Origin of the sequence: Yersinia vastinensis (assembly GCF_044905075.1) — a bacterium.
Lineage (GTDB): Bacteria > Pseudomonadota > Gammaproteobacteria > Enterobacterales > Enterobacteriaceae > Yersinia > Yersinia vastinensis.
On record NZ_CP173260.1, the window covers coordinates 865,073 to 922,127 of the forward strand.

Below are 57,055 nucleotides of genomic sequence, written 5' to 3' on the forward strand. Positions count from 1 at the left end.
GCAGGTCGTAAAGTTCGTGTTGTCTCTATGCCATCAACTGATGCATTCGACAAGCAAGACGCGGCTTACCGTGAATCTGTATTGCCATCTGCAGTGAGCGCTCGCGTTGCGGTAGAAGCGGGTATTGCTGATTATTGGTACAAATATGTTGGCCTGAATGGCGCGGTTGTGGGCATGACCACCTTCGGTGAATCTGCTCCTGCGGAATTGCTGTTCAAAGAGTTTGGGTTCACCGTAGAAAATGTGGTGGCAAAAGCTCAAGCGTTGTTGAAATAAGCCACAACGTGACCAACACATGCTGTAGCTTTACGTAAGAAGCTATAGTCGGGTGTAAATGGTGATGATAATCCCGGTAATACACCTGTTAAAAGACTGCTTCGGCAGTCTTTTTTTTCGCCAATTGATGGATGAATTGTGCCCTTTATCAGGGATATATTCCTTTTATGATTAGTTTGGTTTATTCTGGCTGAAGCGTTTCAGTCATAATTCAATTTCTATTTCAGCACATTTCGCTGAGGAAAAAGCCGGATGTATTCTGGCTGAATTGTGATAAGACGATTAACATCTTAGGGTGCGCTGAAGTACGCTGTGGGGTTGCATGATAATAACCAGAAACAGGAAGTAACATGACAATCCGTATAGCGATAAATGGCTTTGGCCGAATTGGCCGTAGCGTTTTACGCGCATTGTATGAATCAGGTCGCCGGGCAGAGATTTCAGTCGTTGCTATTAATGAGTTGGCTAATGCAGAAGGAATGGCCCATCTGTTGAAGTATGACTCTAGCCATGGGCGATTTGCTTGGGATGTTCGTCAGGAATGCGACAAATTATACGTCGGGGACGATATTATCCGGCTGATACATCAGCCAGAAATTGGGCAGTTACCCTGGGGTGAGTTAGGAATTGATGTCGTTCTGGATTGTAGCGGCGTGTATGGTAGCCGTGCTGATGGTGAGGTGCATTTAACCTCCGGTGCCAAAAAGGTACTGTTTGCCCATCCCGGTGGCCATGATTTAGACGCTACAGTGGTTTATGGTGTTAATCATCAAGATTTACAGGCAGAGCATCGAATTGTTTCCAATGCTTCCTGTACCACGAACTGTATTATTCCTATTATTCAGTTGTTGGATGTGGCTTATGGCATCGAGTCCGGCACTGTCACCACCATTCATTCATCAATGAATGACCAGCCCGTTATTGATGCTTATCATCAGGATTTACGCCGTACCCGGGCAGCCAGTCAGTCAATTATTCCGGTTGATACTAAACTGGCGGCAGGGATTACCCGCATATTTCCGAAGTTTTGCGACAGGTTTGAAGCAATCTCGGTGCGGGTACCAACCATCAACGTCACCGCGATAGATTTAAGTGTCAGCGTGACAAGCCCGGTTGGCGTGGCTGAGGTTAACCAGCTTTTGCAAAAGGCAGCAAGAGGTTCATTTCGTGGTATAGTTGACTATACGGAATTACCATTGGTGTCGACCGATTTTAACCATGATCCGCACAGTGCGATTGTTGATTGCACCCAGACGCGGGTGAGTGGGCAGCACCTAATTAAGACGCTGGTATGGTGCGATAACGAATGGGGTTTCGCCAATAGAATGTTGGATACGACATTGGCGATGGCCAGAAGTGGTTTCTAGTATGGCATGCTAACATATTGTTTTTCCGTGATTTATTGCGGTTTCATCAACGGTTGGTGTGCAGCTTATGCAACTTTAAAGAGAATCAACAAGAGGATTCACCATGTCTGTAATTAAGATGACCGATCTGGATCTGGCTGGCAAACGCGTGCTGATCCGTGCGGACCTCAATGTTCCGGTAAAAGAGGGCAAAGTGACTTCAGATGCGCGTATCCGTGCATCTCTGCCGACAATTGAGGCAGCACTGAAGCAAGGCGCTAAAGTAATGGTTACTTCTCACTTGGGTCGCCCGACCGAAGGCGAGTACAACGAAGAGTTCTCCTTGCTGCCAGTCGTTAACTACCTGAAAGACAAATTGTCTGCTCCGGTACGTCTGGCGAAAGATTATCTGGATGGCATTGAAATTGCAGCTGGCGAGTTGGTTGTTCTGGAAAACGTTCGCTTTAACAAAGGCGAAAAGAAAGACGACGAAACTCTGTCCAAGAAATATGCCGCACTGTGTGATGTGTATGTGATGGATGCTTTTGGTACAGCTCACCGTGCTCAGGCTTCTACTCACGGTGTGGGTAAATTTGCGCCTATCGCCTGTGCCGGCCCGCTGTTGTCTGCCGAGTTGGAAGCATTAGGTAAAGCACTGGGTAACCCAGCGCGTCCAATGGTCGCCATCGTTGGTGGTTCTAAAGTTTCGACCAAACTGACTGTACTGGGTTCACTGTCTAAAATTGCAGACCAGCTGATTGTCGGTGGCGGTATCGCCAATACCTTTGTTGCCGCTCAAGGCAACAACGTAGGTAAATCTCTGTATGAAGCAGACCTGATTCCAGAAGCTAAACGCCTGCTGGAAACTTGCAATATCCCAGTTCCTACCGATGTTCGTGTTGCTACCGAGTTCTCTGAAACAGCCACTGCGACACTGAAACCAGCTAACCAAATCAAAGATGACGAGCAAATTCTGGATCTGGGCGACGAGTCTGCGGAACGTCTGGCTGAGATCCTGAAAAACGCCAAAACCATTCTGTGGAATGGCCCGGTTGGTGTGTTCGAGTTCCCTAACTTCCGTAAAGGGACCGAGATTGTGGCGCGCGCCATCGCAGAGAGCGAAGCATTCTCTATCGCAGGCGGCGGTGACACTCTGGCAGCAATCGACTTGTTCGGCATTGCTGACCAAATCTCTTACATCTCTACCGGCGGCGGCGCTTTCCTTGAGTTCGTAGAAGGGAAAAAACTGCCAGCGGTTGTGATGCTGGAAGAGCGCGCTAAGCAGTAATTTAGATAACGGGGGGCGAAAGCCGCCCGTTTCACTTTTAACTCACCGCCTGCGGGTGTGAGTAGTGTGAAAACCGATTTACATTTAGGGCCTATCCTCCCGGATAGCTGCTATCTTCAGTCGACGAAACAGGACAACTTACATGTCTAAAATTTTTGATTTCGTAAAACCAGGTGTCATCACAGGTGATGACGTACAGAAAGTCTTCGCAGTAGCAAAAGAAAACAAATTTGCTCTGCCTGCGGTTAACTGTGTCGGCACCGACTCTATCAACGCAGTGCTGGAAACAGCAGCCAAAGTGGGCGCACCCGTTATCGTTCAGTTCTCTAACGGTGGTGCAGCATTCATCGCAGGTAAAGGCGTGAAGACTGACGTACCACAAGGTGCTGCAATTCTGGGCGCTATCTCTGGCGCACACCATGTACATCAGATGGCTGAGCATTACGGTGTTCCTGTTATTCTGCATACCGACCATTGCGCCAAGAAATTGCTGCCATGGTTAGACGGCTTGTTGGATGCGGGTGAAAAACACTTTGCTGCCACTGGCAAACCACTGTTCTCTTCTCACATGATTGACCTGTCCGAAGAGTCTCTGGAAGAAAACATTGAAATCTGTAGCAAATACCTGACTCGTATGTCAAAAATCGGTATGACGCTGGAAATCGAACTGGGTTGTACTGGTGGTGAAGAAGATGGCGTGGATAACAGCCATATGGACGCATCTTCTCTGTATACTCAACCACAAGACGTTGATTATGCGTACGAAAAACTGAACGCTATCAGCCCACGGTTCACCATCGCTGCCTCTTTCGGCAACGTACACGGTGTTTACAAACCAGGTAACGTGAAACTGACCCCAACGATTCTGCGTGACTCTCAGGATTATGTTTCTAAGAAACACAATCTGCCGCATAACAGCCTGAACTTCGTGTTCCACGGCGGTTCAGGTTCTACTGCTGCTGAAATCAAAGAAGCAGTAAGCTACGGCGTAGTGAAAATGAATATCGACACCGATACCCAGTGGGCAACATGGGAAGGTATTCTGAACTACTACAAGAAGAACGAAGGCTATCTGCAAGGCCAACTGGGTAACCCAGAAGGTGCTGATAAGCCGAACAAAAAGCATTACGACCCACGTGTGTGGTTACGTGCTGCTCAGGTAAGCATGATCGCTCGCCTAGAATTGGCATTTAAAGAACTGAACGCAATCAACGTACTGTAATTCAGTTTTTTGCCATACGCTTAAAGGCCCCTCTGGGGCCTTTTTACATTATTATCGGATACATCGATTAAGTCACATTCACAATATTCATCTTTAAATATGATTCAATCATTCTCTTTCTAAGTGCTGTTGACATATAAAACACAAGGAGGTGCTGATGGATTTCATATATTCATGATTATTCTGTTTTTTTGAATTATGAACCTGAATAAACAAGAATAATCCTATAATTCCTTCTTTTTAAGTGATAAGGCAATAACTAAAGTGCTGAGATAGATAACCTATTACATGGTTTCTTTTTTTATCGATTTAAGAGGAATAACTATATGGAAGAGCTGAATGTTGTTGACGGTATTAATGAAGCGACAGTTTGGTTGGTGAATAATAAGGATCTATTAATCATATATATAGTTAATATTCTGATGGCATTGCTTATTCTGATTATTGGTGTCATTGTCGCAAAAGTTTTTTCAAATTCAGTTCAAAGAATGATGAGTGCCCGTGGTATCGATTCTACCGTTGCTGATTTTATTGCTGCAATTGTTCGATACAGTATTCTGGTCTTTACCTTTGTTGCAGTATTAGGCCGCCTCGGTGTTCAAACCACCTCAGTTATTGCTGTTATTGGTGCCGCAGGTTTAGCGGTCGCACTCGCTTTGCAGGGATCACTCTCCAACCTTGCTGCCGGGGTATTATTAGTGACATTCCGGCCATTAAAGGCGGGAGAACAAGTTGATCTGGCCGGTGCTGCCGGGACAGTTGTTCAAGTACAAATACTATCGACAACATTGCGTGCTCCCGATGATAAAATTATAGTCGTGCCAAATAGTAAAATAATCGCCAATAATATAATTAATATCAGCAGGGAGCCTAATCGTCGTACCGATATGATGATTGGAGTAGCCTATAATGCAGATATAGATCTGGTGAAAAAAGTGCTGGGAGATATTATCTCTGCAGATGTTCGAATTATACATCAGCGTGGCGTTATTGTTAGATTACATGAAATGGCAGCTTCATCACTTAATTTCACTGTCAGAGTTTGGACGGCCAATGTGGATGCTATGCCGGTTTACTGGGATCTGATGGAAAATTTCAAACGTGCATTGGATGCCAATAATATTGGCATTCCTTATCCGCAGATGGATGTACATTTACATTCAGTAACATCGACGGCGCCGGAATAAACTTCAGTCTGTTATTGCTCAGTTGTTGATATCTGAATAACACGGGAAATTCAGTGGTTAGCCATATTCAAATTTATTTTTGAATTGGCTTTTTTGTTTTCATGCCTTGGGGATACTACCGTTAATCCCCTATTAATTATCATGATATAAAATATTATTCGTTACCCTCGCCAGATTGTTCGCTAAACTAACCTACGACTTATTGTTATTTTATGTGTAATTTTCTCCAGTCATGGGGACTTTTTTGTAGGATGGTTTAAATGGAAGAGTTAAACGTAGTTGATAGTATCAATGAAGCCAGTAGCTGGTTTATTAATAATCAGGATTTGCTGATTCAATATGCTGTCAATCTTGTTGCGGCGCTGCTAATCCTGATTGTCGGTTCAATTATTGCCAAAGTGGTCTCACGGATGCTTGGCCGGGTAATGAAGCTACGGGGCATTGATGTCACGGTGGCAGATTTTCTGGCAGCAATGGTGCGTTACAGCATTCTGGCCTTCACTATCGTTGCTGTACTGGGCCGTCTTGGAGTACAAACTGCCTCGGTGATTGCCGTTATCGGTGCTGCCGGTTTAGCCGTCGGTTTGGCGTTGCAAGGCTCACTGTCCAACTTTGCCGCTGGTGTACTACTGGTGGCCTTCCGTCCGTTTAAAGCGGGTGAATATGTCGATCTGGGTGGTGTCGCTGGTACCGTGGTACAGGTACAGATTTTTTCAACCACGCTGCGCACAGTTGATGACAAAATCATCGTAGTGCCAAATGGCAAAATCATTGCTAACAATATCATCAATACTAGCCGTGAACCGAACCGTCGTACTGATATGGTTATTGGCGTAGCTTATGATGCTGATATTGATGTGGTGAAGAAAGTTCTGGGCGATATCATTGCCGCTGATTCACGTATTATGCATGACAAAGGCGTGACCGTACGCCTCAATGAAATGGCAGCGTCCTCACTAAACTTCACTGTGCGAGTCTGGACCACCAACGGCGATGCAATGGACGTATATTGGGATTTGATGGAAAACTTCAAACGTGCGTTGGATGCCAATAAAATTGGCATTCCTTACCCGCAGATGGATGTGCATTTGCATCAGGTCGCCACTGCAGAATCGACTCCGTCAGCATAAAAGCAGTGAATGATGTTAATACGGGCTGCTATCGGCCCGTTTTTTCTTATTTTCCCGTTTATCCTCGATACCCATTTACTCGCCATTAGCTTTACTTATAGTTGATAAGAAATATCAATTTCCTCTGATGATTTTCTCCCCGTAATATGCTGCTAATTGCTTTCCTCTTTTCTCAGTGAATTCTGATGATTATTTAAAGGTAACAGTATGTTAGCTGTGTTTTTACAAGGTTTTGCTCTTAGCGCCGCCATGATTTTGCCTTTGGGGCCACAAAATGCGTTTGTGATGAATCAGGGAATTAAGCGGCAGCATCATTTAATGAGTGCTGGGCTTTGTGCGCTCAGTGACATCATCTTGATTTGTGCTGGTATTTTTGGCGGCAGTGCTTTATTAAGCCGTTCACCACTGTTGCTGGCTCTGGTGACTTGGGGTGGTGTGGTTTTCCTGCTGTGGTATGGCTGGGGAGCACTGCTAGCAGCCTGGCGGGGGGAGAATACCTCATCCTCTGCTGTCGCCGGTACACAGGGGCGCTGGCGCATCATCGTGACGCTATTGGCGGTGACTTGGCTTAATCCACATGTTTATCTGGATACCTTTGTGGTGCTGGGGAGTTTGGGGGGGCAACTCTTACCTGATGTCCGGCCTTGGTTTGCATTTGGCGCCGTAAGCGCCTCTGTTACTTGGTTTTTTGCCTTGGCGCTATTAGCTGCATGGTTATCACCGTGGCTAAACCGTTCGACCTCGCAGCGGGTGATTAATCTGTTGGTCGGAGGCGTGATGTGGTTTATTGCTTTTCAGTTGGCGTGTCAGGGGTTAAATCTGTGATTTTTTATCACTAATCTGAATCCCATGACCCCTAAGATATGCTACGGTTGATGTGTTAATCAGATTACCGACAGCAAATGAATCATCTTGCCAATGAGATACATGTGAGTGTAATTAACTGCAAATGTGTTTGTGACTAATTAAATTCACTGGTTATCTAGCTGCAGCTAATTTATTTGTTATGCATATTTTAGGAGGCTTCCGTGAAGTTGAAGACATTGGCTTTGGCCGCAATGATGGGATTAGGGACGTTACCTTTGGCGCTACAAGCTCAAGCCGCCGAAGTGCCAGAAGGGCCGCATGTTGTCACCTCCGGTACTGCCAGTGTGGATGCGACTCCAGATATTGCCACAATCGCTATTGAAGTCAGTGTGTCTGCCAAAGATGCCGCAGATGCCAAAAAACAAGCGGATACCCGCGTCTCACAATATTTTGATTTCCTACGTAAAAGTGGCATCGATAAGAAAGATATTAACGCTGCCAATATCCGCACCCAGCCTGAATATGATTACCAGAAAACCGGTGAAGCAGTATTGAAAGGCTACCGTGCCGTGCGTCAGGTTCAAGTCACACTGCGCCAGCTTGAAAAATTAGACGACCTGCTGGATGGCGCACTCAAGTCTGGCCTTAATGAGATTCGTGCAGTCGAACTGGGTGTCGCTAATCCAGAGACTTACCGTGAACAAGCGCGCAAAAAAGCCATTGAGAATGCCATTAGCCAGGCCGGTTCTTTAGCGGAAGGGTTTAAGGTCAAATTAGGGCCGGTTTATAGCATTCGCTATCATGTTGCGAACTACCAGCCAATGCCGGTAGCGCGTATGTTTAAGAGCGCTGAAGCCGCGCCCGCGACAGATGCAGCTCAAACTTACGAGCAACAAACCATCCACTTTGATGATCAGGTCGATGTCGTGTTTGAGCTAAAAACCGCTGCCAGCACACCAGCAGCGGCGGCTAAATAAAAGCTAGTCTTGCCGTAATACCTGACGCCCGTAAGATAACAGGGCGTCAGTGACTTTTCTCATCGTCCGGCTTTCTGGCGCAAATCGATGCCAGAACAACATCCGCCGTTGCAATAATCCCGGGGTCAAATCAATCAGCTCACCGGACGCCAATTCTTTTTCGATTTGCAAATGCGGGATCATACAGCAAGTAGTGCCTTGCCTCGCTAGTTGCACAAAGGCTTCTGAGGAGTTAACGATATGGCAGGGGACACTCCCCGGCGATAAATCGAAATTCTGCTGCAAAAACGCCTGATGCATATCATCCAAATGGTCAAAAGCTACCGCTGGCGCTTTCAGCAAGGCTGAACGAGTGACGCCATTGGGAAAATAACGCTCTGCGAAAGGTTTCGACGCAACAAACAGATAATCCAGCGCCCCCAATTGATCGACCAAACAACTTGGTAGTGGTTGCGGTTGGATACTAACCGCGCCCACGACTTCACCACGGCGCAAGCGTTCTTGTGTTCGGGTTTCATCTTCGACTTGTAAATTAAGCCGAATCGGGGAGTCAGCCAACACCGGTTTCAATGCTGGAAGTAACCAGGTTGCCAGACTGTCGGCGTTGACCGCCAGCGACAGTAGCAAAGGGGTATCCCCGCCATTGTCATTGCCGAGCCACTCCTCCTCCAGCAGTTCAACCTGATGCAGTAATGCGAGCAACTTCTGCCCTTGTTCCGTTGGGCGAGGGGGGACTGTGCGCACCAATAGAGGCTGACCGAACAGGTTCTCTAACTGCTTAATGCGTTGAGATACCGCCGATTGGGTGATACAGAGTTTTTGTGCCGCGCGTTCAAAACCGCGTTCACGGATCACCGCGTCCAGCGCTTGTAGCGTACGGTAGTCTGGGCGTTTCATCGGAGTCATCTCTCCAAATATTAAGTTGATATCGCACTATGCCACATTTTGATCATTTTTCTATGTCGGAATGCCTGAGTGCTCGCCACAAATAAACGGACATAACTGTGAGCTTGCTAGAATTAACCGTATCCTAAACGGGCTTTATTGCGGCGATTTCTGGTGTATATGCTCTATAATGACCTCAGGTTTTCTTTCATATCAAGGCGCGAATTTACCATGACTCAGGATGAACTTAAAAAAGCAGTGGGCTGGGCAGCATTAGATTATGTCAAACCTGGCACTATTGTTGGGGTCGGGACCGGCTCAACTGCGGCACATTTCATTGATGCTCTCGCTTCCATCAAAGGCCAAATTGAAGGGGCGGTTTCCAGCTCTGACGCATCTACAGCCAAGCTGAAAAGTTACGGTATTCAGGTATTTGATTGCAACGAAGTAGATACGCTGGATATTTATGTCGATGGTGCAGATGAAATTAACGGCCAGATGCAGATGATTAAAGGGGGCGGTGCCGCCCTGACGCGTGAGAAAATTATTGCCGCTATAGCGCGTAAATTCATCTGTATTGCCGATGCATCCAAGCAGGTTGACGTGTTGGGTAAGTTCCCGCTGCCAGTAGAAGTTATTCCGATGGCTCGCTCTTATGTTGCCCGTGAGCTGGTTAAATTGGGTGGGTTACCGGAATATCGCCAAAATGTTCTGACCGATAACGGCAACGTTATTCTGGATGTCCATAACCTGACTATTTTAGATGCAGTCGCGTTAGAAAATAAAATTAATGGCATTGCTGGCGTTGTCACTGTGGGGTTATTTGCCAACCGGGGTGCTGATGTGGCTCTGATTGGCACCGCTGACGGTGTGAAGACTGTGCTTCTAAAGTGATCAGTTAAACCTTGCTCAGGGTGTGGTTTATTGACTTCACCCTGATAATTATTGTCTTTAAATATCTTTTCTTTAAATGGTTAAATTTGGTGATATATATCACAATTTTGCATTTCATTTTATTAACCTGCCATTAACTCTCCCTCAGCCAGTTTTTTATTCCATAAATTAACATCCGCACTGATTGTTATGCTGATAGACAGGCAATCGTTTGTATTGCCGCCCGCGTAATATTTGTTATGTTGGCAGGGTGCTGACCGGATTCATTCGATATCGGCAGCCACATCTGAAGTCTGAAAATAGGGTCGGGGACATGGCAAAAGTATCACTGGAGAAAGACAGAATTAAGTTTCTGTTAGTGGAAGGGGTGCACCAGAGCACGGTTGATAATCTGCGTGCGGCCGGTTATAGCAATATTGAATATCATAAAGGTGCCTTAGACACCGAATCACTGAAAGAATCTATTCGTGATGCTCACTTCGTCGGGATTCGATCGCGTACGCATCTGTCCGAAGAAGTTTTTGCTGCAGCAGAAAAATTAGTTGCAGTAGGTTGTTTCTGTATCGGGACTAATCAGGTTGATTTAAATGCGGCAACCAAACGCGGTGTGCCGGTATTCAATGCACCTTTCTCCAATACCCGTTCGGTCGCCGAAATGGTACTGGGCGAGTTACTGTTGATGTTCCGTGGTATTCCCTCAGCTAATGCCAAAGCGCATCGTGGCGAGTGGAATAAGTTGGCGGTTGGCTCCTATGAAGCCCGTGGCAAAAAGCTGGGTATCATCGGGTATGGTCATATCGGTACTCAGTTGGGTATTTTGGCTGAAAGTGTCGGCATGAAAGTCTTCTTCTACGATATCGAGAATAAGCTGTCGTTGGGGAATGCGCAGCAGGTTCGCCATCTGTCTGATTTATTGAACATGAGTGACGTGATAAGCCTGCATGTGCCAGAAAATCACTCCACTAAAAATATGATTGGCCCAGAGCAATTAGCACTGATGAAGCCCGGTGCGATGTTGATTAACGCCTCACGCGGTACCGTGGTTGATATTCCGGCGCTGTGTGATGCATTGGCTAGTAATCATCTGGCCGGTGCGGCAATTGACGTTTTCCCTGAAGAGCCAGCAACCAATAAAGACCCGTTCAATTCACCATTGTGCGAGTTTGACAATGTGTTATTGACTCCGCATATCGGTGGCTCCACTCAGGAAGCGCAGGAAAATATCGGTGACGAAGTGGCCGGTAAACTGGCGAAGTACTCTGACAACGGTTCAACGCTGTCTGCGGTTAACTTCCCAGAAGTTTCTCTGCCAGCCCACGGCGACAATACCCGCCGTCTGCTGCATATCCATGAAAACCGTCCTGGCATTCTGACCAGCATTAACAAAATTTTTGCTGAACAGAACGTCAATATCGCGGCGCAATATTTGCAAACCAGCGCTGAAATCGGTTACGTCGTTATCGACGTAGAAACTGATGATGCGGAAAATGCAGAAAAAGCATTGTTAGCCATGAAGGCGATTCCAGGGACTATACGCGCGCGTTTATTGTACTAACATATTCTTCGTCTTGGCGTTGCTGCCTAGCGGCAACGTCAATGTCTTTGGGTATGGTTATGTGATGTCCGCGTGAGTAAAAAATGACTGAACACCCGCTATCACGAGATTTCGGGTGTTTTTTTATGCGGAAAATCTTGGTTCACCACCGCCAGACTTTTTCCGGTGTGACTATCTCGGGTAGTGGTACATCCCAATGTTCACTGGGTAAATATTCTACGCGCTGACAATCATGAGCAAGACCAATAGGATAGGGGCCGCCACGCTGCCAGTGTTGTAGTGTGCGGTCATAAAAACCACCCCCCATCCCTAAGCGCTGTCCGTGTTGATCGAATGCCACCAGCGGGGTTATCACCACATCTAGCTGGTTTAGGGGCAGAACATCGCGCACATCTAACTGAGGTTCAAAGATTTTCAGCCGGTTACGTATAAGCTGGCTATCAGGCCGATAGCTGAGAAAGAGTAAATTCCCGGGGCTGAAGGGGTGAAGAACAGGGAGATAAACTTGCTTTTTCTGCTGCCACAGCAACTCGATAACCGGGTCAGTATTCAGCTCGCCATCAAAAGAGAGAAATATCGCGACCGTATTCGCTTGTTGAATTTTATGGTGGGAGGCGAGATGACTGGCGGCGAGATGAGCTGATTGCTGCTGTTGCTCCGGAGTGAGCAAGCGCCGGCGCTCACGAATTTCACTGCGAATTTTTTGCCGCTCAAGGGCATGTTGCGGATTCAAGGGCATTTTATTGACTTAAAAAACAAGTTGTTAACTAAGTAAGGAGGAAATTGCCTGTATCACAACGAACGTGATAACCCAAAAGTGCCGGTTACACGATAAGAAAGGGATCTCCGAGATGCCGCCGCAGGCTGTAACCCTTGAACCCATGGTTCAAGGTGAACGCAGCGTCGCAACCTTAAGGCTTCTCGGCGGACCGAGCATGCGCACCGGTTACGGAGGCACTACATTCTGTTGGTATTAAATATCGGCTCAGGGGACTGACCCGCTGACAAACACCTCAGAGAAATTCTTTACTCACTGCTGAATCTATCATTCAACAGAGATTTATTCAAATTGTGCATCCTGACGTTCAGAGATGCGACCCTGTTCAAGCAATGCCTGTTCAATGGTCTGTTGTAGCATTCGTATACGTTGCTCCATATTGGAAGCATAGTCACGGGTTTTTAATCTTTCCTGAGCTAATTCGTGACATACGTTCAATGCCGCGATAAAAACTAACTGCTCAGTATTGGTGACTCTAGTGCGAACTTTCAGATCTTGCAACCGTTGGTTAAGATCTTCTGCTGCCATGTTCAACGCATCTTGTTGTTCTGGCGGACAATTAACTCTTAACGAGCGACCAAAAATTTGAATATCTACCGGTTGTGCAGACATGCGACCTTCCTGACTAATTTCGCGCCAGCCCTGAAAACCAGAGGCAAATTGCTCGTAGCTGCAAAGCGGGCGTCACTATATATACCTCGATACCAAGATACAACCCCTTTATCCCCCATCTTTCAAATTGCAAATCTGTTTGCTGCCTTCCTGCATATTGAAATCTATAGGGTATATAGCGTTGCGTTTTCTGGTATAGCGACCTTTCTTGGTGGTAGCATAACACGAACTTATCCTGCCAACGATGACCAATACGCATGTCTATAGAGAATACATTACCGACTTACCAATCACTTGCCCTGGCATTGAACCAGCAAGCAGTGGCATTAACCCCCGCTGAAATGCATGGTTTGATCAGCGGAATGCTCTGTGGTGGCAGTAAAGACAACGGTTGGCGCACCTTGGTGCATGACCTGACCAATGAAGGTGTCGCGTTTTCACAATCACTGGATTTACCGTTACAACAGTTACATGAAGCAACACAAGAAGCGCTGGAAAACGAAGGTTTTATGTTCCAGTTATTGATTCCTGAAGGGGAAGAGATCACGGTTTTTGACCGTGCTGATGCATTATCAGGCTGGGTTAACCATTTCCTGCTAGGGCTTGGGATGCTGCAACCGAAGCTGGCGCAAGTGAAAGATGAAGTCGGCGAAGCGATCGATGATTTGCGTAATATCGCTCAGTTAGGGTATGACGAAGATGAAGATCAAGAAGAACTGGCTCAGTCATTGGAAGAAGTGATTGAGTATGTGCGTGTCGCGGCAATCTTGTGCCATATCGAATTTACGCAAGAAAAGCCGACAGCTCCGGAAATACGTAAGCCGACATTACACTAAACAAATCCATGTTGTGTTTTGAATGATGAAAACCGGATATTTCAGGAGGGTGTGATGACTCAGCAAGAATACCAGAACCGCCGTCAGGCGTTGTTAGCGAAGATGGCTCCAGGCAGTGCAGCCATTATTTTTGCCGCACCAGAGGCCACACGCAGCGCGGATTCCGAATATCCTTATCGGCAGAATAGCGATTTTAGTTACCTGACGGGTTTCAATGAGCCGGAAGCGGTATTGATTCTGGTGAAAAGTGATGAGACACACAACCACAGCGTATTGTTTAACCGGGTACGGGATTTAACTGCTGAAATCTGGTTTGGTCGTCGTTTGGGGCAAGAGGCTGCGCCTACAAAGTTAGGGGTCGATCGCGCATTACCTTTTAACGAAATCGACGAACATCTCTATTTGCTGCTTAATCGCCTTGATGTGGTCTATCACGCGCAGGGCCAATATGACTATGCCGATAAAATTGTGTTTGCCGCGTTGGAGCGATTACGCAATGGTTTTCGTAAAAATCTGCGCGCACCAGCAACTTTAACGGACTGGCGTCCATGGCTGCATGAAATGCGTCTGTTTAAGTCAGAAGAAGAAATTGCGGTGATGCGCCGCGCTGGTGAAATCAGTGCGTTGGCCCACACTCGCGCGATGGAAAGATGCCGTCCGGGGATGTTTGAGTACCAGTTGGAAGGGGAAATTCTGCATGAGTTTACTCGCCATGGTGCGCGTTATCCGGCATATAACACGATCGTTGGTGGCGGTGAAAACGGCTGCATTTTGCATTACACCGAAAATGAGTGTGAGCTGCGTGATGGCGAACTGGTACTGATTGACGCGGGTTGTGAATATCAGGGTTATGCGGGCGACATCACGCGTACCTTCCCGGTGAATGGCAAGTTTACCCCGGCGCAGCGTGAGATTTATGACATCGTATTGGCATCCATCAACAAATCACTCGAACTATACCGGCCCGGCACCAGTATTCGTGAAGTTACAGAACAGGTCGTGAGGATTATGATTACCGGCTTGGTCAATTTGGGCATCCTGAAAGGTGATGTTGAACAACTCATTACTGAGCAGGCGCATCGGCCATTCTTTATGCATGGTTTGAGCCACTGGCTGGGGATGGATGTGCATGATGTTGGCGATTATGCTAACAGTGATCGTGGGCGTATTCTTGAACCTGGCATGGTGCTAACCATTGAGCCTGGGCTGTATATCGCGCCGGATGCCGACGTGCCGCCACAATATCGCGGTATTGGTATCCGAATTGAGGATGACATCGTGATTACTGCCGACGGTAACGAAAATCTGACCGCCAGTGTAGTAAAAGATCCCGATGCAATTGAAGCTCTTATGGCGGCAGCGAGATAACTGATGAGCGTGATAATTGTCGGCGGCGGTATGGCTGGTGCAACATTGGCGTTGGCTATTTCATCCCTTACGCAAGGGGCTGTGCCGGTGGCACTGATTGAAGCCCAACTGCCGGATAATCGTCAGCACCCGGGTTTTGATGCCAGAGCCATCGCACTGGCGCAGGGAACATGCCAGCAGCTCGAGAATATCGGTGTTTGGTCGGCATTGGCCGATTGTGCCACCGCCATTGAACATGTTCACGTCAGTGATAACGGGCATTCTGGCTTTGTGAATTTACGGGCGCAAGATTATCGTGTACCGGCGTTGGGTCAGGTGATTGAGCTGCACGATGCGGGGCAACGGTTATTTGCTTTATTACAGACAGCGCCGGGCGTCACTTTGTATTGCCCGGCAAAAGTAGTGGAAGTGACCCGCACGACAGAGTCAGCTAATGTGATGCTGGATGACGGCCAGCAGCTGAGTGCAAAATTGCTGGTGGCGGCGGATGGCTCTTATTCTGCATTAGCTCAGGCGTGCAATATTCAGTGGCAGCAGCAGGATTACCAACAAATTGCAGTGATTGCTAATGTTACTACCTCTGAACTGCCCAATGGCCGCGCCTTTGAGCGGTTTACCCGTAATGGCCCATTGGCATTATTACCTATGTCGCAAGGGCGCAGTTCGCTGGTTTGGTGTCATGCCAAAGAAGATAAACAACACGTCGATAGCTGGGATGATGCCCGTTTTCTGGCAGAGTTACAGCGGGCTTTTGGTTGGCGTCTAGGGAGATTTCTTCATGCGGGCAAGCGTCATAGCTATCCATTGCAGTTGTTGACCGCCTCACGGCATATTAGCCATCGTTTGGCATTGGTCGGTAATGCGGCCCAAACACTGCATCCGATAGCGGGTCAGGGTTTTAATCTGGGTTTGCGCGATGTGATGTCGTTGGCTGAAACCATCGCACAAGCAGGTGAAGATCCCGGCGACTATGGTGTACTAAGCCAATACCAACAACGGCGACAGCAAGATCAACAGGCGACTATCGGGGTGACTGATGGCTTAATTCACCTGTTTGCCAATCGCTATGGGCCACTCGTGGTTGGACGTAACCTTGCTTTGATGTCAATGGAATGTATCCCTACCATTCGAGATGCTTTTGCGAGGCGGACGCTGGGCTGGGTTAAGCGCTAGCGTTGTCTTCTCTTCATCTTTCAAGTGGCGGGCGTGTTGGCTGCTCTTGGTCACCTGAACGACTGACGGGTATATGCTCATCGGAATGATCTCGTTTGCCAGCCTCTCGCATCCTGAAATCTATTGGGTAGGCAAAGTGAGTATTTATTAAGGAATACTTTTTAATGCAATCATATGACGTAGTGATCGCCGGTGGCGGAATGGTCGGTCTCGCACTGGCTTGCGGCTTACAAGGCAGTGGTCTGCGTATTGCCATTCTGGAACATCAGCCAGCGCAGGAACCACTATCTGCTCCTGTGACCGGTGAATTGGCGCTGCGAGTCTCGGCGATTAATGCGGCCAGTGAGCGCTTACTGCAAAAAATTGGCGTGTGGGACAGTATCTTAGCGCTACGCGCCAGCCCCTATCGTGGTATGGAGGTTTGGGATCAGGACAGCTTTGGGAAAATTGCATTCCACGCGAATGAATACGGCTTCAGTCACCTCGGTCATATTATCGAAAATAGCGTCATCCAGCAGGCTTTGTGGCAGCGGGCCAGCCAATTGGCCGATGTTACTCTATTGGCCCCAGCGAGCCTAAAACAGGTCGCTTGGGGGGAAAGTGAGGCTTTTATCACGTTGACTGACGAGCGAATGCTCAGTGCCAAGTTAGTGGTTGGGGCTGATGGTGCGAACTCTTGGTTGCGTCAGCATGCGGATATCCCGCTGACATTTTGGGATTATGCCCATCATGCACTCGTGGCGACTATTCGCACTGAAGAGGCCCATCAAGCGACTGCGCGCCAAGTGTTTCATGGTGATGGTATTCTGGCTTTCCTGCCTTTTAGCGACGCTCATCTTAGTTCTATTGTCTGGTCATTACCGCCTGAACGAGCCGCCGAATTGGCTGTGTTACCCTCCGAGCAATTTAATCATGAGCTGGGGATCGCCTTTGATATGCGGCTGGGGCAATGCCAGCTTGAGAGTGAACGCCAGACTTTTCCTCTGACGGGGCGCTATGCTCGTAGCTTTGCTGGCCACCGTTTGGCGCTGGTGGGCGATGCCGCTCACACGGTCCACCCATTGGCTGGGCAGGGGGTAAACCTCGGCTTTATGGACGCCGCCGAGTTGGTTTCTGAGCTTCGACGTTTACAACATCAAGGGAAAGATATCGGCCAACATCTCTATCTGCGCCGTTATGAACGTCGCCGCAAACACAGTGCTGCGGTGATGCTCGCCAGCATGCAAGGTTTTCGTGACTTATTTGACGGCCGGCACCCCGCAAAGAAATTGCTACGCGATATCGGGTTAACATTGGCAGATAACTTACCGGGTGTAAAACCACAGCTCGTGCGTCAGGCGATGGGGTTAAATAGTTTACCCGATTGGCTAGAGCAGCCCCAATAAGGCTATTTTATTTGTCATTTTGAATTTGGGTCGTGCTCGAAATCTTCACGTGCTGCTTGTACGTTCTGGCTAATTCACGGTACTCACCCTGATGAGCCCCTTAAAAGGGGCCTGCAAAATGCATCCATTTCGTCTGTACGCTGTCTGTATCCATTATTTATTCGCAAACAGTTGGCAGCAACAATTACGCCTATTGGGAGTGATGACTCGGATATCGTCCTCTCAGTTGAAATAATCTAATTTCAGTGTGGTTTTCGCATTAGTTTTTTTCACGCATAACTAAAACCTGAAAAGTTGAATACGACAGAGTTTTGGTTGTTTAGTTATATAACATCGTAATTTTTACTGTTTAATTGTTAATTGTGTGCCTAAGTACGCAGTTTTGTAGTGGAAAACTCTGCACAATACCCCCGCCTTTTGCTTTCTTACCGCCTGTTATTGCCTATTTTAGCTTATGGTTACCTGATGAATTCGGTGATAACGTTGGGTAAAAGGTATCGTTTGCGTCGTGTGACTCATGCCTGTTTTTCTGGGGTTTATAGTACCGATACCAGACACTCATTACATGTGACCCAAAGTGAAGGGAATAAAGATGGCTAAGCAGACCCCTCTGTATGATCAGCACGTGGCATGCGGTGCACGCATGGTAGATTTTCATGGCTGGATGATGCCATTGCATTATGGTTCCCAAATCGACGAACACCATATCGTGCGTACCGATGCTGGTATGTTCGATGTCTCGCATATGACTATTGTCGACCTGCACGGTGCCCGCACCCGTGAGTTCTTACGTTATTTATTGGCCAATGATGTTGCCAAACTGACCCAGCCGGGCAAAGCCCTTTACACTGGGATGCTGAATGCTTCCGGTGGTGTCATCGATGATTTAATTGTCTACTTCCTGCGCGAAGACTATTTCCGTTTAGTGGTTAACTCTGCCACCCGCGATAAAGACTTGGACTGGATAATTCAGCATGCGCAGCCTTATCAGGTTGATGTCACTGTACGTGATGACTTGGCGCTGGTTGCGGTACAAGGCCCCACAGCACAGCAGAAAGTGGCTACTTTACTGACCCCTGAACAGCAACAAGCCATTTCGGGCATGAAGCCGTTTTTTGGTATTCAAGTTGACGATTTGTTTATTGCCACTACGGGTTATACCGGTGAAGCCGGTTATGAGATCGCGTTGCCAAAAGAGCGGGTAGTTGAATTCTGGCAGCAATTGTTGGCAGCGGGTGTGAAACCTGCTGGGCTGGGCGCGCGCGATACTTTGCGTTTGGAAGCCGGGATGAACCTCTACGGTCAGGAAATGGATGAGGGTATTTCACCACTCGCCGCCAATATGGGGTGGACTGTAGCTTGGCTGCCAGAGGACCGTCAGTTTATTGGCCGTGAAGCACTGGAACAGCAACGTGCCAACGGCACAGAGCAACTGGTCGGCTTGATCATGACCGAAAAAGGCGTATTACGTAATGAGTTGCCAGTGCATTTCTCTGATGCTTCGGGCAATCAGCATGTAGGGGTGATAACCAGCGGTTCTTTCTCACCCACACTGGGCTTCAGTATTGCGTTAGCGCGTGTTCCTGCGGGTATCGGTGAAAGCGCAGTGGTACAAATCCGTAACCGTGAAATGCCGGTACGGGTCACAAAACCGGGTTTTGTGCGGGCGGGTAAACCGGTCGCGCTGTAAATTTGTCTGTCATTATTCCGAATTAAACGAGCCAACATTTTTCGGCTCAACCCTTTTTAAGGAGCAGCAATGAGCAATGTACCAGCAGAATTGAAATATGCGTCATCTCACGAGTGGGTTCGTGCCGATGGTGATGGCGTCTATAGCGTCGGGATCACTGAGCATGCACAAGAACTTCTGGGCGACATGGTGTTTGTTGATTTGCCTGAAGTGGGCAGCGAAGTTTCTGCTGGCAGCGATTGCGCTGTTGCCGAGTCAGTTAAAGCGGCCTCAGACATTTATGCTCCTATTAGCGGTGAAATCATCGCCGTGAATACCGAACTGGAAAGTTCACCAGAACTGGTCAACAGCGCACCCTATACCGATGGCTGGTTGTTCAGCATCAAAGCCTCTGATGAAGGTGAGCTGGCAAATCTGTTAGATGCCGAGGCTTATTTAGCGTCTATCGAAGAGTAAATGAAGTTAGGGCTATTTTATTTGCCATTTTGAGTCTGGGCGGTGCTCAGAATCCTTACCTACTCATGATTTACAAGGTCATGGTGTAGGTTCTGGTTCTGGTGCACTGTCTGAGTCCAAATTGCCTGCAACAATGACGCCCTATGAGAAAGCCCAGCTTCCCGTCCCATGCTCTATTCAGGAATTTGTAGCAAATGACTCAAAATCTCAGCCAGCTCGAACATAACGATGCTTTTATTCAGCGCCATATTGGCTCCTCCGCTGAACAGCAGCAACAGATGTTGGCCGCCGTTGGCGCCAGCTCGTTAAGTACCTTAATCCAGCAGATTGTCCCGGCAGATATCCAATTGCCAAGCCCGCCACCAGTCGGTGATGCTGCGACGGAACATCAAGCATTGGCGGAACTTAAAGGGATTGCCAGCCAGAATCAGCGCTATAAATCTTATATTGGCATGGGTTACAGCCCGGTGCTGACGCCACCGGTTATTCTGCGTAATATGCTGGAAAACCCAGGTTGGTACACAGCCTATACTCCTTATCAGCCTGAAGTTTCTCAAGGTCGCCTCGAAGCACTGTTGAATTTCCAGCAATTGACTCAAGACTTGACCGGTCTGGACTTGGCATCTGCCTCTTTATTGGATGAAGCGACTGCTGCGGCTGAATCTATGGCGTTGGCCAAACGCGCCAGTAAGCTAAAAGATGCGAATCGTTTCTTTGTTGCCGATGATGTGCACCCGCAAACGTTAGATGTAGTCAAAACCCGTGCAGAAACTTTTGGGTTTGAAGTCATTGTTGATAGCGCAGACAAAGTGCTGGAGCTAGAGGGCGTTTTTGGTGTGCTACTGCAACAAGTGGGCACAACCGGCGAATTGCATGATTACTCAGCACTGCTATCTGAACTGAAAAAACGTAAGATTATTACCAGTGTTGCCGCCGATATTATGGCATTAGTGCTGCTCACTGCTCCGGGTAAACAGGGCGCTGATGTGGTCTTTGGTTCGGCACAGCGCTTCGGTGTGCCGATGGGCTACGGTGGCCCACATGCCGCTTTCTTCGCTTGTCGTGACGAATTTAAACGTTCGATGCCGGGCCGGATTATCGGGGTATCCCGTGATGCAGCCGGCAATACCGCGTTGCGTATGGCGATGCAAACCCGTGAGCAACATATTCGCCGCGAAAAAGCCAATTCCAATATTTGTACTTCTCAGGTGCTATTGGCGAATATCGCCAGCTTGTATGCGGTATATCATGGCCCGCAGGGCTTGCAGCGTATCGCTGGCCGCATTCATCGCATGACCGATATTTTGGCTGCTGGCTTGCAGCAGGCCGGTTTGACTCTGCGCTTCCAGCACTGGTTCGATACCTTAACTGTTGAGGTTAAAGACAAAGCGGCAGTGCTGGCTCGAGCATTGAGCTTCGGGATTAACTTGCGCACTGATATTCATGGCGCGGTAGGTGTCACATTGGATGAAACCACCTCCCGTGAAGATATCCAGACACTGTTTGCTTTATTGGTGGGCGATGACCACGGTTTAGATATTGACCAACTTGATGCCAAAGTGAGTCAGGATAGTCAGTCAATTCAGCCATCTATGTTACGTCAAGATCCTATTTTGACTCATCCGGTGTTTAACCGTTACCACAGTGAAACCGAAATGATGCGTTATATGCATCGTTTGGAACGCAAGGATTTGGCGCTGAATCAGGCGATGATTCCGCTGGGTTCTTGCACCATGAAGCTAAATGCGGCGGCTGAAATGATCCCGATCACTTGGCCAGAATTTGCGGAATTGCACCCATTCTGCCCGCCAGAGCAAGCTGCCGGTTATCAGCAGATGATTGGTCAACTATCACAATGGTTGGTGCAACTGACCGGCTACGATGCCGTGTGCATGCAGCCAAACTCAGGTGCGCAAGGTGAATATGCCGGATTGCTGGCTATCCGCCGTTACCATGAGAGTCGTAATCAGGCGAGTCGTCATATCTGTTTGATCCCAAGTTCTGCTCACGGTACTAACCCCGCATCTGCACAAATGGCTGGAATGTCTGTGGTGGTCGTGGCTTGTGATAAACAAGGCAATATTGATTTGCATGATTTGCGCCAAAAAGCGGGCGAGGCGGGGGATGAACTGTCTTGTATTATGGTGACTTACCCGTCAACACACGGGGTGTACGAAGAAACCATCCGTGAAGTTTGCCAGATTGTTCATCAGTTTGGCGGTCAAGTTTACCTTGATGGTGCGAACATGAATGCGCAGGTGGGGATTACGACTCCGGGCTATATCGGCGCGGATGTCTCTCACCTTAACTTGCACAAAACGTTCTGTATCCCACACGGTGGTGGCGGCCCAGGCATGGGGCCAATTGGTGTTAAAGCGCATTTGGCACCTTTTGTTCCCGGCCACAGCGTGGTGCAAATTGACGGCATGACCACTCAGCAAGGGGCGGTTTCTGCGGCTCCTTTCGGCAGCGCGTCAATCTTACCCATCAGTTGGATGTATATTCGCATGATGGGGGCCGATGGCTTAAAACAAGCCAGTCAGGTTGCTATTTTGAATGCCAACTACATTGCCACTCGCCTGAAAGGGGCCTATCCGGTGCTGTATACCGGGCACGATGGCCGTGTAGCGCATGAATGTATTTTGGATATTCGCCCGCTGAAAGAAACAACCGGAATCAGTGAGATGGACATCGCCAAGCGCTTGATAGACTTCGGTTTCCATGCGCCAACCATGTCCTTCCCAGTGGCCGGCACTTTGATGGTGGAGCCGACTGAATCTGAAAGTAAAGTCGAGCTAGACCGCTTTATCGATGCCATGTTGGCTATCCGCGCTGAAATCGAGAAGGTAGCCCGCGGTGAATGGCCATTGGAAGATAACCCATTAGTCAATGCACCTCATACTCAGGGTGAGTTAGTCGGTGACTGGCGGCATCCATACAGCCGCGAGTTGGCGGTATTCCCTATTGCAGGTGTGATGGAGAACAAATACTGGCCGACTGTGAAACGTCTGGATGATGTCTACGGTGACCGTAATCTGTTCTGCTCATGTGTGCCAATGGCTGATTACGAATAGTTTGATACATTTCCCTGCTATATCATTTAGAGGGTCGCGCAAGCGGCCCTTTTGTTTTATTGGTATTCCCGCTATCAATGATTACTCTTACTCTGCAAACGTGAAAACAGACTCAGGATCCAATAAGGAGCAAGGATATGCATAAAAAAGTCGCATTAGTGACAGGGGGGAGTCGGGGAATAGGTCGTGCCACCGCATTACTATTGGCAAAACACGGCTACCGAGTGGCGGTGAATTACATTAATGATGAGCAGGCAGCCCGACAGGTGGTAGCTGAAATTGCGGCGGCAGGTGGGTTGGCGGTGGCATTGCAGGCCGATATTGCCGATGAATTACAGGTGATTGCGCTATTTGAAAAACTTGAAGCGCAACTGGGGCCTATCACGGCATTGGTTAATAATGCTGGGATTTTATTCACACAAACCACCATTGAAGGGCTAACTGCCGAGCGCATTAATCGGGTGTTGGCCACTAACGTGACGGGCTATTTTTTATGCAGTCGAGAGGCGGTCAAACGCATGGCATTGCGCCACGGCGGCAATGGCGGCGCGATTGTTAATGTCTCTTCTGCTGCTGCCCGTTTGGGGGCTCCTGGCGAATATCTGGATTATGCCGCCTCCAAAGGCGCGATTGATACATTGACCATTGGCTTGTCACTAGAAGTCGCGGCTCAAGGTATCAGAGTCAATGGCGTTCGACCGGGTTTAATCTATACCGACATACATGCCAGTGGCGGTGAACCGGGGCGAGTGGATCGCGTACAAAGTTCGCTGCCAATGAAACGTGGTGGCTATCCGCAAGAAGTGGCAGAAGCCATTGTCTGGTTGTTGTCAGACAATGCCTCTTATGTCACTGGCAGTGTTCTGGATTTAGCGGGTGGGAAATAAACTGCCGTACTATTTTGTTACTTTAGCCAGCCTTTTTGCTGCGCGGCCTGTAACTGTGGCAATAAATATCGCCAGATTTCAGGGTAGTATTCAGCCACCATTTGGTTGCGATCAAGGACTTGTTGCAACCGAATGCCATTTTCTATCCAACTTTGTCCCTCAGTATGCAGGTTAATCAGCATCGGCAAAATGCGGTCTAGTACAGTGGCAAAACGTGCATCGGCAGTTTCTTCGGCTTCGTACTCATCCCACAATTGAGTAAATTGCGCGCCTAACGCTGATGGCAACATGCCAAATAGTCGTTTGGCGGCGGCGACTTCTTGCTCATGAATAGCGGCTCTGGCCGCGAGGTCATAAACAATGATGTCGCCAGCATCGATTTCAACAATATCGTGCAGCAGCGCCATTTTTATCACGCGATTGATATCGACATCTGGGCCGGCATAAGGGGCAAGGCTCATGGCGGCCACCGCAAAATGCCAACTGTGTTCGGCGGAGTTTTCCTGACGCAAGCTGGCAATCACTTTGGTTCGCCGCTGTATATCTTTTAGCTTATCGATTTCTATCAGAAACTGGATAGTCTCTGTCAGTGGGCCAAAATCCAGAACTGATGACATAGTTAACCTCAAAATAAGATGGCAAATAAGCCAATAATAAGTGAACTGATTATCCGCTATTGTTCTCCTTTTTTCGACTTATGAGTCGAAGACACGGAGGGTTACATGTGCTGACAGATTATTTAAGCTTACACGTGTACACTGGAATCATTCTCAGTTAACCTGAGTGCGGTATTTTTGTGTGGTCATTGTACTTATGGATGAGATAACTATTTCATATTTCAGGGTAATCAGTATTGAAGAATAAATCAGCAACACCGACAACGTCGGCGACTCCCGTAACGACTACCACGCCCGCTTATCCATGGGCAGAAGAAATCGCCAATAGCATTAGCCACGGTATTGGGGTGGTATTTGGCATTATTGGTTTGGTTATGCTCTTGGTACAAGCATTAGACAGTGGGGCCGATACTAAGGCGCTGACCAGCTATAGCCTGTATGGTGGAAGCATCATTTTGCTGTTTCTGGCCTCCACGCTGTATCACGCAGTTCCACATCGTAAGGCAAAACTCTGGCTCCAGAAGTTTGACCATTGCGCCATTTATATTTTGATTGCCGGGACCTACACCCCTTTTCTTCTGGTGGGATTAGATTCCCCATTAGCACGTGGATTGATGGCCGTTATATGGGGGCTGGCGCTGGTTGGCGTCATATTTAAATTGGCTTTTGCTCACCGCTTTGAGGTGCTTTCACTGGTGACCTACCTGACGATGGGCTGGTTGTCTTTAATTGTGATTTATCAGTTGGCCGTCAAACTTGAGGTAGGTGGGTTGGCGCTGCTAGCCATCGGCGGTTTGTTATATACGCTGGGCGTGATTTTCTATGCTTCTAAACGCATTCGCTTTGGCCATGCTATTTGGCACGGTTTTGTCCTTGGCGGCAGTGTTTGCCATTTTATGGCGATTTATCTGTATGTCTGAAATAGCCTTCGTCCTTGAATTCACAGGGGTGTTAGCTGCGCTCACTTACCCGAATCACTTACTTGAGTAAGCTCATCGGGATAAGTTCACTGGCTGCCTACCTGTGACTCCAATGACTTTGGCTATACCTTGATGCTTGAATTCACAGGGGTGTTAGCTGCGCTCACTTACCCGAATCACTTACTTGAGTAAGCTCATCGGGATAAGTTCACTGGCTGCCTACCTGTGACTCCAATGACTTTGGCTATACCTTGATGCTTGAATTCACAGGGGTGTTAGCTGCGCTCACTTACCCGAATCACTTACTTGAGTAAGCTCATCGGGATAAGTTCACTGGCTGCCTACCAGTGACTTTGGCTACACTTTGATGCTGGATATCGCGAAGGGATCTATAGTTATTCGGAGGCCGAATTGTCAGCCTCCTGGTGTTTAATCCAACGATTACTTATCTTCTACCAGCGAATAAGGCAGTGGCTGAATACTGAGCACACTTTCTACATCATCGCGCACACGTAATACGCTGTCTGATGCCAGATCATTATTCAATACCGCCTGGACCCACACAGTACCGTCACTGAGCTGAACTGCGGCCAGAACGGTGCCGGTGCGCCGCCAGTTTTCACCTAATTGCCACTCTAAATCTTCACCGGCTGCCGGGACACGATGAGCATTGCCCGCTAACCAGTAGAGTGCGCGCTTATTAGCGCCACGGTATTTTGCTCTGGCAACCATTTCTTGCCCGGTGTAACAGCCTTTACTGAAGCTGATGCCATTCAACGCCTGAATATTTGTTGCTTGTGGAATAAATTGCGCGCTGTTATCTGTATCAATGATTGGGAAACCGGCTTCAATATCCAACGCCAGCCACTGCTTGCTGTTATTCAGCTTGGCGCGGTCAGCCAGTTTTTCTACAATTTGTTGCGCTTGTTCGGTATCGGTCACCAAAAGGAAGCGCTCGGCGGGCAGCGAGAAATGCAGCAAAGTGCAAGTGTCTTGCTGAATAACAGGATGCTCCGCATTAGGCAGTTCGGCAAAGATTTGTGCTAATGCGTCTTTTGCCTGAGCGCCGGCCACGCCTAACAAAACAGCGTCAGGTTGTGCAGTGATCGCTACTTTGGAGAACACTGCATATTTCTTCAGCTCACTTAATTGGCTTTCAAGCACACTGCGACGCTCGATAAATGCCAACCCTTCACCTCGGTAAAATAACCGCAGGTTGCTCCACATCTTTCCTTTAGCATCGCAATGGGCGCAAAGTATGTGCTGGTCAGTGGGAAGGGCATCAATATCTGCTGTCACTTGCCCTTGCAGATACTTAACGCGATCGGCACCGGTTAACGTCACCAGTGCCCAGTCATCAAGTGAAATCAAGGTTAATGGCAGCTCGGAAGCAGCGAGCAGTGGTTGTGCAGCAAATGGAGTGTTATAGGCCATGGGTTACCCGCATATCAAAAAAGTGCTGTGACTGATGCCCCAATGGTAAAATAGCCGGGTAGCTTTGCAAGCAGTTATTCGACGGATTTACCATTATTATCCCAATATCTTAATTAACCATTATTCTGAGGTACAATAACCCCATACACCGAATTGGGCGGTTGCCAGCTTCGGACAATATCCTTCATTGAGGAGTCAATCAGGACATGGAAATCGATAATAAAGCTCGTATTCATTGGGCGTGCCGTCGGGGTATGCGTGAACTGGATATCTCTATCATGCCGTTTTTCGAATATGAATATGATGGCTTGAGTGACAATGAGAAGCGGGTTTTTATCCGCTTGCTTGAATGCGATGATCCAGACTTATTTAACTGGCTGATGAATCACGGGGAACCGCAGGACAGCGAACTGCGCCAAATGGTTAAACTGATTCAAGCACGAAATAAAGCCCGTGGCCCAGTGGCGATGTGACCTGCGGGTATCCTGGCACACTCAACTCTTCTCTTTATTGGCACATGGTGTCTTGGTGATATTAACGCTAGTTGCGCCTTGGCCTCAGGGCTATACCGCGCTTTGGTTGGTATTACTGACGCTAGTGGTGTTTGAGTGTATCCGCAGCCAGAAAAATATTACGTCCTGTCAGGGCGAGATCCGGCTAAAACCCGGCAATGTGGTGCTATGGAAAAGACACGAATGGATTGTCGTTAAACAGCCGTGGATCACCCGCTATGGCGTGTTATTAAGTTTGCAACAGACGGGAACGCGTTCAACCCACAAACGGTTATGGCTAGCCGCGGATAGCATGTCCGAAGAGGAGTGGCGGCAATTGTGCCTGCTGCTGCGCCATTCATTTGGTTCGGATGAGAGTCTTCATTAATGAAACCCTTAATCTGGTTAGTAGAAGATGAACCGAGCATCGCCGATACCTTGATTTATACCTTGGAAAGCGAAGGTTTTACCCTCCGGTGGTTTGACCGGGGGGAGCCTGCGCTTGCCGCATTGGCTAATGGCGTACCCGCTCTGGCAATAGTGGATATTGGCTTGCCTGATATCAATGGTTTTGACCTCTGTCGCCGCCTGCTATCACAGGTTCCAGATTTGCCCGTGGTTTTTTTAACTGCCCGTAGCGAAGAGTTAGACCGGATTGTCGGTCTGGAAATGGGGGCTGACGACTATATTGCTAAACCTTTTTCGCCTCGTGAAGTGAGTGCCCGAGTGCGCTCGGTGCTACGGCGTTTACAAAAATCGCAAACACTGGCGGCTTCTGCCGCTTTACACCAATTTGGTCATTTCACACTGGATGAGGCAGGGGCGCGAGTCACTTATCATCAACAGGTTTTGTGGTTAACTCGCTATGAATATCTGCTACTAAAGACTCTATTACTGGCACCTGAACGTGTATTCTCACGCCAACAACTGATGGATATCGTTTGGGCGCAGGCAGAAGAGAGCCAAGACCGCACGGTTGATACTCACATTAAAACCCTGCGCTCAAAGTTGCGGGTAGCTTGTGATGAAGAGTCGCCAATTCGCACGCATCGCGGGTTGGGCTATAGCCTGACATATCGAACATGAGCGATGACACATGAAGATAGGCGTGCGTTTGTTGCTGGGATATTTTTTGATAGTCGCCATTGCCGGTTACTTTGTCATTCGTATTTTCGTACAAGAAGTTAAGCCCGGTGTACGACGAGCCACTGAGGGGACATTGGTGGATACGGCGACGCTGCTGGCACAATTTGCTCGCCAAGATATGTTGCAGAATAAAGTGGCTGGCGGTCAGTTGGCTCAAGCTTTTGCCTCACTGAATCTGCGCCCAATTGGTGCGAATATTGAAGGTATCCGCAAGGACCGTAATGAGTATCGTGTTTATCTCACGGATGCCGATGGGCGGGTGATTTTTGATTCATCGGGTAAAGCTGTAGGGCAAGATTATTCACGTTGGAATGATGTGTGGTTAACATTGCGGGGTGAGTATGGCGCTCGTAGTAGCCGCACAGACCCCAATGATGAGCAAAGCTCGGTGATGTATGTGGCAGCCCCGGTTATCGGGGAGAATCAAATTATTGGCGTGCTGAGTGTGGGCAAACCCAATATTTCTATGGCCCCTGTTATCAAGCGTAGTGAACGTAAAATCTTATTGGCCGGCGGAGTGCTACTGGGCATTGCTTTACTGATCGGCTTGGGATTTGTTTGGTGGATTAATCGAGCTATCGGTAAGTTAGTGGATTATGCCGAGCGTGTTTCCGAAGGACAGGCCGTGGCCCTGCCCACGATGGGGAGCAGTGAACTGAATGATTTAGCTCGAGCATTAGAAAGCATGCGCCTTAAATTGGACGGTAAAGCCTACATCGAACAATATGTTCATACGCTGACCCATGAATTGAAAAGTCCATTGGCGGCAATTACCGGCGCTGCCGAGCTATTGAGAGAGTCGCCCCCTCCCGCCACTGCGCAGCGTTTCCTGATCAATATTGAACAGCAAAGCGCGCGCATCCAACAATTGGTCGATAAAATGTTGATACAGGCTCGACTAGAGAGCCGGGTTGATTTTCAACTCACATCATTGGAAATCAGCCACATCATCAAGCAAGCGGTCAATGGCAAAGAAGCTCAGGCTACCCGTCGTGGAATTCGCTTGCAGCTCACCGGTGTTGATAGTGCGACATTAACTGGCGACGCTCTGTTGTTGAGTCAGGCGCTGACTAATCTGATTGATAATGCATTGGATTTCACCGCACCCGAAGGGGCGGTTACCGTGAGTGGTCAACGCCAAGATGATGAATACTGGATAACCGTTGAAGATAATGGCAGCGGTATTCCTGATTATGCTCAAGAGAAGATTTTTGACCGTTTTTATTCGCTACCGCGAGCTAATAGCCCAAAAAGTACTGGGCTGGGGTTAAATTTTGTGCACGAGGTTGCTGCTATTCACCGAGGGCGTATCGCCCTTGAAAATCGCCAGCCGCGCGGGGTTCGTGCTCGCCTGACTCTGCCACTAGATATCACTTAATCTGTCGACTTCACTTTCACTTCACATAACCTCATTCTCCTTTCACTTCACCCGCTTAAGCTGCTCTCCTGACCTTAAAAGGAGTGCAAGTCATGTTCAAATCGGTACTGTTTTGGAAAATAGCCACGTTGTTGGGATTAATTCTTTTGATGATGATTCCAAAAGAAATGTTGTTGAACGTTATCAATGAACGCAGTGGCTATCGTGAGAGCGTGGTTGATAAAGTGAGCGACAGTACCAGCCGGGCGCAAAAGATCCTTGGTCCACTGATTGTGGTGCCTTACAGCGAGTGGGTAGAAACTGAAGTTGATGGCAAAAAGCAAGGGCAGCGCATCAACCGCCACCGCTACATACTGCCAGAAGTTATGACAGTCACTGGCTCACCTGATGTTGAAGTGCGTCAATTGGGCATTTATAAAGCACAGGTCTATCAGGGGGAACTCTATTTTCATGGGCAATTTGAATCTTCTTCATTAGAGGATTTAAACCATGAGGGTATTACTATCGGTACACCATCACTGGTGTTGGCGCTGAGTGACTCCAGAGGGGTCCAGCAGATTTCGCCACTAAGTTTGGGTAGCTCAAAAATTAATTTCGAGCCGGGGGCTTTTTTGGGGCGCACGGGGCAAGGTGTTCATGCACCACTGACACTCGCGCAGATTCAACAGGGTAAATTCAATGTTGATTTTAAACTGACGCTGATGGGCACCAACAGCCTCTCTATCATCCCAGTAGGGCGTAGCAGCGAGCTGACCTTACAGAGTAATTGGCCACATCCGAATTTTGTTGGTGAGTTTCTCCCCTTGCAGCGCAAAGTGGACGACAGTGGTTTTCGTGCGCATTGGAGCAGTAACTGGTTGGCGAACAACATGAACATTAATTTCGCCAGTGATGATGCGCGCTTTAATTTTGACAGGTTACCGGCTTTCACCACCAGCTTGATTGAGCCAGTCGATCACTATCAGCTAACTGAACGCGCCATTAAATATGCAATTTTATTTATCGGCCTGACATTTTTTAGCTTCTTCCTGTTTGAGAGCCTGACCTCGCTTCGTGTGCATCCTATTCAATATTTGCTGGTGGGCGCTGCACTGGTCTTGTTCTACTTGATGTTATTGGCTTTCTCTGAACATCTTGGCTTCACACTGGCCTATCTTATCGCCAGCTTAAGTTGCAGCCTGTTAATTGCTGTTTATCTGAGTGCGGTATTGGGTGGGTGGTTGCGCGGTGCGTTATTTGCCGGTGGCCTGTTATTGTTGTACGGCGTGTTGTTTGGCTTACTGCAATCAGAGGACAATGCGCTGCTATTGGGGGCGGCTCTACTGTTTATTATTCTGGCGGCGGTCATGTTACTGACAAGGCGGTTGGATTGGTATCAAGTGGCTAATCCGCAGCGTTTTGCTGGGCAGAAAAACAGGGAATCGACCCGCGGTGAACCTAAAGCGGAAGAGATGGCAATGGATGTAGTTCCTGCGGGAAACGGTGCTCAAGATTCATTTCGCTTGTGGAAGTAAATCGGTAACAGACATCAATTAATATCAATAAAAACGGGCATAATATGCCCGTTTGGTTGACTAAAGTAGGGCATCCATTTCAAGCAGAATTTGCTCACACCACTGTTCGATGCGCTCTTCACTTAAATCGTATTGGTTGACTTCATCTAACGCTAGACCCACAAAGTTTTTACCATCAGCACTTAGCGGTTTGGGGCTGGTAAACTCAAACCCGTCGGTTGGCCAAAAACCAATAAACTTCACACCTAATGGCGCAATATGGTCATGTAGCATGCCCAGCGCATCCAGAAACCATTCGCTATAACCGAATTGATCGCCCATACCATACATAGCGACAATCTTTCCCTTGAGATTAAGCTGTGTTAACTGTGGCCAAATGGCCTCCCAGTCTTCCTGTAGCTCACCGAAATCCCAAGTAGGAATGCCTAGAATTAAAACGGAGTAATCTTCCATCAGGCGGGGGCTGACATCTTTCAGATTGTGTAAATCAACCAAATCTTCGCCGAGAATATCGCGGATTTTTTCTGCCACCATTTCGGTATAGCAGGTGCTGGAGCCGTAAAAGAGACCAATCTTCATGATGTATAGCCATAGCATTACTAATAAGGAATAGCATCGAGTGTACCAGATTTGTCACGTCATCAGGCATAATGGCCACTGAGTTCAATCAAAGAGAGAAACAGTCATGCAACAGCAAAATAACCCGCTGATTGAACAGTTTCTTGATGCCTTGTGGCTGGAGCGGAATCTGGCGGAGAATACACTGGCCTCATACCGTCTGGATCTACATGCACTGAGTGGATGGCTAGAGCATCATGGCAGTGATTTATTGCGTGCCGGTTCGCAGGACTTGCAGTCCTTCCTTGCCGAGCGCATTGAGGGCGGTTATAAAGCCACCAGTTCTGCTCGTTTACTCAGCGCCATGCGGCGATTGTTCCAATATCTATACCGCGAAAAATTACGCGAAGATGATCCAACGGCGCTGCTTTCATCGCCTAAATTACCGCAGCGCCTGCCCAAAGATTTAAGCGAAGCGCAGGTTGATGCACTGCTTAATTCCCCCAACGTTGATATTCCGCTGGAGTTGCGTGATAAGGCCATGCTGGAAGTGCTTTATGCCACGGGATTACGGGTATCAGAGCTGGTTGGGTTGACTATCAGTGATGTCAGCTTACGCCAAGGCGTCGTGCGAGTTATCGGCAAAGGTAACAAAGAGCGACTGGTTCCCTTGGGCGAAGAGGCGGTGTACTGGATTGAAAATTATATGGAGCACGGGCGCCCGTGGCTGATTAATGGGGCATCACTGGATGTGCTGTTCCCCAGCAATCGCAGCCAACAAATGACCCGACAGACTTTCTGGCATCGAATCAAACACTATGCGATCCTTGCCGGTATTGATAGTGAACGGCTATCACCCCACGTATTACGGCATGCTTTTGCCACGCATCTGCTAAATCACGGTGCGGATCTGCGTGTGGTACAAATGTTGCTGGGCCACAGTGACCTGTCGACAACTCAGATTTATACCCATGTAGCCACTGAACGTTTGAAGCAGCTACATCAACAGCATCACCCACGCGCATAGTCGCGGTGTGGAAAGAGATAGGATTTATAAATGAAAAAAAGTTTATTGCTGCTGCCGATACTCATCGCTGCATTCACGGGGCTGGCTCATGCTGATGATGCCGCTATCCAACAAACGCTGAAGAAATTAGATATTCAGCAAGCTGATATCCAACCGTCACCCATCCCGGGGTTGAGCACGGTGATGACAGAAAGCGGCGTGCTTTATATCTCAGCAGACGGTAAACATCTGTTGCAAGGCCCGCTGTATGACGTCAGTGGTAACCAGCCTATCAATGTGACCAACCAAATGTTGGTGAAAAAATTGGAAGCATTAAGCGGCGAGATGATTGTGTATAAAGCGCCACAGGAAAAACATGTTGTGACCGTGTTTACCGATATCACCTGCGGCTATTGCCACAAGTTACATGAGCAAATGAAAGACTATAATGCGCTGGGCATTACCGTGCGTTATCTGGCATTCCCGCGTCAAGGTTTAAGCTCTCAGGCAGAAAAAGACATGCGCTCTATCTGGTGCATGGCGGATCGCAATAAAGCTTTCGATGATGCAATGAAAGGCGTCGATATTTCTCCTGCAACCTGTAAAACCGATATCAGTAAGCATTATCAGCTCGGTGTGCAGTTTGGTATTCAGGGAACGCCAGCCATTGTGCTGCAAGATGGCACCATCGTTCCTGGTTATCTGAAACCAGAAGAGATGTTACAGATGCTCAATAAGCATCAGGCATCAGTAAAAGCGGCGGGTTAATCATCCGTGACATTGAAAACTCAACTCCGTCGCCGTGAGGTGGCGGATGATAGCTATTTGCCCGCACAGCTACACCCATTGTTGCGCCGTCTTTATGCTAGCCGAGGGGTAAAAAACGCCGAGGAGCTGGAGCGTGGCGTAAAAGGTTTATTGCCTTGGCAGCAGCTTGATGGCATTGATGCCGGAGTCACATTGTTGCAGCAAGCGTTGGCCGATCGGCAGCGCATTGTGATTGTCGGTGACTTTGATGCTGATGGTGCCACCAGTACCGCATTGGCGGTACTTGCCCTGCGCAGCATGGGCGGCAGCAATATTGATTATCTGGTGCCAAATCGTTTTGAGGATGGTTACGGACTTAGCCCTGAAGTTGTCGAGCAAGTTGCTGCGCGTGGCGCGGAATTAATCGTCACTGTCGATAACGGTATCTCCTCCCATGCTGGAGTGGACTTGGCACATGCCAAGGGTATCCAAGTGCTGGTGACTGACCACCATCTGCCAGGTGAAACCCTGCCAGCGGCCGAAGCTATCATTAACCCGAATTTGACCGGGTGCAATTTTCTCTCCAAAGCACTGGCGGGGGTAGGGGTGACCTTTTATCTGATGTTGGCGTTACGTGCCCGACTCAGAGAATGCGGTTGGTTTGAACAACGCACTTTGGCCGTACCTAATCTGGCTGAGTTACTCGATTTAGTCGCATTAGGTACAGTTGCTGATGTGGTGCCGCTAGATGCAAATAATCGGATTTTAGTGCATCAGGGCCTAAGCCGTATTCGTGCGGGGAAATGTCGTCCAGGTATTCGTGCACTACTGGAAGTTGCCAACCGCGATGCACGCCAATTGGCGGCAAATGACCTTGGTTTCTCTCTTGGCCCACGGCTAAATGCTGCCGGGCGTTTGGATGATATGTCCATTGGGGTGGCGCTACTGCTCAGTGATGACATTGCTCAGGCCAGAGCTTTGGCAATTGATCTTGATGCACTAAACCAAACACGCCGCGAGATAGAACAGGGGATGCAGGTTGAAGCTCTGCAACTGTGTGACCAACTAGAGCGCACTAGTACTGAATTACCTTATGGTATCGCGATGTTCCACCCAGAGTGGCATCAAGGTGTCGTGGGGATTTTAGCGTCGCGCATTAAAGAGCGTTTTCATCGGCCTGTGATTGCTTTTGCCCCAGCGGGTGATGGGCTACTGAAAGGTTCAGGTCGTAGCGTCGCAGGTTTACACATGCGGGATGCTCTTGAGCGTTTGGACACCTTAAACCCAGGGTTGATGCTGAAGTTTGGTGGTCATGCCATGGCCGCGGGGTTATCACTGGAGCAGGATAAATTCGATGAGTTTCGCCAGCGCTTTGCCGAGCTAGTCGGTGAATGGATGGACGCCTCGCAGCTAGAGGGCGTTATCTGGTCCGATGGTGAACTGAAAGGCAACGAATTGTCGCTGGAAACCGCAGAGTTACTGCGTGATGGTGGCCCGTGGGGGCAATCTTTTCCAGAACCGACATTTGATGGTAAATTCCGCATTTTGCAACAACGGCTGGTGGGTGAGCGTCATTTGAAGCTGATGGTTGAGCCAATGAACGGCGGGCCTTTGCTGGATGGTATTGCCTTTAATATCGATACTACCTTATGGCCGGACAGCAGCGTGCGTGAAGTTAAACTGGCTTATAAACTCGATATTAATGAATTCCGTGGTAATCGTAGCGTTCAACTACTGATTCAGCATATCTGGCCCTATTAACCAGCATGCTAAAACTGTATCAAATGGCATGATTTGCCGAGATAGCGCCATAAATACGGTCAACTTGCTATAAACCGTCGTTGAGATCCGCTAGAATTATCGGTTCGAATGGCATTCCGCCATCAACGACTCAACCTAAGACATCAAAAAAATGTTTGAAATTAACCCGGTAAAAAACCGAATTCAGGACCTGTCTGATCGGACAGCCGTTCTCAGGGGGTATCTTTGACTATGATGCCAAGAAAGAGCGACTGGAAGAAGTAAACGCCGAGCTGGAACAGCCCGACGTCTGGAATGAACCTGAGCGCGCCCAAGCGCTGGGTAAAGAGCGTTCTGCGCTGGAAGAGATTGTCACCACCATTGATCAACTGGATCAAGGTATGGAAGATGTTTCTGGTTTGCTGGAATTAGCCATTGAAGCGGATGATGAAGAGACGTTTAACGAAGCTGTTGCCGAGTTAGATATCCTTGATGGCAAGTTAGGCCAGCTTGAATTCCGCCGCATGTTCTCTGGTGAATACGACAGCGCCAACTGCTATCTGGATCTGCAAGCCGGTTCTGGTGGTACTGAAGCTCAGGACTGGGCCAGTATGTTGCTGCGGATGTATCTGCGCTGGGCTGAAGCAAAAGGCTTCAAAACCGAAATCATTGAAGAATCTGATGGTGATGTTGCTGGCCTTAAGTCTGCCACCATTAAGGTCATTGGCGATTATGCGTTTGGTTGGTTACGTACTGAAACTGGCGTACATCGTCTGGTACGTAAAAGCCCGTTTGACTCCGGTGGCCGTCGCCACACCTCTTTCAGCTCTGCCTTTGTCTACCCAGAAGTTGATGACGATATTGATATCGAAATCAACCCGGCGGACCTGCGTATTGACGTATACCGTGCATCGGGTGCGGGTGGCCAGCACGTCAATAAAACGGAATCTGCGGTACGTATTACCCATATTCCAACCAATATTGTGACTCAGTGCCAGAATGACCGTTCACAGCATAAAAATAAAGATCAAGCGATGAAGCAGCTGAAGGCAAAGCTGTATGAGTTTGAGATGCAAAAGAAAAATGCTGATAAACAGGTTCTGGAAGACAACAAGTCTGACATTGGTTGGGGTAGTCAGATCCGTTCTTATGTACTGGATGACTCCCGTATCAAAGATTTGCGCACTGGTGTGGAAACACGCAACACGCAAGCGGTATTGGACGGTGATCTAGACAAATTCATTGAAGCAAGTTTGAAAGCCGGGCTATAAGGAACTGAGATGTCAGAGCAAAAACCACAAGTCGCAGAGCAAGCGCAAGAGCTCAATAGTGAGTTGCAAGCTCGTCGGGAGAAGCTGGCTGCATTACGGGAGAAGGGGATTGCTTTCCCTAATGATTTCCGTCGTGAGCACCTCTCTGACCAGCTGCATGCTGAGTACGACAGTAAAGAAAATGAAGAATTAGAAGCGCTGAATATCGAAGTCACTGTTGCTGGCCGAATGATGACCCGCCGTATCATGGGTAAAGCCTCATTCGTCACGTTGCAAGATGTCGGCGGTCGTATTCAGTTATACGTTTCCCGTGATGACTTGCCGGAAGGCGTTTATAACGAAGAATTTAAAAAGTGGGATCTGGGCGATATCCTAGGTGCTCGCGGTAAGTTGTTTAAGACCAAAACAGGCGAACTTTCTATCCATTGTAGCGAGCTGCGTTTGTTGACCAAAGCGCTGCGCCCACTGCCGGATAAATTCCATGGTTTGGCTGATCAGGAAACCCGTTACCGCCAACGTTATCTAGATCTGATCGCTAATGACGAATCTCGCCATACGTTCAAAGTGCGTTCTCAGGTGATGTCCGGTATCCGTCAGTTCATGGTGGAAAAAGGCTTCATGGAAGTCGAAACGCCAATGATGCAAGTGATCCCTGGCGGCGCTTCTGCGCGCCCATTTGTGACACACCACAATGCGCTGGATATCGATATGTATTTACGTATCGCGCCAGAACTGTATCTGAAACGTCTGGTTGTGGGGGGCTTCGAGCGTGTGTTCGAAATCAACCGTAACTTCCGTAACGAAGGTGTTTCACCGCGTCATAACCCAGAGTTCACCATGATGGAACTCTATATGGCCTATGCGGATTACAAAGATTTGATCGTATTGACTGAAGAGCTATTCCGTACACTGACTGAAACCATTCTGGGTAGCAGCGTTGTACAGTATGGCGAACAGGAGTTCGATTTTGGCAAGCCGTTTGCCAAACTGACCATGAAAGAAGCTATTTGCAAATATCGTCCTGAAACCAATGTTGCCGATTTAGACGATATGGACAAAGCGATTGCGATTGCTGAGTCATTGGGTATCAAAGTCGAGAAGAGCTGGGGCTTGGGCCGTGTTCAATGTGAAATCTTTGAGGAGACCGCAGAGAGCCACCTGATCCAGCCAACCTTCATCACTGAATACCCGGCAGAAGTTTCTCCGCTGGCACGCCGTAATGATGATAATCCGTTTATCACTGACCGTTTTGAGTTCTTCATCGGTGGTCGTGAAATTGGTAACGGCTTCTCCGAGTTGAATGATGCTGAAGATCAGGCCCAACGTTTTGCTGATCAAGTTAGCGCCAAAGAAGCCGGTGATGACGAAGCGATGTTCTACGATGAAGACTATGTGACGGCATTGGAGCACGGTCTACCGCCAACCGCAGGTCTGGGTATTGGTATCGACCGTATGGTGATGCTGTTTACCAACAGCCATACTATCCGCGATGTTATCCTGTTCCCGGCTATGCGCCCGGTAAAATAAGATAATCCGGTCAGCGGTAATCGATTAGGGCGCTACGGCGCCCTTTTTACTGAGCAAAATATTTCCATAAAAACAGCGGCTGTTATGCCTTATTTAATCTAACCGCTTAAAATACCGGCGCTTAGGCTATATCTTCGCTTGCCCATGTCAAAGAACCGGTTATAATGCAAACCGCACACCGAAGCGGGTGTAGTTCAATGGTAGAACGAGAGCTTCCCAAGCTCTATACGAGGGTTCGATTCCCTTCACCCGCTCCAAACTCAAGTCTTCTGAAGTCTACCCAACTCAATTTTTCCTTGATAAATCAGCAGTTATAGCATTCTATTAGTCTATTGAACTCAATAATACTCCCCCAGGGTCAAGCTCAATGTGGGGGTATGGATGGGGGTATAATTGTACCCCATGCTGAGAGGTACCCCCAATGAAGTTAACTGCTCGTCAGGTTGAAACTGCAAAGCCGAAAGAGAAGCCCTACAAATTGGCTGATGGTGGGAGTCTTTACTTATTGGTTAACCCCAACGGTAAGAAATACTGGCGTCTGAAGTATCGTACGCCTGGAGGGGAAAATGTACTTGCGCTTGGTGTTTATCCTGCTGTTTCTTTAGCTGAAGCACGAAGCAAGCGTGAGGATGCTAAAAGAACATTAGCAGCTGGTAACGATCCTTCTCTCGAAAGAAAAATGGAGAAGCTCAGTCGCAAGCAGGACGCTGAAAACTCGTTTGAGGCTATCACTCGGGAGTGGTATCAGCGTCGCTATGATCGCTGGTCTGTCTCCTATCGTGAAGAGATGATGAGAACCTTTGAGAAGGATGTATTTCCTTATATCGGCCACCGACCAATCAAAGATATCAAACCGATGGAGTTGCTTGCTGTTCTTTCAAAGATAGAAACTCGAGGAGCAACTGAGAAGGTCCGTAAGGTTCGCCAGCGTTGTGGAGAGGTCTGGAAGTATGCGGTTGTGACTGGCAGGGCTGAGTACAATCCAGCTCCCGATCTAGCCAGCGCCGTAGCTCCCCATGAGAAAGAGCACTATGCTTTTTTGACCCAGGATGAACTGCCTGAGTTTCTTCGGACTCTGAACACCTATGCCGGTAGTGTGATTGTTAAGATTGCGATGCAATTACTTATTTTGACTGGAGTAAGGCCTGGGGAATTGAGGCAAGCGGAGTGGCAGGAGTTTGATTTTGAGCGGAAGGTTTGGAACGTACCAGCAGAGCGAATGAAAATGCGCCGACCTCATCTGGTTCCGTTATCAAGCCAGGCAATTGACCTGCTTAATCAGCTTAAACCCATGACGGGAGCAGGAGAGTTGCTGTTCCCAGGACGTAATAATCCTAAGAAACCGATGAGTGATATGGCATTGACTGTGTTGGTAAGGCGCATCGGCTATGCAGGACGCGTTACAGGGCATGGATTCCGCCACACGATGAGTACCATTTTGCATGAGCAGGGATTTAACTCGGCCTGGATCGAGCTACAGCTGGCTCACGTCGATAAGAACTCAATTCGTGGAACGTATAACCATGCTCAATATCTGGAGGGGAGGAGGGCGATGATGCAGTGGTATGGTGATTTTACTAGTAATTTAGGCAAGGAAGGGATTATTACAAGCTGAAATGTTGAAAGGCAGTCTCGAAAAGCAATTGCATTCGTCTGGGTACCTAGACGTCTGGATGGATGTAATTCAATATATGCTGCTAACTGCAATAGTTGAAAACCAGAGAAATAGTGGCTATTGCTACAAATTTTTTGCCTAAGTCAAAACTTGGTCTGCCTATACACTGATGCTATTTTAGACAAAACTAAATAAGGGAGGTAAGTATGTTTGAGGCGATCCAGCCATTGGATATATACAATAAGAACATCAACATACTGATTGGCTCAGGCGCTTCAGCAGACTTGTTCCCGACGCTGTCCCTAGCCATCAAGAATGCAGAGGGACGGCGAGAAACGATCGAAACGCTCGCCACACAGTTTGAAAACTCGCCAGAGAAGCGAACCGCGTTATTCATGCACTACTACAACACATGTATTTTTCCAGTGCAGACATTCAATCCAAGTTTCGTTACAACGAATAAAGGAAAAGAAAATCTCAAGAATTATGAGATTTTTTTAACAACCCTTTTGGGGTTGTTGGATAGAAGGAAAGACCTCAACCGCAAAATCAATATTTTTACCACAAACTATGATGGATGCCTGTCCCATACAGCTGACAGCCTTCTCATGAAGGGATCACATGATTTTGTGGTGAATGATGGTACCTCCGGATTTCACACAAAGCATCTTCATTCCAAAAACTTCAGTACGTTTCAATGTCAAACTGGAGTATTTGAACGAAGCAACTATGGCATCCCGCAGCTAAACATTATCCATCTTCACGGTTCGGTTTACTGGTCAAAAAGCGGTGATAAGATTGAAGTCAATTACCGCAATGATTTTAGTAACCTTTTGACAGAAGAGACACTCGGAAATTTAAATGGATATTCCGAATTTCTTGGTGTCGATGGCAACAGAACTGAAGGCATTCCATCCTTGGCATTCAGTCAAGACCAGATAGATATTTTCTGGGGGGAGTACAATAAGCTACCTATTGTCAACCCCACTAAGTGGAAGTTTTACGAAACTGTCTTCGAAGAACACTACTACCAGATGCTCAGGCTATTAAGCTATGAGCTTGAAAAACCAAATTCTATACTCATAACATTTGGCTTTTCGTTTGCTGATGAACACATTCTCAGACTTATCCAACGCTCCCTCTCCAACCCACAACTTCATACTTTTATTTGTTGTTATAGCAACAATAGTGCAAATAGCATGCGGGAAGAATTCAAATCTTGGAAAAACGTCCAAGTAATTGGGCCCGCTGAAGATATGAATATGGACTTCACCAATTTCAATAAATATGTTTTCTCACTCACGCCAGACACTTATGAACCTCCATTAAAAGCTGAAGAGGAGGATCTGATATGAGTATCATCGTAGGTGAGGTTATTGCAGTGAGTGGAGTGCGTATCTCCCTTCGAATTTTTGAAGACTCCAATCATGAGACTATTTTCTACGGAGGAGTTAAGTACAGAGGTATTTCACTTCGGGAGCACGTATCTATTCAGCGAGGCTTTATAGATATTGTCTGTCTTGTTGAAGGTGAATTTTTGGATGAGAAAAGGCTAGAGACTGATGCCGAGAAGGTCCAATATGTACGAAAAGTGGATGTTCGCCCCATTGGTTATATAGTAGATGATAAGTTTTTTGAAGGTGTGAAGTACATGCCGATGATCCGAGACAAGGCATCTCTACTCAGCGAACTTATGGTAGGGAAAATTTATGGGGCGGACGGTAAAACAGGTTTTTCTATTGGCTCTATGCTCAAGGAGAATGTACCCATCAACCTCCCATGGATGCGATTATTCAACAGCCATTTGGGCATATTTGGTAACACCGGGAGTGGTAAATCTAATACGCTAGCTAAACTTTATACTACACTTTTTAATGAGCGGCTCCAAGCATTACAGCACAAGAGCCAGTTCGTTATCATAGATTTTAATGGTGAATACACGGAAGATCAGCTACTACCAGCTAAGAATAAGCAAATCACAGTGCTGGACTCTAAAAAAGCAAAGCACAAATTCAAGATTGAAGGCGCTCATTTTTGGGATGTCGAAACCCTAAGCCTCTTGTTTCAGGCAACTACGAACACACAACAGCCATTTCTGCGTCGCGTTCTATCTGGTAAGGAAAAATTTAAAACTACGCCACTCAAAAGGTATGTAGAAAAGGTTTTTGAAAAAGTTTTTAGTACAGGTGAAGCGAAATCAGATGCTTTGGATTTGAGCCGTGAAATTGCACGCATGATTGACTGCGAATTGCTTCAAGAACATTTAAAAGGAATTATTTATTACAATAAAGATAAGTATTTTAAGCATGCCAGCGGCACGTACTATAATTCAAATGGCAATGGATTTGACGCGAATATCAAACCCATTATTGATGAGAGTGTTAATTTAGATGGAATTGATCAATTCGACGAACTAATATTGCGGTGCTACCTCCAACTCTGTTCAGATGTTGTATTTGGCTATGCCCAATACGAACACATTCAACCGGTGCTAGCTAGGGCCAAATCATCTATATCGGCTCTGCGTAATGTTCTTGAAATCGTTGATGTGCCACAACCTCCGCATCTCTTACATGTCATCTCTTTAAAGAAATGCAAGAATGAGATAAAAAAGATCTTGCCACTGCTTGTAGCCAAAAATTTCTACACAAATCATAAAGATGCAGAGAATCTTAAAAGCCCTCCAAGCCGGACTCTGCACCTTATCATTGATGAGGCACACAATATTTTGTCAGAGCAGTCCACCCGTGAGCATGAAATCTGGAAAGACTACCGGCTTGAACTCTTTGAAGAAATAATTAAGGAGGGACGCAAGTATGGCGTATACCTCACACTATCTAGTCAGCGGCCTGCAGATATTTCACCTACTATTGTTTCCCAGATTCACAATTTCTTCATACACCGATTGGTTAACGATCGCGACCTTATGCTATTAGACAATACAATTAGCACGTTAGATTCCAGTTCTAAGGCTCTCATACCGACTCTAGCCAAGGGCTGCTGCGTAGTCACTGGAACCGCTTTTGATCTTCCAATGATATTGAAAATTGACCCGCTGCTGAAACAGCATCGACCCAGCAGCGACGATGTGAACCTTGAAGAACTTTGGGCGCTACCTCCAGCTTAATATTAACTCTAACAGAATGTGCCCTGTGGATGTCTTCAGGGCTTCCTAGTATAAGAGGTTACTCTAGATTATCTCGCTGTCCATACTAGACGTAGAGAGAAGCTTTGCTTCTTTCATATATGGAAATTCAAATATATTTTTTGACATTGCACTGTTATAGAGAGAAACTGCGAGATAATAGCAGGAGGGCTTATGCCACAATTATCAGCATTACAACTCTTCAAAAACCTCTCCGATGAAACCCGTTTGGGCATCGTGTTGCTGCTCAGAGAGATGGGAGAGCTGTGCGTGTGCGATCTCTGTACAGCGCTGGATCAGTCGCAGCCCAAGATCTCCCGCCATCTGGCAATGCTCCGGGAAAGCGGTCTATTGCTGGATCGCAAGCAGGGGAAATGGGTTCATTATCGCTTATCCCCGCATATTCCATTCTGGGCTGCTCAGGTGATTGAGCAGGCCTGGTTAAGCCAACAGGACGATGTACAGGCCATCGCCCGTAAGCTGGCATCGGCAAACTGCTCTGGTAGCGGTAAGGCTGTTTGCATCTAAAAAATTTGCCTGAACATATATGTTTTTCCAAATGTGAGGTATTCAGAATGAAGACGTTAACGGTGTTTGACCCGGCAATGTGCTGCAGTACCGGCGTATGTGGCTCAGATGTCGATCAGGTTCTGGTTGATTTTTCTGCTGATGTGCAGTGGCTGAAAGGACGTGGTGTACAGGTTGAACGTTACAACCTGGCGCAGCAGCCCATGAGCTTTGTTCAGAATGAGAAAGCGAAAGCATTCCTCGAAGCATCTGGAGCAGAAGGTCTTCCGTTACTGCTATTGGACGGTGAAACGGTGATGGCAGGGCGATACCCAAAACGCGCTGAGCTGGCTCGCTGGTTCGGTATTCCGCTGGAGAAGGTAGGGTTAGCTCCCACCAGCTGCTGTGGTGGTAATACTTCCTGTTGCTGAATATGTCAGGAGGACATATGAAATTCTTACAGAATATCCCGCCTTACCTGTTTTTTACCGGCAAGGGTGGTGTAGGAAAAACTTCTATTTCCTGCGCGACGGCTATCCGCCTTGCTGAACAGGGTAAGCGGGTTTTGCTGGTCAGTACTGACCCAGCCTCCAATGTCGGTCAGGTGTTCGATCAGGCTATCGGTAATACCATTCGCCCTGTGGCAGCAGTTCCTGGACTTTCCGCTCTGGAAATCGACCCGCAGGAAGCCGCCAAACAATACCGCTCCAGAATCGTTGATCCTATCAAAGGTCTTTTGCCTGATGACGTTGTTAACAGTATCAGCGAGCAGCTTTCAGGAGCCTGTACCACTGAGATTGCGGCGTTTGATGAGTTCACCGGCTTATTGACAGACGCTTCCCTGCTGACCCGCTTCGATCACATCATTTTTGATACAGCGCCGACGGGCCACACGATTCGCCTTCTCCAGCTTCCCGGTGCCTGGAGTAGCTTCATTGAAAGTAACCCGGATGGTGCTTCCTGTCTTGGCCCAATGGCCGGGCTGGAAAAGCAGCGTGAGCAGTATGCTCATGCGGTAGAGGCGTTATCCGATCCTGAACGTACCCGCCTGGTTCTGGTTGCGCGACTGCAAAAATCTACGCTGCAGGAAGTCGCCCGCACCCATGAAGAACTCGCCGCAATTGGCCTGAAAAACCAATACCTGGTGATTAATGGTGTGCTGCCTAAAGCCGAAGCTGAACATGACGCCCTGGCCGCTGCGATATGGCAACGTGAGCAGGAGGCACTGGCAAATCTTCCTGCCGGTTTATCTGGGCTACCGACAGATACCCTATTACTACAGCCAGTCAATATGGTTGGTGTTTCAGCATTGAAGGGACTTCTGGATACCGGTTCTGAGGCATTACCGCTCCCGGTAACGAACATCCAGTACACGCCTGAAAACTTATCGCTCTCTGGCCTGGTTGATGATATCGCTCGCAGTGAACACGGTCTGATTATGCTGATGGGTAAAGGCGGTGTGGGTAAAACCACAATGGCTGCGGCTATCGCCGTCAGTTTGGCAGATAAGGGTTTTGATGTGCATCTCACTACCTCAGATCCTGCTGCACACCTGAGTACAACGTTGAATGGCAGCCACAAAAATCTGCAGGTCAGCCGAATCAACCCTCACGATGAAACTGAACGCTATCGTCAGCATGTTCTTGAGACGAAAGGCAGGGATCTGGATGAGGCAGGGAAACGGCTGCTCGAAGAGGATTTACGTTCTCCTTGCACGGAAGAGATTGCGGTGTTCCAGGCGTTCTCACGCGTAATCCGTGAAGCAGGCAAACGGTTTGTGGTCATGGATACGGCACCTACCGGGCATACGCTATTACTGCTTGATGCGACCGGGGCTTACCACCGAGAGATTGCCAAAAAAATGGGGAGTAAAGGTCATTTTACTACCCCAATGATGCAGCTTCAGGACCCGGAACGCACCAAAGTCCTGCTGGTCACTCTGCCTGAAACCACACCGGTACTGGAAGCGGCAAACCTGCAGTCCGATCTTGAGCGTGCGGGGATTCATCCGTGGGGCTGGATTATCAATAACAGCCTTTCCATTGCGGATACGAGTTCTCCGTTGCTTTGCCAGCGCGCCCAGCAGGAACAGCCTCAGATTGAGGCTGTTAAGAATCAGCACGCTAACCGTATAGCGCTCGTTCCGGTACTGGCTTCTGAGCCAGCCGGTATTGAAAAACTCAGAGAGTTGGCGAGTTAATTTTTTGTTTTTACAGGGCGGTAGAACCGCCCTGTCAGGAGGATGTATGTTACTGGCAGGCGCTATTTTTGTCCTGACCATTGTTTTGGTTATCTGGCAACCGAAGGGATTAGGGATCGGCTGGAGTGCAATGCTAGGCGCAGGACTGGCTTTGATATCTGGCGTTGTGCATGTAAGCGATATTCCGGTGGTGTGGAATATCGTCTGGAACGCGACAGCGACCTTTATTGCGGTGATTATCATCAGCCTGCTGCTCGATGAATCCGGCTTTTTCGAATGGGCGGCATTGCATGTTTCACGCTGGGGTAACGGTCGTGGCCGTTTGCTCTTTACGTATATCGTCCTGCTAGGTGCAGCGGTGGCGGCATTGTTTGCCAACGATGGTGCGGCATTGATTCTTACTCCAATTGTCATCGCCATGCTGCTTGCATTAGGTTTCAGTAAAGGTACTACGCTGGCATTTGTCATGGCCGCCGGGTTTATTGCCGATACGGCCAGTCTGCCGCTTATCGTGTCCAACCTGGTTAACATCGTTTCTGCAGACTTCTTTGGGCTGGGCTTCACTGAGTATGCGTCGGTAATGGTGCCGGTGGATATTGCCGCTATTATCGCCACGCTGGTGATGCTGCATCTGTTCTTCCGCAAAGATATTCCGCCGACTTACGACCTGGCTCTCCTGAAAGCACCTGCAAAAGCTATTAAAGATCTGGCAACCTTCAGAACCGGATGGATAGTGTTGATCCTTCTTCTGGTTGGCTTTTTTGTCCTTGAGCCGGTGGGTATCCCGGTCAGCGCGATTGCTGCTGTAGGAGCTGTCATTCTGTTTGCGGTGGCGAAACGAGGCCATGCCATTAACACTGGCAAAGTGCTTCGCGGTGCGCCATGGCAGATTGTCATCTTCTCATTGGGGATGTACCTGGTGGTCTACGGTCTGCGCAACGCTGGGCTAACCGAATACCTTTCAGGTGTGCTGAACGTACTGGCGGATAAAGGACTCTGGGTTGCGACGCTTGGTACTGGCTTCCTGACGGCTTTCCTGTCTTCCATCATGAACAACATGCCTACCGTGCTGGTTGGCGCTCTCTCTATTGATGGCAGCACTGCAACAGGCGTTATCAAAGAAGCGATGATCTACGCCAACGTGATTGGCTGCGATCTGGGCCCGAAAATTACACCTATTGGTAGCCTGGCAACGCTGCTCTGGCTGCATGTCCTTTCACAGAAGAATATGACCATCACCTGGGGATACTATTTCCGCACCGGGATCGTCATGACTCTGCCTGTGCTGTTTGTAACGCTGGCAGCGCTGGCGCTACGTCTCTCTTTCACTTTGTAATGAGATACTGATATGAGCAACATCACTATTTATCACAACCCGGCCTGCGGCACGTCGCGTAACACGCTGGAGATGATCCGCAACAGCGGTAATGAGCCGACTGTTATTCTTTACCTTGAGACCCCACCTTCACGCGATGAGCTGGTCAAACTCATTGCAGATATGGGCATTTCCGTCCGGGCTTTGCTGCGTAAGAACGTCGAACCGTATGAGGAACTGGGTCTTGCAGATGATAAATTTACTGACGACCAGCTAATCGATTTTATGTTGCAACATCCGATCCTGATTAACCGTCCGATTGTAGTGACGCCACTGGGAACTAAACTTTGCCGTCCTTCTGAAGTCGTTCTGGATATCCTGCCAGAATCTCAGAAAGGGGCTTTCACCAAAGAAGATGGTGAAAAAGTCGTTAATGATGCAGGTAAAAGACTGAAATAAAAATGAAGGGGGCATTTGCCCCCTTCATGGTTACTTAGCCATTTCTTTCAGTAGGTCAATACCTACCGGCTCTTCGCTCTGTAACGCAGTTAATGCAATACGCTTTGCATACTGCTCTTCCACATCAGAGATGAGAGGCAACTCGCGGTTCGCCCTGGTCTTCAGGAAAGGTGAAGACGGTTCAGCTGCCGCCAGGCTGTTATTCACAACCCATGCCCATGGCTCGATGCCAGCGCGACGTAAATCCTGCTGTAGGTTCGCCGCTTCAAGTACCGGTGTCGTTTCGGCAAGCGTCACGATAATAACCTTTGTCTTCTCCGGGTCCTGCAATTGCATCATTGGCGTCATCACATGGTCATGTGTTTGCCCCATCTGACGCACCATTTCCCGGTGATAGGCTCCTGTTGCATCCAGTAGCAGAAGTGTGTGACCTGTTGGCGCGGTGTCCATAATAACAAAATGATCGTCTGCCTCTTTGATGATCCGCGAGAATGCCTGAAACACGGCGATCTCTTCAGTACATGGCGAGCGGAGATCTTCCTCCAGCACTGCTAGTCCCTCAGCGTCTAATCCTTTGCCCTGATTTTCCAGCACAAAGCGGCGATAGCGCTCTGTCTCCACCTTCGGATCGATACGGCTGACCTGAAGGTTTGGCAGCGAGCCATCCAGCGTATAAGACAGATGTGCTGCCGGATCGGACGTCGTCAGATGGACTTTATGACCGCGTTTTGCCAGCGATACCGCGATCGAAGCTGCAACAGTCGTTTTGCCCACGCCACCTTTACCCATTGCCATTACCAGACCTTTACCTGTCAGGCTGAGTTCATCTACCAGTGAGGCAAGTTTCGGTAAATCCAAAGTATTCAGCGTGGTAGCAGGGAGCGGCAGCGAGGCTTTGTTCTCCGTAAATAACTGACGCAGCGCTTCCAGACCGACCAGATTAAATGGCTTCAGATACAGCTGCGAGCGGGGAAGGTTCGCCAGGTTCTCTGGCATTGCCTGTAATGCTTTTTCTTCTCGAGCCAGAATACTTTGCGCCAGTGGATCATTTTCACCCGCAAACGGCGGCAGCACGCCATTAATGGCAAGGTGTTGATGCTGCAAACCGATAGCAGAAAGCTCATCGTGCGTATGAGAGACTTCTTTCAGTGTTGAAGCTTGGGCTCGGGCAACCAGAACCAAGCGCGTGAGAGCTGCATCAGACAGCGCCTTAACCGCGTCTGAGTACTGGTGCTGTTGTTTCTCCAGCCCCACCAGCGGCCCGAGGTTAGCGGCGGCATCAGGGTTCGCTTCGAGATAACCGCTCCAGGCCCCCGGCAACTCAAGCATACGGATGGTATGACCGGTTGGCGCAGTATCAAATACGATATGGTCATACTTTTCCCGCAACTCATGGTTGGTAAGAAGACCAGTAAACTCATCAAATGCCGCGATTTCCGTAGTGCATGAACCGGAGAGCTGTTCTTCAATGCTGCTGACCACATCGGCTGGCATCAGCCCGCGAACCGGGTCGAGTACTCGGTCACGATATGCCTGTGCTGCAGCCATCGGATCAACTTCCATCGCGGCAAGATTTTCTACGGTACTGATATCTGTGATTCGGTGGCCGATAGTCTGGCTAAAGACTTGGCCGACATTGGAAGCCGGATCGGTACTCACCAGAAGCGTTCTCTTACCCTGATCGGCCAGCCATACCGCAGTAGCACAGGCCAGGGATGTTTTACCCACGCCACCTTTGCCAGTGAAGAAGATGAACGGGGGAATGTCTTTTAAAAATGGCATATTCATCAGTGATTGCTCCTCTGGAATTAAGGCATACGTGGAATGCTGCAGCAGCGTGGTTGCGTGCTGTCTTCACTCCAGTCCTGACTAAGCGGAATACCTGCCCAACGGGCGATATCTTCACGAGTCGGGAGTTTGCCTGCCATCACGAGTTTGCCGTCGAGCAAGGTGACAGGGAGAGACTCCATCCCTGATGTGTTCAGAAACTCTTTAATGACCGGCGAATTCAGGAACTGCTGCGGGTTCTTCGCAAGGCTGTAGCGCTGTATATCAACGTCATTCTTTTTCGCCCATTCGGCGCTGGCGTTCCATTTGACGGCTTCGTCACTGACTACAACGCTGCTGGTTGCACAGCAGCCTGCTGCTTCAAAGATCTCAATTTTTGACATGGACTGTTTACCTCAGTGTTTAGTCATTTGGCTTTACACTGAGGTAAACGAAGGTGGTGGGGAAAAGATGCGCGATTAATTCATTTTTTTGTGGCAGCAGACGGAAGACGTGTCATCCGCCTCAATCTGACAAAGTTCTGTCATCGTCTCTTTCAGGTGTTTTCTGGCCCGAAGTAGTCGGGATTTAAACGCCGTAAGCGTGATTCCCAGTTCATCGGCCAGGGACTGCTGGGGACGCCGGTTAAGGTCGGATTCTTCAATCAACCACCGCTCATCTTCAGGTAATGCCTGCAATGTTTCAGGCAGGCAAATATCCAGCGTTGAGATTGCATCAGGGGATGCATCAGTGAATGGGGCATCATCTTCCAGCTCAACGAATTCCCTGGTGGTGCGGTACTCATCAATCAGCAGATTCCTCGCCGCCCGATACAGCCAGGCTCGCGGATTCTCCATTTCGCAGAAACTGTCTGAATGAGCGCGGGCACGCAGGAATAGCTCTTGCAGAAGGTCTGCTGCTTTTTCGCTATCACCTGTCTTAGATGTCAGAAAGCGAGAGAGTTCGGCTTCATGTTGCCGCCAGAACACGCTCATGCAGTTGTTGAATGCCGTTACATCACTCATACCAGCCCTCAAATTTTGCTCTGATTAACCCGCCGTGAAAGTTCTTCTGCAGACTCTTTTCGTTCGCTGTAGCGATCAACGAGATAGGCTGAGTTACCTCGGGTCAGCAGAGTAAATTTCACCAGTTCTTCCATCACATCCACGATCCGGTCGTAATAAGACGACGGTTTCATTCGTCCATCTTCATCAAATTCCTGCCAGGCTTTTGCCACAGAGGACTGATTCGGGATGGTGATCATCCGCATCCAGCGGCCAAGAATGCGCATCTGGTTTACGGCATTGAAAGACTGAGAGCCACCGCAGACCTGCATAACGGCCAGAGTCTTACCCTGCGAAGGGCGAACAGCGCCTTCTGATAACGGTATCCAATCAATCTGGGCTTTCATGATGCCGGTCATCGCACCATGGCGTTCAGGGGAACACCACACCATCCCTTCGGACCAACGAACCAGCTCGCGCAGTTCCATGACTTTAGGATGCGAGTCAGGCGCATCATCAGGAAGAGGCAAGCCAGAAGGATTGAAGATCCGCACTTCTGCGCCCATGGCGGTCAGTAACCTTGCCGCTTCTTCCGTTGCCAGTCGGCTGTAGGAACGTTCGCGCACAGAGCCGTACAACATGAGGATACGTGGAGGATGGGGAACGGCAGGAACACCGAATCTTGCCTCTGTGATTGAGGTGTCGAACAAACCCGAATCAACATTCTTAAGATCACCTGTCATTTTACTTCTCCGTCTTCTGGGGCAGGGGGAGGCAGTCGTTAGTCCCTGAGCAGCATTCTTCTGTCAGGAAGGCAATCAGAGCCTCAAGGTTTTCATATCGAGCGTGGCAAAAAAGCGTTCTGCCCTGACGTTCCTGGCGTACCAAAGAAACTGATATCAACGAGGAAAGATGATGGCTCAACGTAGACGCTGGGATTTCGAGCCGCTTCTGCAGTTCGCCAACCGGTAGCCCTTCATGCCCGGCTTTAACCAGCTCTCTGTATACGCTTAGGCGCGTAGGATGACCCAGCTCTTTCAGGGTTTCTGCTGCTTTCGAAAGCTCCATTTATATCTCATTTCTATATTTCCGGAATTATAGAATAATATCGTATCTTCCAATAAATACCAATAGTGAATGGGCCTTGCCCCTGAACATTTTGGATAAAGGGGGAGCATCATTGAGAAAAAGTGGGGAGTAGCTCTGCTCTTTTTCCCAGGAGTAAAACGGTTAGGCACAGATCGGAACTGATATTAGTGGCCGGTAAATAGCAGATATTCATCCATCATTTGCGTGAGGGATATGTTTTCCTCCTGCCGTCCAACCAGCCACAAGCCTAGATCTTCAGGTGCCTTACGTTTCAGGTTATCCAACCAGTCTTCCAGCGTCGCACCCATCATCAAATCGTACCAACATAGCCAGACCAGTTTGTGGCGATGCTCCGGTGAACTGAATTGGTGTAACAGGCTAATCAGCCTATTTGCCAGTGGGCGTTGTTTGAGGCGGATACATTCACTCAGTAATATCCCTTCCAACATTGGGTGGTGCAGTAAAGTTTTTTGCCTTGTCTCAAGGCTGATTTGCATATCAGTCAATACCGACACTGGCTCTGGATGCTGACTTCCGTAAATCAGTCGGTAAAGGCACTGTGGTACCACTGCAGTCATCTGCCCTGCGCCGGGAAAGTACAGACTGCCCACCATCAGATGGTGGCTGGCCTGAATATTGGGATGACACATGCCATTTATGATGGCCAGTTTTGTGAACCCGTTTAGCCAACGTTGATAGCTGACCAGCAAACTGTTATATCGCGTCTTTGTCTCTTTCATGGTGGATTATCCCTGGATACTGAATGACAGGCAGCCGCAAACCTCCGCTATGAGAGGATAAAGAGTTTGCCTGTCAGGAAAGTGATATGTAAGGAGAGGTATTTAGCTGCGTGATTCGTGGATTCTCGCCTGTAGCCAGGCTTCCACTTCACTCTGTAGCCATCGTGAACTTCGCCCCAGTTTGATGGGTTTTGGAAATATGCCATCTTTGATGAGTCGGTAAATCCACTTATCACTGACCCCCAGCAGGCGGGTGATGAAAGTCATATCAACGAACTGATCTTCAAGCAGGGAAGGTTTAATTGCCATGGTGAGATTCTCCGGTAGCTAAGTAAGTACCGGAGTCGTGTGATGAATCACTGTACCCTTCTCCGGCATAACAACCGGAACTGACGTAAAAAAGTGCGTCGTTTTATCGAAGCCCTCGCGGTCTGCCCAGTCCACTCGCGGGTGGTACCTCGTTGGCCCCGTAGTAAGTCTGCCCGTATTTTGATTTCTCCTTGGCGAGATAGCTGATGATGTAGCGCAGGTTGTCGATGGCTGCAGCATCATCGTAATTGACGGGGCGGGTGATATCGGCTTCGTAGCACTTCTTGGGATCACAGCGATTGTGGTACCCCTCACCCTGTGTAATCTTCTGCCAGGCAGCCCCCGCCTGTTCAGCCACCGGAAAGGTGGCCTGGTTATGGTGACCATCAAGATACATCACGATATGGGCATGGCATTTGTGTCGGGAAGTACACTCCAGTACCCAGAAGTGGCCCACGATGTTGCTCTCTAACATCAGATGTTCTGTTAACTGGCGTACCTCCCTTTCTGTCTCGTACCATCCGTGATGGTTATAACGCCATGTGTCATTCTGATAGAACACATCGAGTCTGAGGGGCTGAAGGCGGGAGTAACGTTCCAGTAGCTGATCAAGATGGTGGTTCAGTAACGACAACAGGAACCAGTTCATTGTGTATTTGCGATTCCAGGGCCAGGGAAAGTCCATGATTTAATCCTCTGTAGTGTGTGTACAAAGGAAGGTGGTGATATGTAATTTTTATGCAGGAAAGTCACAGTATTTCTGTTTACTGAGCAGTACTGTGGGGACAGAAGATATACAGACGGGGTAAGCGGATCACTGGGGAAGGGGATATGAAGAGGAAGTTCTTAAAACATGAAGACCTTAATTATACTAAAAACCCAAATGTTCGCTCCTGGTATCCAGGCTGTCCTGACAGCATCATATTCAGTATTTTTACGTGAGAGCATGTTACTATGAATTGATAACTAAAGAGAAAGAGCAATAGAATAAACTTGTTGATAATAAAGGTGTTTAAGGTTAATTGTTATGCACTTTTTCTAAAATGCTTAATAGGTGATTGGCATGTCAGAACGAATCACTTTCAATGTAACCAATTCTGAGACTCTGCGTGTTGTGGATGAATACAGCAAAAAACAGAAGATCTCACGATCGCAGGTTATTTCCACATTGCTGGATGCCACCGTTCCGGTACTGAAAGATATTAATCGCTATTATCAGCTTGCGGACGAACTTAAGGCCCGGCTACTGTCTGGTGTCTACCAGCAGGATTTGCCTCGCCGAAGAAATGTTGTAGCTGCTGAAAAGTATTGTATGGAGATCTGGGAGAGTAAGCTTCAGGTTGGAAAAGGGTACGACTTTGACAGCGTCAATGGCAAGGTGCATGTTCGCGAACATAAGCGACACCTCCGTCGGGATAATGCAGTTGGCAGGGTCGAAAATCGACATATCAAAGAGTTCTGTCAGTCGCTCCTGGAAAGATCAGAACAGGATGCCCGCTATGCCTGTTTTATCTATACCGAAAGGATTATTTTTGCTGATGTTGAAACCTCTGGACACTCTTCATCCCCAATAAAACTGGCAGCAGGTGATGCTGTAATTTTGCTGGCAAAAGATGTGGTTTTTAACGAGTTTTTCTTTGATATAGGTAAGGCGCTTTTTATTAATGTGGTTGATCTTATGTCATACGGTACAAGTGGTATCCCGGAGACGACAGGAGACCCACGTGTTCATTGCTGGGTGCCAATTCTGTTTAGTGGGAAAAATGCCGTGATAGTACCTGTGTACCTGATTGACCCTGCTACGGCCCCGACGTTAAGAAAACCAGACAACATCACAGTGGTTTACCAGGACAAAAAGTAACGTTGATTCTTGTTCCTGCCATGCCATGCGTTTTCATCTATCCCGTGGCAACCTCAGACTCATCTAGGTTGAATTACCTTGTGCAGGTGAAAGTCAGCAATGTGATAAAGAATATACAGTACTGAGCTGCAGGCATTCTGTCTGACATGAACCAGGGCTACAGGGGATATAACGAAGCGTTGAGGGCAGCAATATTGCTGCCGGGAAGACGCTCCCCCGGCAGAAACACAAATTAAATCGGCTTGTTGTGATCAGGAAGCATTCTACATAGTGTGTTGTCCTTCTGGACATAGTGATGAAGCAACGCCGCTGCCGCATGGAAAGCAATGAAGAAATATCCGGCATTACCCAGTGTTTCGTGAATATTTTTCAGTACTGACTTCACCAAAGGGTCGGGCGTAGCAAAAGGAGAAATAGTGAGCCCCAGAAAAATCCAGCTCTTACCGTTAATAGCCATCAGAGCGACCTCCAGTAATTTTCTCCGAAATGAATGCTGCATAGCCATGATCTTCTGTCGGATTATCGCGCTTCAGCGGCCAGTCGATATCGTCATCCTGCCGGGCGATATAACCATCAAGTGCCCCGTATTCAGGTTGCATAGACCCGTTGAACTCACAGCACGAAGCGGTTAGAACTAACTGAGCTGAAGGTCCGTTGTGAGCGAGAAGCGGACATTGCAGACTGCCCAGTAGAAAAAGTGCTATCAGAATTATCTAAAGGAAGATCGTATTTACCATGTCTCATTCTAACTGTTTAATAAATTACAAAAATTAAAATTTCCATTTAATATCATCGCGTTAAGCAAGAGAATTAAACCTCTCATTTAATTTATGATTCTTATTTAATTCATGAGTTGGTGTAAAAATAGGTTGCCGCACTATAGAAAGACACATATTTAAACCCAGCAGGAAATCATATTTGAAAGTAATGTGTTTAAGGGGCTGCGTAACAAGAACAGCAAGTAAACACATAGTAATAACAGTTACCATTCCCATTTCGCAAGTGGCCATATCAGAGGTGAACTAATGCCTGCTGCAATTTTAAGAATTAAGGTTATCCTAATAATTCTTTTGTATGATTAAGATCATCGATAAATTTACTAAGGACTCATTAATGAAATTGCGACTCTGGAATCTATTACCCCATGATTACGCTCCTTTTTTTCGTATTCTTCACATCATTGTGGCATTTCTAATATTATCACAAATTATTAACTCTAATCTGACAGAGACCGAAGCAATTGGTGAACATAGTCTTGAAGGAGTTATAACCTGGATGCACATTATTTCAGGGTTAGGACTGATTATTTGTGGTTTTATTATGTTAAGTTGGATGCTTACTCAAAGAGGTTTTACTTATTATTTTTCATGGGTAGGGCTTGACTTTAGTGGTATTAAGCAAGATATAAAAACGTTGACTAGTTTCCGACTGCCCGATGCACATTCGGGAGGTATTGCCAGTACAATCCAAGGATTTGGAGTTCTAGCATTGCTAATTGTAGCACTTTCAGGTGGCCTATGGTTCTTGTTGAATACCATGCAGTCAAATCTGGCTGAAACAGTAATCCACTGGCATAAGTTCTTTACTACTTTCATTGAGGTCTATTTTTATGCACATGGTGCAATGGGAGTTTTGCATATTTTAATTGAAAAATATAAAAGCCGCTCAGTTAACCTAAGTGACTAATCTGTTGTGAGATAATATTACTTCAAGTTGAAGAAAACCCTAAAAATAAAATTTAGTTTACTAGAAGATGAAACAGCACTTGCAGAGACTTTTTAATTAAATTTAATAAAAACGAAAAAATATTCATGGCGAAATGATTGTTTAATTATCTATCATGGATAGAAATGTGAGTTAGTCGTCCTATTTTAGGAAGTTAATAATGACTAAAACAAAAGGGTTACCTCGTCCGCTGACGCACTACGCTTGGCTTTCCATTGCCACGGCTATTGCCACTATCGGACTCAAAGGTGTGGCGTGGAAAATGACCGGTTCGGTCGGTCTGCTATCTGATGCCATCGAATCCGTAGTTAACCTCGCAGGAGCCCTAATGGCGCTCTGGATGCTGACCTTGGCTGCGCTTCCGGCCGATGAGAACCATGCATATGGGCACGGCAAAGCCGAATATTTCTCGAGTGCTTTCGAAGGATTTCTGATCCTATTGGCGGCAGCCAGTATCGCCTATACCGCAGTTGAGCGGATGTTAACTCCACAGCCGCTTGAGGAGATTGGTCTCGGATTACTGGTTTCAACAGTCGCATCAATCCTTAATTTTGTGACGGCTCGCATTTTGTTAAGGGCTGGCAGGCAGCACAACTCTATCACTCTTGAGGCAGATGCTCATCACCTGCTGACCGATGTCTGGACGTCGGTCGGTGTCATTTTTGGTGTCGGACTGGTTTATCTGACCGGCTGGTTTTGGGTCGATCCGATCGTTGCATTGCTGGTCGCAGCCAACATCGTTTGGACTGGTTATCAGCTTATGAGTCGTTCAGCTGCAGGTCTGATGGACGTATCGCTACCCACGGAAGAACTCAAAAAAATCGAGTCACTGCTGGCAGGATATCGTGAACAGGGGCTTGATTTCCATGCACTACGTACACGCCAGGCTGGCGGGCGGGCGTTTATGACAATGCACATCCTAGTTCCTGGGCGATGGACTGTTCAATATGGGCACGACTGGGCCGAGCGTATAGAGAATGATATCCGCACCGCACTGCCTTTTATCCATATCACCACTCATGTGGAACCGTTGGAAGATCCCGCGTCAATGAACGACCAAACGCTCGACATTTCTGATCACTAAACTAACCACATGTCGCTGGTCGGGCAGGGTAACAAACCTCGCTCTACAAAAATTTCAGGT

General features: G+C 48.0%; 56 protein-coding genes, 1 tRNA gene, 1 other RNA gene and 1 pseudogene (1 of these 59 only partly in view). 42 read left to right on the forward strand and 17 right to left on the reverse strand.

Annotated features, from left to right (window positions below; genetic code table 11):
* From tkt to ACIOG0_RS03910, 8 genes are all read left to right on the forward strand, one after another.
* On the forward strand, positions 1-276 hold the final stretch of the coding sequence (gene tkt / locus ACIOG0_RS03875; protein ID WP_050097981.1) for a transketolase. Its footprint begins 1,719 nt before the window's first position; 276 of the gene's 1,995 nt are visible here — the last part of the coding sequence; its start codon lies beyond the left edge, outside the window; the stop codon is at positions 274-276.
* A gap of 350 nt (positions 277-626) precedes the next feature.
* Positions 627-1,643, forward strand: a complete 1,017-nt coding sequence (gene epd, locus ACIOG0_RS03880; protein WP_050097982.1) for an erythrose-4-phosphate dehydrogenase — start codon at positions 627-629, stop codon at positions 1,641-1,643.
* A 103-nt stretch (positions 1,644-1,746) separates the two neighbouring features.
* Entirely contained in the window at positions 1,747-2,910 is a 1,164-nt protein-coding gene (gene pgk / locus ACIOG0_RS03885) for a phosphoglycerate kinase (protein WP_050140243.1), read from the forward strand.
* A 142-nt stretch (positions 2,911-3,052) separates the two neighbouring features.
* Positions 3,053-4,132 (forward strand): class II fructose-bisphosphate aldolase, encoded by a 1,080-nt coding sequence (gene fbaA, locus ACIOG0_RS03890; RefSeq protein ID WP_050097984.1) that lies wholly within the window; start codon positions 3,053-3,055, stop codon positions 4,130-4,132.
* Positions 4,133-4,458: 326 nt separating this feature from the next.
* Positions 4,459-5,319, forward strand: a complete 861-nt coding sequence (gene mscS / locus ACIOG0_RS03895) for a small-conductance mechanosensitive channel MscS (protein ID WP_050140244.1) — start codon at positions 4,459-4,461, stop codon at positions 5,317-5,319.
* A 260-nt stretch (positions 5,320-5,579) separates the two neighbouring features.
* Positions 5,580-6,449: a small-conductance mechanosensitive channel MscS gene (gene mscS / locus ACIOG0_RS03900; protein WP_050097986.1), complete on the forward strand. Its 870-nt coding sequence runs from the start codon at positions 5,580-5,582 to the stop codon at positions 6,447-6,449.
* Positions 6,450-6,656: 207 nt separating this feature from the next.
* Positions 6,657-7,274, forward strand: coding sequence for an arginine exporter ArgO (argO, locus tag ACIOG0_RS03905; RefSeq protein ID WP_050097987.1), 618 nt, complete (start codon positions 6,657-6,659; stop codon positions 7,272-7,274).
* Positions 7,275-7,477: 203 nt separating this feature from the next.
* Entirely contained in the window at positions 7,478-8,233 is a 756-nt protein-coding gene (locus ACIOG0_RS03910) for an oxidative stress defense protein (RefSeq protein WP_050097988.1), read from the forward strand.
* A 3-nt stretch (positions 8,234-8,236) separates the two neighbouring features.
* Here the strand turns inward: ACIOG0_RS03910 and ACIOG0_RS03915 are convergent, their stop codons facing one another.
* A complete protein-coding gene (locus ACIOG0_RS03915) occupies positions 8,237-9,130 on the reverse strand; it encodes a LysR family transcriptional regulator ArgP (protein ID WP_050097989.1) in 894 nt (297 codons plus the stop codon).
* Positions 9,131-9,349: 219 nt separating this feature from the next.
* On the opposite strand from ACIOG0_RS03915, the gene rpiA reads away from it, so the two are divergent.
* Both rpiA and serA read left to right on the forward strand, forming a co-directional pair.
* Positions 9,350-10,012: a ribose-5-phosphate isomerase RpiA gene (rpiA, locus tag ACIOG0_RS03920; protein ID WP_050097990.1), complete on the forward strand. Its 663-nt coding sequence runs from the start codon at positions 9,350-9,352 to the stop codon at positions 10,010-10,012.
* Between the two features lie 313 nt (positions 10,013-10,325).
* A complete protein-coding gene (gene serA, locus ACIOG0_RS03925; RefSeq protein WP_050097991.1) occupies positions 10,326-11,567 on the forward strand; it encodes a phosphoglycerate dehydrogenase in 1,242 nt (413 codons plus the stop codon).
* 142 nt (positions 11,568-11,709) lie between these two features.
* Here serA and ACIOG0_RS03930 read toward each other — a convergent pair whose 3' ends face one another.
* The 3 genes from ACIOG0_RS03930 to zapA form a co-directional block, all read right to left on the reverse strand.
* Positions 11,710-12,306 carry a 5-formyltetrahydrofolate cyclo-ligase gene (locus ACIOG0_RS03930; RefSeq protein ID WP_050296072.1) on the reverse strand — a complete coding sequence of 199 codons (597 nt, stop codon included), beginning with the start codon at positions 12,304-12,306 and terminating at the stop codon, positions 11,710-11,712.
* A 100-nt stretch (positions 12,307-12,406) separates the two neighbouring features.
* A non-coding RNA gene (ssrS, locus tag ACIOG0_RS03935) (6S RNA) lies at positions 12,407-12,590 on the reverse strand.
* A 37-nt stretch (positions 12,591-12,627) separates the two neighbouring features.
* Positions 12,628-12,957 carry a cell division protein ZapA gene (zapA, locus tag ACIOG0_RS03940; protein WP_004706812.1) on the reverse strand — a complete coding sequence of 110 codons (330 nt, stop codon included), beginning with the start codon at positions 12,955-12,957 and terminating at the stop codon, positions 12,628-12,630.
* A gap of 257 nt (positions 12,958-13,214) precedes the next feature.
* Between zapA and ACIOG0_RS03945 the strand changes: the two genes are divergently transcribed.
* The 9 genes from ACIOG0_RS03945 to ACIOG0_RS03985 all read left to right on the forward strand — a co-directional run bounded on the left by ACIOG0_RS03945 (position 13,215) and on the right by ACIOG0_RS03985 (position 23,826).
* Positions 13,215-13,793, forward strand: a complete 579-nt coding sequence (locus tag ACIOG0_RS03945) for a YecA family protein (protein WP_004706810.1) — start codon at positions 13,215-13,217, stop codon at positions 13,791-13,793.
* 54 nt (positions 13,794-13,847) lie between these two features.
* The gene (gene pepP, locus ACIOG0_RS03950) at positions 13,848-15,161 is read left to right on the forward strand and encodes a Xaa-Pro aminopeptidase (protein ID WP_050097993.1); all 1,314 of its coding nucleotides are present in this window, start codon (positions 13,848-13,850) and stop codon (positions 15,159-15,161) included.
* A 3-nt stretch (positions 15,162-15,164) separates the two neighbouring features.
* Positions 15,165-16,334 (forward strand): 2-octaprenyl-6-methoxyphenyl hydroxylase, encoded by a 1,170-nt coding sequence (gene ubiH / locus ACIOG0_RS03955; protein ID WP_128451587.1) that lies wholly within the window; start codon positions 15,165-15,167, stop codon positions 16,332-16,334.
* A gap of 164 nt (positions 16,335-16,498) precedes the next feature.
* Positions 16,499-17,719: an FAD-dependent 2-octaprenylphenol hydroxylase gene (ubiI, locus tag ACIOG0_RS03960; RefSeq protein WP_128451586.1), complete on the forward strand. Its 1,221-nt coding sequence runs from the start codon at positions 16,499-16,501 to the stop codon at positions 17,717-17,719.
* A gap of 387 nt (positions 17,720-18,106) precedes the next feature.
* Complete coding sequence (locus ACIOG0_RS03965) at positions 18,107-18,319, forward strand: hypothetical protein (protein ID WP_155409026.1); 213 nt, start codon at positions 18,107-18,109, stop codon at positions 18,317-18,319.
* A complete protein-coding gene (gene gcvT / locus ACIOG0_RS03970) occupies positions 18,312-19,409 on the forward strand; it encodes a glycine cleavage system aminomethyltransferase GcvT (protein ID WP_128451585.1) in 1,098 nt (365 codons plus the stop codon). Before ACIOG0_RS03965 ends, gcvT begins: the two co-directional genes overlap by 8 nt.
* Before the next feature lie 69 nt (positions 19,410-19,478).
* Entirely contained in the window at positions 19,479-19,865 is a 387-nt protein-coding gene (gcvH, locus tag ACIOG0_RS03975) for a glycine cleavage system protein GcvH (RefSeq protein ID WP_050097997.1), read from the forward strand.
* 194 nt (positions 19,866-20,059) lie between these two features.
* Positions 20,060-22,939, forward strand: a complete 2,880-nt coding sequence (gene gcvP, locus ACIOG0_RS03980) for an aminomethyl-transferring glycine dehydrogenase (RefSeq protein WP_050097998.1) — start codon at positions 20,060-20,062, stop codon at positions 22,937-22,939.
* Between the two features lie 137 nt (positions 22,940-23,076).
* Positions 23,077-23,826, forward strand: a complete 750-nt coding sequence (locus ACIOG0_RS03985) for an SDR family oxidoreductase (RefSeq protein WP_050097999.1) — start codon at positions 23,077-23,079, stop codon at positions 23,824-23,826.
* 17 nt (positions 23,827-23,843) lie between these two features.
* Here the strand turns inward: ACIOG0_RS03985 and ACIOG0_RS03990 are convergent, their stop codons facing one another.
* Complete coding sequence (locus ACIOG0_RS03990; RefSeq protein WP_128451584.1) at positions 23,844-24,443, reverse strand: HD family hydrolase; 600 nt, start codon at positions 24,441-24,443, stop codon at positions 23,844-23,846.
* A gap of 236 nt (positions 24,444-24,679) precedes the next feature.
* Between ACIOG0_RS03990 and ACIOG0_RS03995 the strand changes: the two genes are divergently transcribed.
* On the forward strand, positions 24,680-25,363 hold the full coding sequence (locus ACIOG0_RS03995) for a PAQR family membrane homeostasis protein TrhA (RefSeq protein WP_050140248.1): 684 nt from the start codon (positions 24,680-24,682) through the stop codon (positions 25,361-25,363).
* A 441-nt stretch (positions 25,364-25,804) separates the two neighbouring features.
* Here ACIOG0_RS03995 and ygfZ read toward each other — a convergent pair whose 3' ends face one another.
* Entirely contained in the window at positions 25,805-26,797 is a 993-nt protein-coding gene (gene ygfZ, locus ACIOG0_RS04000) for a tRNA-modifying protein YgfZ (RefSeq protein ID WP_050098002.1), read from the reverse strand.
* A gap of 206 nt (positions 26,798-27,003) precedes the next feature.
* On the opposite strand from ygfZ, the gene sdhE reads away from it, so the two are divergent.
* The 5 genes from sdhE (at position 27,004) to creD (ending at position 31,326) form a co-directional block, all read left to right on the forward strand.
* Complete coding sequence (gene sdhE / locus ACIOG0_RS04005) at positions 27,004-27,270, forward strand: FAD assembly factor SdhE (RefSeq protein WP_050098003.1); 267 nt, start codon at positions 27,004-27,006, stop codon at positions 27,268-27,270.
* Positions 27,251-27,676 (forward strand): protein YgfX, encoded by a 426-nt coding sequence (locus ACIOG0_RS04010; protein ID WP_050098004.1) that lies wholly within the window; start codon positions 27,251-27,253, stop codon positions 27,674-27,676. The genes sdhE and ACIOG0_RS04010 overlap by 20 nt, the downstream gene beginning before the upstream one ends.
* Entirely contained in the window at positions 27,676-28,374 is a 699-nt protein-coding gene (creB, locus tag ACIOG0_RS04015) for a two-component system response regulator CreB (RefSeq protein ID WP_050098005.1), read from the forward strand. Before ACIOG0_RS04010 ends, creB begins: the two co-directional genes overlap by 1 nt.
* Before the next feature lie 10 nt (positions 28,375-28,384).
* Positions 28,385-29,812 (forward strand): two-component system sensor histidine kinase CreC, encoded by a 1,428-nt coding sequence (creC, locus tag ACIOG0_RS04020; protein ID WP_050098006.1) that lies wholly within the window; start codon positions 28,385-28,387, stop codon positions 29,810-29,812.
* Between the two features lie 92 nt (positions 29,813-29,904).
* On the forward strand, positions 29,905-31,326 hold the full coding sequence (creD, locus tag ACIOG0_RS04025) for a cell envelope integrity protein CreD (RefSeq protein WP_128451583.1): 1,422 nt from the start codon (positions 29,905-29,907) through the stop codon (positions 31,324-31,326).
* 60 nt (positions 31,327-31,386) lie between these two features.
* Here creD and fldB read toward each other — a convergent pair whose 3' ends face one another.
* Positions 31,387-31,905 (reverse strand): flavodoxin FldB, encoded by a 519-nt coding sequence (gene fldB, locus ACIOG0_RS04030; RefSeq protein WP_050098008.1) that lies wholly within the window; start codon positions 31,903-31,905, stop codon positions 31,387-31,389.
* A 106-nt stretch (positions 31,906-32,011) separates the two neighbouring features.
* On the opposite strand from fldB, the gene xerD reads away from it, so the two are divergent.
* The 14 genes from xerD (at position 32,012) to arsC (ending at position 47,416) form a co-directional block, all read left to right on the forward strand.
* Positions 32,012-32,911, forward strand: coding sequence for a site-specific tyrosine recombinase XerD (xerD, locus tag ACIOG0_RS04035; RefSeq protein WP_050098009.1), 900 nt, complete (start codon positions 32,012-32,014; stop codon positions 32,909-32,911).
* A gap of 30 nt (positions 32,912-32,941) precedes the next feature.
* Entirely contained in the window at positions 32,942-33,658 is a 717-nt protein-coding gene (gene dsbC / locus ACIOG0_RS04040; protein ID WP_050098010.1) for a bifunctional protein-disulfide isomerase/oxidoreductase DsbC, read from the forward strand.
* 6 nt (positions 33,659-33,664) lie between these two features.
* On the forward strand, positions 33,665-35,398 hold the full coding sequence (recJ, locus tag ACIOG0_RS04045) for a single-stranded-DNA-specific exonuclease RecJ (protein WP_050098011.1): 1,734 nt from the start codon (positions 33,665-33,667) through the stop codon (positions 35,396-35,398).
* 151 nt (positions 35,399-35,549) lie between these two features.
* Positions 35,550-36,648 (forward strand): peptide chain release factor 2 gene (gene prfB, locus ACIOG0_RS04050; protein ID WP_128451582.1). Its coding sequence is split into 2 segments (ribosomal slippage): positions 35,550-35,624 and positions 35,626-36,648, totalling 1,098 coding nucleotides; the frame shifts between segments, so codons are not numbered across the junction.
* A 9-nt stretch (positions 36,649-36,657) separates the two neighbouring features.
* A complete protein-coding gene (lysS, locus tag ACIOG0_RS04055) occupies positions 36,658-38,175 on the forward strand; it encodes a lysine--tRNA ligase (RefSeq protein WP_050098013.1) in 1,518 nt (505 codons plus the stop codon).
* A gap of 183 nt (positions 38,176-38,358) precedes the next feature.
* A tRNA-Gly gene (locus ACIOG0_RS04060) sits at positions 38,359-38,432 on the forward strand.
* 164 nt (positions 38,433-38,596) lie between these two features.
* Positions 38,597-39,790: a phage integrase central domain-containing protein gene (locus tag ACIOG0_RS04065; protein WP_000778549.1), complete on the forward strand. Its 1,194-nt coding sequence runs from the start codon at positions 38,597-38,599 to the stop codon at positions 39,788-39,790.
* A gap of 206 nt (positions 39,791-39,996) precedes the next feature.
* Positions 39,997-41,145 (forward strand): SIR2 family protein, encoded by a 1,149-nt coding sequence (locus ACIOG0_RS04070; protein WP_000460992.1) that lies wholly within the window; start codon positions 39,997-39,999, stop codon positions 41,143-41,145.
* A complete protein-coding gene (locus tag ACIOG0_RS04075; RefSeq protein ID WP_000022894.1) occupies positions 41,142-42,917 on the forward strand; it encodes an ATP-binding protein in 1,776 nt (591 codons plus the stop codon). Before ACIOG0_RS04070 ends, ACIOG0_RS04075 begins: the two co-directional genes overlap by 4 nt.
* 192 nt (positions 42,918-43,109) lie before the next feature.
* Complete coding sequence (gene arsR / locus ACIOG0_RS04080) at positions 43,110-43,463, forward strand: As(III)-sensing metalloregulatory transcriptional repressor ArsR (protein ID WP_001135895.1); 354 nt, start codon at positions 43,110-43,112, stop codon at positions 43,461-43,463.
* A 47-nt stretch (positions 43,464-43,510) separates the two neighbouring features.
* The gene (gene arsD / locus ACIOG0_RS04085; RefSeq protein WP_000855179.1) at positions 43,511-43,873 is read left to right on the forward strand and encodes an arsenite efflux transporter metallochaperone ArsD; all 363 of its coding nucleotides are present in this window, start codon (positions 43,511-43,513) and stop codon (positions 43,871-43,873) included.
* A 17-nt stretch (positions 43,874-43,890) separates the two neighbouring features.
* Complete coding sequence (gene arsA, locus ACIOG0_RS04090; protein WP_016538087.1) at positions 43,891-45,642, forward strand: arsenite efflux transporter ATPase subunit ArsA; 1,752 nt, start codon at positions 43,891-43,893, stop codon at positions 45,640-45,642.
* A 46-nt stretch (positions 45,643-45,688) separates the two neighbouring features.
* Positions 45,689-46,978: an arsenite efflux transporter membrane subunit ArsB gene (gene arsB, locus ACIOG0_RS04095; protein ID WP_016538086.1), complete on the forward strand. Its 1,290-nt coding sequence runs from the start codon at positions 45,689-45,691 to the stop codon at positions 46,976-46,978.
* 12 nt (positions 46,979-46,990) lie between these two features.
* Positions 46,991-47,416 (forward strand): glutaredoxin-dependent arsenate reductase, encoded by a 426-nt coding sequence (gene arsC, locus ACIOG0_RS04100; protein ID WP_000065761.1) that lies wholly within the window; start codon positions 46,991-46,993, stop codon positions 47,414-47,416.
* A gap of 30 nt (positions 47,417-47,446) precedes the next feature.
* On the opposite strand, the gene arsA (ACIOG0_RS04105) is transcribed toward arsC, so the two are convergent.
* From arsA (ACIOG0_RS04105) to ACIOG0_RS04140, 8 genes are all read right to left on the reverse strand, one after another.
* The gene (gene arsA, locus ACIOG0_RS04105) at positions 47,447-49,204 is read right to left on the reverse strand and encodes an arsenical pump-driving ATPase (protein ID WP_001057013.1); all 1,758 of its coding nucleotides are present in this window, start codon (positions 49,202-49,204) and stop codon (positions 47,447-47,449) included.
* A 20-nt stretch (positions 49,205-49,224) separates the two neighbouring features.
* Positions 49,225-49,587: an arsenic metallochaperone ArsD family protein gene (locus ACIOG0_RS04110; RefSeq protein ID WP_000034287.1), complete on the reverse strand. Its 363-nt coding sequence runs from the start codon at positions 49,585-49,587 to the stop codon at positions 49,225-49,227.
* Between the two features lie 75 nt (positions 49,588-49,662).
* Positions 49,663-50,208: a sigma-70 family RNA polymerase sigma factor gene (locus tag ACIOG0_RS04115; protein WP_001286343.1), complete on the reverse strand. Its 546-nt coding sequence runs from the start codon at positions 50,206-50,208 to the stop codon at positions 49,663-49,665.
* Positions 50,209-50,216: 8 nt separating this feature from the next.
* The gene (gene arsH, locus ACIOG0_RS04120) at positions 50,217-50,930 is read right to left on the reverse strand and encodes an arsenical resistance protein ArsH (protein ID WP_000145398.1); all 714 of its coding nucleotides are present in this window, start codon (positions 50,928-50,930) and stop codon (positions 50,217-50,219) included.
* Between the two features lies 1 nt (position 50,931).
* Entirely contained in the window at positions 50,932-51,255 is a 324-nt protein-coding gene (locus tag ACIOG0_RS04125) for a helix-turn-helix transcriptional regulator (RefSeq protein WP_000423544.1), read from the reverse strand.
* 185 nt (positions 51,256-51,440) lie between these two features.
* A complete protein-coding gene (locus ACIOG0_RS04130; protein ID WP_000665320.1) occupies positions 51,441-52,016 on the reverse strand; it encodes a hypothetical protein in 576 nt (191 codons plus the stop codon).
* Between the two features lie 102 nt (positions 52,017-52,118).
* On the reverse strand, positions 52,119-52,325 hold the full coding sequence (locus ACIOG0_RS04135; protein ID WP_000985661.1) for an AlpA family transcriptional regulator: 207 nt from the start codon (positions 52,323-52,325) through the stop codon (positions 52,119-52,121).
* A gap of 103 nt (positions 52,326-52,428) precedes the next feature.
* On the reverse strand, positions 52,429-53,010 hold the full coding sequence (locus tag ACIOG0_RS04140) for an inovirus-type Gp2 protein (protein ID WP_000347296.1): 582 nt from the start codon (positions 53,008-53,010) through the stop codon (positions 52,429-52,431).
* Positions 53,011-53,388: 378 nt separating this feature from the next.
* Between ACIOG0_RS04140 and ACIOG0_RS04145 the strand changes: the two genes are divergently transcribed.
* Positions 53,389-54,186, forward strand: coding sequence for a hypothetical protein (locus ACIOG0_RS04145; protein WP_000003883.1), 798 nt, complete (start codon positions 53,389-53,391; stop codon positions 54,184-54,186).
* A 232-nt stretch (positions 54,187-54,418) separates the two neighbouring features.
* On the opposite strand, the pseudogene ACIOG0_RS04150 reads toward ACIOG0_RS04145, so the two are convergent.
* Positions 54,419-54,661, reverse strand: a pseudogene (locus tag ACIOG0_RS04150) (cytochrome b/b6 domain-containing protein); the annotation flags it as partial.
* A complete protein-coding gene (locus tag ACIOG0_RS04155) occupies positions 54,633-54,785 on the reverse strand; it encodes a hypothetical protein (protein WP_156123960.1) in 153 nt (50 codons plus the stop codon). The pseudogene ACIOG0_RS04150 and the gene ACIOG0_RS04155, both read right to left, overlap by 29 nt.
* Positions 54,786-55,299: 514 nt before the next feature.
* Here ACIOG0_RS04155 and ACIOG0_RS04160 point away from each other — a divergent pair.
* Together ACIOG0_RS04160 and ACIOG0_RS04165 are read left to right on the forward strand one after the other, a co-directional pair.
* The gene (locus tag ACIOG0_RS04160; protein ID WP_001515348.1) at positions 55,300-55,872 is read left to right on the forward strand and encodes a cytochrome b/b6 domain-containing protein; all 573 of its coding nucleotides are present in this window, start codon (positions 55,300-55,302) and stop codon (positions 55,870-55,872) included.
* Between the two features lie 199 nt (positions 55,873-56,071).
* A complete protein-coding gene (locus ACIOG0_RS04165; protein ID WP_000167917.1) occupies positions 56,072-56,995 on the forward strand; it encodes a cation diffusion facilitator family transporter in 924 nt (307 codons plus the stop codon).
* Positions 56,996-57,055: the final 60 nt, after the last annotated feature.

Excerpts from the sequence above, each read along its gene's own strand:
- epd (WP_050097982.1), top strand. The coding sequence starts at position 627 with ATGACAATCCGTATAGCGATAAATGGCTTTGGCCGAATTGGCCGTAGC.
- ACIOG0_RS04160 (WP_001515348.1), top strand. The coding sequence starts at position 55,300 with ATGAAATTGCGACTCTGGAATCTATTACCCCATGATTACGCTCCTTTT.
- xerD (WP_050098009.1), top strand. The coding sequence starts at position 32,012 with ATGCAACAGCAAAATAACCCGCTGATTGAACAGTTTCTTGATGCCTTG.
- ubiI (WP_128451586.1), top strand. The coding sequence starts at position 16,499 with ATGCAATCATATGACGTAGTGATCGCCGGTGGCGGAATGGTCGGTCTC.
- sdhE (WP_050098003.1), top strand. The coding sequence starts at position 27,004 with ATGGAAATCGATAATAAAGCTCGTATTCATTGGGCGTGCCGTCGGGGT.
- ACIOG0_RS04065 (WP_000778549.1), top strand. The coding sequence starts at position 38,597 with ATGAAGTTAACTGCTCGTCAGGTTGAAACTGCAAAGCCGAAAGAGAAG.
- ACIOG0_RS03945 (WP_004706810.1), top strand. The coding sequence starts at position 13,215 with ATGTCTATAGAGAATACATTACCGACTTACCAATCACTTGCCCTGGCA.
- arsD (WP_000855179.1), top strand. The coding sequence starts at position 43,511 with ATGAAGACGTTAACGGTGTTTGACCCGGCAATGTGCTGCAGTACCGGC.
- gcvP (WP_050097998.1), top strand. The coding sequence starts at position 20,060 with ATGACTCAAAATCTCAGCCAGCTCGAACATAACGATGCTTTTATTCAG.
- dsbC (WP_050098010.1), top strand. The coding sequence starts at position 32,942 with ATGAAAAAAAGTTTATTGCTGCTGCCGATACTCATCGCTGCATTCACG.
- ACIOG0_RS04165 (WP_000167917.1), top strand. The coding sequence starts at position 56,072 with ATGACTAAAACAAAAGGGTTACCTCGTCCGCTGACGCACTACGCTTGG.
- creB (WP_050098005.1), top strand. The coding sequence starts at position 27,676 with ATGAAACCCTTAATCTGGTTAGTAGAAGATGAACCGAGCATCGCCGAT.
- arsB (WP_016538086.1), top strand. The coding sequence starts at position 45,689 with ATGTTACTGGCAGGCGCTATTTTTGTCCTGACCATTGTTTTGGTTATC.
- fbaA (WP_050097984.1), top strand. The coding sequence starts at position 3,053 with ATGTCTAAAATTTTTGATTTCGTAAAACCAGGTGTCATCACAGGTGAT.
- argO (WP_050097987.1), top strand. The coding sequence starts at position 6,657 with ATGTTAGCTGTGTTTTTACAAGGTTTTGCTCTTAGCGCCGCCATGATT.
- rpiA (WP_050097990.1), top strand. The coding sequence starts at position 9,350 with ATGACTCAGGATGAACTTAAAAAAGCAGTGGGCTGGGCAGCATTAGAT.
- mscS (WP_050097986.1), top strand. The coding sequence starts at position 5,580 with ATGGAAGAGTTAAACGTAGTTGATAGTATCAATGAAGCCAGTAGCTGG.
- serA (WP_050097991.1), top strand. The coding sequence starts at position 10,326 with ATGGCAAAAGTATCACTGGAGAAAGACAGAATTAAGTTTCTGTTAGTG.
- ACIOG0_RS04115 (WP_001286343.1), bottom strand. The coding sequence starts at position 50,208 with ATGAGTGATGTAACGGCATTCAACAACTGCATGAGCGTGTTCTGGCGG.
- ACIOG0_RS04155 (WP_156123960.1), bottom strand. The coding sequence starts at position 54,785 with ATGCAACCTGAATACGGGGCACTTGATGGTTATATCGCCCGGCAGGAT.
- arsA (WP_016538087.1), top strand. The coding sequence starts at position 43,891 with ATGAAATTCTTACAGAATATCCCGCCTTACCTGTTTTTTACCGGCAAG.
- ubiH (WP_128451587.1), top strand. The coding sequence starts at position 15,165 with ATGAGCGTGATAATTGTCGGCGGCGGTATGGCTGGTGCAACATTGGCG.
- ACIOG0_RS04075 (WP_000022894.1), top strand. The coding sequence starts at position 41,142 with ATGAGTATCATCGTAGGTGAGGTTATTGCAGTGAGTGGAGTGCGTATC.
- pgk (WP_050140243.1), top strand. The coding sequence starts at position 1,747 with ATGTCTGTAATTAAGATGACCGATCTGGATCTGGCTGGCAAACGCGTG.
- arsR (WP_001135895.1), top strand. The coding sequence starts at position 43,110 with ATGCCACAATTATCAGCATTACAACTCTTCAAAAACCTCTCCGATGAA.
- ACIOG0_RS04125 (WP_000423544.1), bottom strand. The coding sequence starts at position 51,255 with ATGGAGCTTTCGAAAGCAGCAGAAACCCTGAAAGAGCTGGGTCATCCT.
- creC (WP_050098006.1), top strand. The coding sequence starts at position 28,385 with ATGAAGATAGGCGTGCGTTTGTTGCTGGGATATTTTTTGATAGTCGCC.
- ACIOG0_RS04070 (WP_000460992.1), top strand. The coding sequence starts at position 39,997 with ATGTTTGAGGCGATCCAGCCATTGGATATATACAATAAGAACATCAAC.
- creD (WP_128451583.1), top strand. The coding sequence starts at position 29,905 with ATGTTCAAATCGGTACTGTTTTGGAAAATAGCCACGTTGTTGGGATTA.
- mscS (WP_050140244.1), top strand. The coding sequence starts at position 4,459 with ATGGAAGAGCTGAATGTTGTTGACGGTATTAATGAAGCGACAGTTTGG.
- zapA (WP_004706812.1), bottom strand. The coding sequence starts at position 12,957 with ATGTCTGCACAACCGGTAGATATTCAAATTTTTGGTCGCTCGTTAAGA.
- ACIOG0_RS03930 (WP_050296072.1), bottom strand. The coding sequence starts at position 12,306 with ATGCCCTTGAATCCGCAACATGCCCTTGAGCGGCAAAAAATTCGCAGT.
- ACIOG0_RS04140 (WP_000347296.1), bottom strand. The coding sequence starts at position 53,010 with ATGGACTTTCCCTGGCCCTGGAATCGCAAATACACAATGAACTGGTTC.
- ACIOG0_RS04110 (WP_000034287.1), bottom strand. The coding sequence starts at position 49,587 with ATGTCAAAAATTGAGATCTTTGAAGCAGCAGGCTGCTGTGCAACCAGC.
- ygfZ (WP_050098002.1), bottom strand. The coding sequence starts at position 26,797 with ATGGCCTATAACACTCCATTTGCTGCACAACCACTGCTCGCTGCTTCC.
- arsC (WP_000065761.1), top strand. The coding sequence starts at position 46,991 with ATGAGCAACATCACTATTTATCACAACCCGGCCTGCGGCACGTCGCGT.
- pepP (WP_050097993.1), top strand. The coding sequence starts at position 13,848 with ATGACTCAGCAAGAATACCAGAACCGCCGTCAGGCGTTGTTAGCGAAG.
- ACIOG0_RS03985 (WP_050097999.1), top strand. The coding sequence starts at position 23,077 with ATGCATAAAAAAGTCGCATTAGTGACAGGGGGGAGTCGGGGAATAGGT.
- ACIOG0_RS03915 (WP_050097989.1), bottom strand. The coding sequence starts at position 9,130 with ATGAAACGCCCAGACTACCGTACGCTACAAGCGCTGGACGCGGTGATC.
- arsA (WP_001057013.1), bottom strand. The coding sequence starts at position 49,204 with ATGAATATGCCATTTTTAAAAGACATTCCCCCGTTCATCTTCTTCACT.
- fldB (WP_050098008.1), bottom strand. The coding sequence starts at position 31,905 with ATGAAGATTGGTCTCTTTTACGGCTCCAGCACCTGCTATACCGAAATG.
- gcvH (WP_050097997.1), top strand. The coding sequence starts at position 19,479 with ATGAGCAATGTACCAGCAGAATTGAAATATGCGTCATCTCACGAGTGG.
- gcvT (WP_128451585.1), top strand. The coding sequence starts at position 18,312 with ATGGCTAAGCAGACCCCTCTGTATGATCAGCACGTGGCATGCGGTGCA.
- ACIOG0_RS04135 (WP_000985661.1), bottom strand. The coding sequence starts at position 52,325 with ATGGCAATTAAACCTTCCCTGCTTGAAGATCAGTTCGTTGATATGACT.
- lysS (WP_050098013.1), top strand. The coding sequence starts at position 36,658 with ATGTCAGAGCAAAAACCACAAGTCGCAGAGCAAGCGCAAGAGCTCAAT.
- ACIOG0_RS04130 (WP_000665320.1), bottom strand. The coding sequence starts at position 52,016 with ATGAAAGAGACAAAGACGCGATATAACAGTTTGCTGGTCAGCTATCAA.
- ACIOG0_RS04145 (WP_000003883.1), top strand. The coding sequence starts at position 53,389 with ATGTCAGAACGAATCACTTTCAATGTAACCAATTCTGAGACTCTGCGT.
- ACIOG0_RS03990 (WP_128451584.1), bottom strand. The coding sequence starts at position 24,443 with ATGTCATCAGTTCTGGATTTTGGCCCACTGACAGAGACTATCCAGTTT.
- arsH (WP_000145398.1), bottom strand. The coding sequence starts at position 50,930 with ATGACAGGTGATCTTAAGAATGTTGATTCGGGTTTGTTCGACACCTCA.